This window comes from Streptomyces sp. NRRL F-5630, from assembly GCF_000719475.1.
Lineage (GTDB): Bacteria > Actinomycetota > Actinomycetes > Streptomycetales > Streptomycetaceae > Streptomyces.
This window is the reverse complement of sequence record NZ_JOGO01000002.1, coordinates 1-55,790: the sequence shown is the minus strand read 5'-3', so window position 1 is coordinate 55,790 and position 55,790 is coordinate 1. Positions and strand designations below refer to the sequence as shown.

General features: G+C 73.1%; 57 protein-coding genes and 2 pseudogenes (1 of these 59 running past the window's edge). 47 read left to right on the top strand and 12 right to left on the bottom strand.

The window, feature by feature from the left end; genetic code table 11:
* From rplF to IF99_RS0100655, 20 genes are all read left to right on the top strand, one after another.
* Positions 1–336, top strand: partial view of a 50S ribosomal protein L6 gene (rplF, locus tag IF99_RS0100750; RefSeq protein ID WP_030994299.1) — the 3' portion only. The gene continues 204 nt to the left of window position 1, outside the view; 336 of the gene's 540 nt are visible here — the last part of the coding sequence; the start codon falls outside the window, past its left edge; the stop codon is at positions 334–336.
* 3 nt (positions 337–339) lie between these two features.
* Complete coding sequence (gene rplR, locus IF99_RS0100745; RefSeq protein ID WP_007826004.1) at positions 340–723, top strand: 50S ribosomal protein L18; 384 nt, start codon at positions 340–342, stop codon at positions 721–723.
* 63 nt (positions 724–786) lie between these two features.
* Positions 787–1,389: a 30S ribosomal protein S5 gene (gene rpsE, locus IF99_RS0100740; RefSeq protein WP_008747483.1), complete on the top strand. Its 603-nt coding sequence runs from the start codon at positions 787–789 to the stop codon at positions 1,387–1,389.
* Positions 1,389–1,571 (top strand): 50S ribosomal protein L30, encoded by a 183-nt coding sequence (gene rpmD, locus IF99_RS0100735; protein ID WP_007826007.1) that lies wholly within the window; start codon positions 1,389–1,391, stop codon positions 1,569–1,571. The genes rpsE and rpmD overlap by 1 nt, the downstream gene beginning before the upstream one ends.
* Position 1,572: 1 nt before the next feature.
* Complete coding sequence (gene rplO, locus IF99_RS0100730; protein ID WP_030994298.1) at positions 1,573–2,028, top strand: 50S ribosomal protein L15; 456 nt, start codon at positions 1,573–1,575, stop codon at positions 2,026–2,028.
* 365 nt (positions 2,029–2,393) lie between these two features.
* Complete coding sequence (gene secY / locus IF99_RS0100725; protein ID WP_030994297.1) at positions 2,394–3,707, top strand: preprotein translocase subunit SecY; 1,314 nt, start codon at positions 2,394–2,396, stop codon at positions 3,705–3,707.
* Complete coding sequence (locus tag IF99_RS0100720) at positions 3,707–4,354, top strand: adenylate kinase (RefSeq protein ID WP_030994296.1); 648 nt, start codon at positions 3,707–3,709, stop codon at positions 4,352–4,354. Before secY ends, IF99_RS0100720 begins: the two co-directional genes overlap by 1 nt.
* A 188-nt stretch (positions 4,355–4,542) precedes the next feature.
* Positions 4,543–5,379 carry a type I methionyl aminopeptidase gene (gene map / locus IF99_RS0100715; RefSeq protein WP_030994295.1) on the top strand — a complete coding sequence of 279 codons (837 nt, stop codon included), beginning with the start codon at positions 4,543–4,545 and terminating at the stop codon, positions 5,377–5,379.
* A 244-nt stretch (positions 5,380–5,623) separates the two neighbouring features.
* Positions 5,624–5,845 (top strand): translation initiation factor IF-1, encoded by a 222-nt coding sequence (infA, locus tag IF99_RS0100710; RefSeq protein ID WP_003948620.1) that lies wholly within the window; start codon positions 5,624–5,626, stop codon positions 5,843–5,845.
* Positions 5,846–5,907: 62 nt separating this feature from the next.
* The gene (gene rpmJ, locus IF99_RS0100705; RefSeq protein WP_003974245.1) at positions 5,908–6,021 is read left to right on the top strand and encodes a 50S ribosomal protein L36; all 114 of its coding nucleotides are present in this window, start codon (positions 5,908–5,910) and stop codon (positions 6,019–6,021) included.
* A 226-nt stretch (positions 6,022–6,247) separates the two neighbouring features.
* A complete protein-coding gene (rpsM, locus tag IF99_RS0100700; RefSeq protein ID WP_030994294.1) occupies positions 6,248–6,628 on the top strand; it encodes a 30S ribosomal protein S13 in 381 nt (126 codons plus the stop codon).
* A gap of 68 nt (positions 6,629–6,696) precedes the next feature.
* A complete protein-coding gene (gene rpsK, locus IF99_RS0100695) occupies positions 6,697–7,101 on the top strand; it encodes a 30S ribosomal protein S11 (RefSeq protein ID WP_008747488.1) in 405 nt (134 codons plus the stop codon).
* A 143-nt stretch (positions 7,102–7,244) separates the two neighbouring features.
* Entirely contained in the window at positions 7,245–8,267 is a 1,023-nt protein-coding gene (locus IF99_RS0100690) for a DNA-directed RNA polymerase subunit alpha (protein ID WP_030994293.1), read from the top strand.
* Positions 8,268–8,530: 263 nt separating this feature from the next.
* Positions 8,531–8,995, top strand: coding sequence for a 50S ribosomal protein L17 (gene rplQ, locus IF99_RS0100685; protein ID WP_030994292.1), 465 nt, complete (start codon positions 8,531–8,533; stop codon positions 8,993–8,995).
* Positions 8,996–9,076: 81 nt separating this feature from the next.
* Positions 9,077–9,931 (top strand): tRNA pseudouridine(38-40) synthase TruA, encoded by an 855-nt coding sequence (gene truA, locus IF99_RS0100680; RefSeq protein ID WP_030994291.1) that lies wholly within the window; start codon positions 9,077–9,079, stop codon positions 9,929–9,931.
* 115 nt (positions 9,932–10,046) lie between these two features.
* Positions 10,047–11,702: a glycosyltransferase family 2 protein gene (locus IF99_RS0100675; RefSeq protein ID WP_234340535.1), complete on the top strand. Its 1,656-nt coding sequence runs from the start codon at positions 10,047–10,049 to the stop codon at positions 11,700–11,702.
* Positions 11,703–11,727: 25 nt separating this feature from the next.
* Positions 11,728–12,819, top strand: coding sequence for a glycoside hydrolase family 26 protein (locus IF99_RS0100670; protein ID WP_030994289.1), 1,092 nt, complete (start codon positions 11,728–11,730; stop codon positions 12,817–12,819).
* Positions 12,820–13,097: 278 nt separating this feature from the next.
* Positions 13,098–14,621, top strand: a complete 1,524-nt coding sequence (locus IF99_RS0100665; RefSeq protein WP_037826273.1) for a glycosyltransferase family 39 protein — start codon at positions 13,098–13,100, stop codon at positions 14,619–14,621.
* Complete coding sequence (locus tag IF99_RS0100660) at positions 14,618–16,318, top strand: glycosyltransferase family 39 protein (RefSeq protein ID WP_234340534.1); 1,701 nt, start codon at positions 14,618–14,620, stop codon at positions 16,316–16,318. The genes IF99_RS0100665 and IF99_RS0100660 overlap by 4 nt, the downstream gene beginning before the upstream one ends.
* A gap of 38 nt (positions 16,319–16,356) precedes the next feature.
* Positions 16,357–17,148 (top strand): polyprenol monophosphomannose synthase, encoded by a 792-nt coding sequence (locus IF99_RS0100655; protein WP_030994286.1) that lies wholly within the window; start codon positions 16,357–16,359, stop codon positions 17,146–17,148.
* 133 nt (positions 17,149–17,281) lie between these two features.
* Here IF99_RS0100655 and IF99_RS0100650 read toward each other — a convergent pair whose 3' ends face one another.
* Positions 17,282–18,142 (bottom strand): hypothetical protein, encoded by an 861-nt coding sequence (locus IF99_RS0100650; RefSeq protein WP_030994285.1) that lies wholly within the window; start codon positions 18,140–18,142, stop codon positions 17,282–17,284.
* Between the two features lie 462 nt (positions 18,143–18,604).
* Between IF99_RS0100650 and rplM the strand changes: the two genes are divergently transcribed.
* From rplM to IF99_RS0100630, 4 genes are all read left to right on the top strand, one after another.
* Positions 18,605–19,048 (top strand): 50S ribosomal protein L13, encoded by a 444-nt coding sequence (gene rplM / locus IF99_RS0100645; RefSeq protein ID WP_008747498.1) that lies wholly within the window; start codon positions 18,605–18,607, stop codon positions 19,046–19,048.
* A gap of 42 nt (positions 19,049–19,090) precedes the next feature.
* Positions 19,091–19,606: a 30S ribosomal protein S9 gene (rpsI, locus tag IF99_RS0100640; protein ID WP_007826038.1), complete on the top strand. Its 516-nt coding sequence runs from the start codon at positions 19,091–19,093 to the stop codon at positions 19,604–19,606.
* 205 nt (positions 19,607–19,811) lie between these two features.
* Entirely contained in the window at positions 19,812–21,179 is a 1,368-nt protein-coding gene (glmM, locus tag IF99_RS0100635) for a phosphoglucosamine mutase (protein ID WP_030994284.1), read from the top strand.
* A gap of 554 nt (positions 21,180–21,733) precedes the next feature.
* Positions 21,734–22,513, top strand: a complete 780-nt coding sequence (locus tag IF99_RS0100630; RefSeq protein WP_030994283.1) for an SAM-dependent methyltransferase — start codon at positions 21,734–21,736, stop codon at positions 22,511–22,513.
* A gap of 403 nt (positions 22,514–22,916) precedes the next feature.
* Here IF99_RS0100630 and coaA read toward each other — a convergent pair whose 3' ends face one another.
* A complete protein-coding gene (gene coaA / locus IF99_RS0100625) occupies positions 22,917–23,903 on the bottom strand; it encodes a type I pantothenate kinase (RefSeq protein ID WP_030994282.1) in 987 nt (328 codons plus the stop codon).
* Positions 23,904–23,913: 10 nt separating this feature from the next.
* Between coaA and IF99_RS30450 the strand changes: the two genes are divergently transcribed.
* The 3 genes from IF99_RS30450 to IF99_RS0100610 all read left to right on the top strand — a co-directional run bounded on the left by IF99_RS30450 (position 23,914) and on the right by IF99_RS0100610 (position 26,637).
* The gene (locus IF99_RS30450; protein ID WP_037826250.1) at positions 23,914–24,111 is read left to right on the top strand and encodes a hypothetical protein; all 198 of its coding nucleotides are present in this window, start codon (positions 23,914–23,916) and stop codon (positions 24,109–24,111) included.
* A 60-nt stretch (positions 24,112–24,171) separates the two neighbouring features.
* Positions 24,172–26,019, top strand: a complete 1,848-nt coding sequence (gene glmS / locus IF99_RS0100615; protein WP_030994281.1) for a glutamine--fructose-6-phosphate transaminase (isomerizing) — start codon at positions 24,172–24,174, stop codon at positions 26,017–26,019.
* Between the two features lie 249 nt (positions 26,020–26,268).
* On the top strand, positions 26,269–26,637 hold the full coding sequence (locus IF99_RS0100610; protein ID WP_030994280.1) for a holo-ACP synthase: 369 nt from the start codon (positions 26,269–26,271) through the stop codon (positions 26,635–26,637).
* A 49-nt stretch (positions 26,638–26,686) separates the two neighbouring features.
* Here the strand turns inward: IF99_RS0100610 and IF99_RS0100605 are convergent, their stop codons facing one another.
* Positions 26,687–27,529, bottom strand: coding sequence for an EamA family transporter (locus IF99_RS0100605; RefSeq protein ID WP_030994279.1), 843 nt, complete (start codon positions 27,527–27,529; stop codon positions 26,687–26,689).
* Between the two features lie 107 nt (positions 27,530–27,636).
* On the opposite strand from IF99_RS0100605, the gene IF99_RS0100600 reads away from it, so the two are divergent.
* From IF99_RS0100600 to IF99_RS0100570, 7 genes are all read left to right on the top strand, one after another.
* Positions 27,637–28,521, top strand: a complete 885-nt coding sequence (locus IF99_RS0100600) for a MurR/RpiR family transcriptional regulator (RefSeq protein WP_030994278.1) — start codon at positions 27,637–27,639, stop codon at positions 28,519–28,521.
* A 168-nt stretch (positions 28,522–28,689) separates the two neighbouring features.
* Complete coding sequence (locus tag IF99_RS0100595) at positions 28,690–30,174, top strand: NAD(P)H-hydrate dehydratase (RefSeq protein ID WP_030994277.1); 1,485 nt, start codon at positions 28,690–28,692, stop codon at positions 30,172–30,174.
* A 186-nt stretch (positions 30,175–30,360) separates the two neighbouring features.
* Entirely contained in the window at positions 30,361–30,822 is a 462-nt protein-coding gene (locus IF99_RS0100590) for an NUDIX hydrolase (protein ID WP_030994276.1), read from the top strand.
* A gap of 362 nt (positions 30,823–31,184) precedes the next feature.
* The gene (gene alr, locus IF99_RS0100585) at positions 31,185–32,321 is read left to right on the top strand and encodes an alanine racemase (RefSeq protein WP_030994275.1); all 1,137 of its coding nucleotides are present in this window, start codon (positions 31,185–31,187) and stop codon (positions 32,319–32,321) included.
* Between the two features lie 125 nt (positions 32,322–32,446).
* Entirely contained in the window at positions 32,447–33,592 is a 1,146-nt protein-coding gene (locus IF99_RS0100580; protein ID WP_030994274.1) for an alpha/beta fold hydrolase, read from the top strand.
* 233 nt (positions 33,593–33,825) lie between these two features.
* On the top strand, positions 33,826–34,386 hold the full coding sequence (tsaE, locus tag IF99_RS0100575) for a tRNA (adenosine(37)-N6)-threonylcarbamoyltransferase complex ATPase subunit type 1 TsaE (protein ID WP_030994273.1): 561 nt from the start codon (positions 33,826–33,828) through the stop codon (positions 34,384–34,386).
* 114 nt (positions 34,387–34,500) lie between these two features.
* Complete coding sequence (locus IF99_RS0100570; RefSeq protein WP_030994272.1) at positions 34,501–34,680, top strand: hypothetical protein; 180 nt, start codon at positions 34,501–34,503, stop codon at positions 34,678–34,680.
* Between the two features lie 232 nt (positions 34,681–34,912).
* Here IF99_RS0100570 and IF99_RS0100565 read toward each other — a convergent pair whose 3' ends face one another.
* A complete protein-coding gene (locus IF99_RS0100565) occupies positions 34,913–35,500 on the bottom strand; it encodes a hypothetical protein (protein ID WP_030994271.1) in 588 nt (195 codons plus the stop codon).
* 167 nt (positions 35,501–35,667) lie between these two features.
* On the opposite strand from IF99_RS0100565, the gene tsaB reads away from it, so the two are divergent.
* The 5 genes from tsaB (at position 35,668) to IF99_RS0100540 (ending at position 39,120) form a co-directional block, all read left to right on the top strand.
* On the top strand, positions 35,668–36,345 hold the full coding sequence (gene tsaB, locus IF99_RS0100560) for a tRNA (adenosine(37)-N6)-threonylcarbamoyltransferase complex dimerization subunit type 1 TsaB (protein ID WP_030994270.1): 678 nt from the start codon (positions 35,668–35,670) through the stop codon (positions 36,343–36,345).
* Complete coding sequence (gene rimI, locus IF99_RS0100555) at positions 36,342–36,893, top strand: ribosomal protein S18-alanine N-acetyltransferase (RefSeq protein ID WP_030994269.1); 552 nt, start codon at positions 36,342–36,344, stop codon at positions 36,891–36,893. Before tsaB ends, rimI begins: the two co-directional genes overlap by 4 nt.
* Positions 36,886–38,019, top strand: a complete 1,134-nt coding sequence (gene tsaD, locus IF99_RS0100550) for a tRNA (adenosine(37)-N6)-threonylcarbamoyltransferase complex transferase subunit TsaD (RefSeq protein WP_030994268.1) — start codon at positions 36,886–36,888, stop codon at positions 38,017–38,019. Before rimI ends, tsaD begins: the two co-directional genes overlap by 8 nt.
* A gap of 14 nt (positions 38,020–38,033) precedes the next feature.
* Positions 38,034–38,294 (top strand): hypothetical protein, encoded by a 261-nt coding sequence (locus IF99_RS0100545; protein ID WP_199806435.1) that lies wholly within the window; start codon positions 38,034–38,036, stop codon positions 38,292–38,294.
* 247 nt (positions 38,295–38,541) lie between these two features.
* Positions 38,542–39,120 (top strand): Uma2 family endonuclease, encoded by a 579-nt coding sequence (locus IF99_RS0100540; protein ID WP_030994266.1) that lies wholly within the window; start codon positions 38,542–38,544, stop codon positions 39,118–39,120.
* An 11-nt stretch (positions 39,121–39,131) separates the two neighbouring features.
* On the opposite strand, the gene IF99_RS0100535 is transcribed toward IF99_RS0100540, so the two are convergent.
* The gene (locus tag IF99_RS0100535; protein ID WP_030994265.1) at positions 39,132–40,295 is read right to left on the bottom strand and encodes a THUMP-like domain-containing protein; all 1,164 of its coding nucleotides are present in this window, start codon (positions 40,293–40,295) and stop codon (positions 39,132–39,134) included.
* 148 nt (positions 40,296–40,443) lie between these two features.
* Here IF99_RS0100535 and IF99_RS0100530 point away from each other — a divergent pair, with 148 nt between their 5' ends.
* The 3 genes from IF99_RS0100530 (at position 40,444) to groL (ending at position 43,828) form a co-directional block, all read left to right on the top strand.
* Positions 40,444–41,490, top strand: a complete 1,047-nt coding sequence (locus tag IF99_RS0100530) for a polysaccharide deacetylase family protein (protein ID WP_030994264.1) — start codon at positions 40,444–40,446, stop codon at positions 41,488–41,490.
* Between the two features lie 240 nt (positions 41,491–41,730).
* Positions 41,731–42,039 (top strand): co-chaperone GroES, encoded by a 309-nt coding sequence (groES, locus tag IF99_RS0100525; RefSeq protein WP_008747517.1) that lies wholly within the window; start codon positions 41,731–41,733, stop codon positions 42,037–42,039.
* Positions 42,040–42,202: 163 nt separating this feature from the next.
* Complete coding sequence (groL, locus tag IF99_RS0100520) at positions 42,203–43,828, top strand: chaperonin GroEL (protein ID WP_030994263.1); 1,626 nt, start codon at positions 42,203–42,205, stop codon at positions 43,826–43,828.
* Between the two features lie 171 nt (positions 43,829–43,999).
* Here groL and IF99_RS33860 read toward each other — a convergent pair whose 3' ends face one another.
* The 5 genes and pseudogenes from IF99_RS33860 to IF99_RS0100495 form a co-directional block, all read right to left on the bottom strand.
* Positions 44,000–44,188, bottom strand: a complete 189-nt coding sequence (locus IF99_RS33860; RefSeq protein WP_030994262.1) for a hypothetical protein — start codon at positions 44,186–44,188, stop codon at positions 44,000–44,002.
* An 88-nt stretch (positions 44,189–44,276) separates the two neighbouring features.
* Positions 44,277–45,305 carry a hydroxyacid dehydrogenase gene (locus tag IF99_RS0100510; RefSeq protein WP_030994261.1) on the bottom strand — a complete coding sequence of 343 codons (1,029 nt, stop codon included), beginning with the start codon at positions 45,303–45,305 and terminating at the stop codon, positions 44,277–44,279.
* A 38-nt stretch (positions 45,306–45,343) separates the two neighbouring features.
* Positions 45,344–45,457 (bottom strand): annotated as a pseudogene (locus tag IF99_RS33235) (DeoR family transcriptional regulator); the annotation flags it as partial.
* A gap of 479 nt (positions 45,458–45,936) precedes the next feature.
* Positions 45,937–46,704, bottom strand: a pseudogene (locus IF99_RS30445) (SDR family NAD(P)-dependent oxidoreductase); the annotation flags it as partial.
* Positions 46,705–46,765: 61 nt separating this feature from the next.
* Positions 46,766–47,500: an MOSC domain-containing protein gene (locus IF99_RS0100495; RefSeq protein WP_037826244.1), complete on the bottom strand. Its 735-nt coding sequence runs from the start codon at positions 47,498–47,500 to the stop codon at positions 46,766–46,768.
* Positions 47,501–47,685: 185 nt separating this feature from the next.
* On the opposite strand from IF99_RS0100495, the gene IF99_RS0100490 reads away from it, so the two are divergent.
* Positions 47,686–48,609, top strand: a complete 924-nt coding sequence (locus IF99_RS0100490) for a LysR family transcriptional regulator (RefSeq protein WP_030994258.1) — start codon at positions 47,686–47,688, stop codon at positions 48,607–48,609.
* 284 nt (positions 48,610–48,893) lie between these two features.
* On the opposite strand, the gene IF99_RS0100485 is transcribed toward IF99_RS0100490, so the two are convergent.
* Entirely contained in the window at positions 48,894–49,223 is a 330-nt protein-coding gene (locus IF99_RS0100485) for a WhiB family transcriptional regulator (protein WP_030994257.1), read from the bottom strand.
* Between the two features lie 385 nt (positions 49,224–49,608).
* On the opposite strand from IF99_RS0100485, the gene IF99_RS0100480 reads away from it, so the two are divergent.
* The 4 genes from IF99_RS0100480 (at position 49,609) to IF99_RS0100465 (ending at position 55,146) form a co-directional block, all read left to right on the top strand.
* On the top strand, positions 49,609–50,220 hold the full coding sequence (locus tag IF99_RS0100480; protein ID WP_003948568.1) for a response regulator transcription factor: 612 nt from the start codon (positions 49,609–49,611) through the stop codon (positions 50,218–50,220).
* 1,296 nt (positions 50,221–51,516) lie between these two features.
* Positions 51,517–52,089: a sigma-70 family RNA polymerase sigma factor gene (locus tag IF99_RS0100475; RefSeq protein WP_030994256.1), complete on the top strand. Its 573-nt coding sequence runs from the start codon at positions 51,517–51,519 to the stop codon at positions 52,087–52,089.
* Between the two features lie 204 nt (positions 52,090–52,293).
* Positions 52,294–53,796: an IMP dehydrogenase gene (gene guaB, locus IF99_RS0100470; RefSeq protein ID WP_030994255.1), complete on the top strand. Its 1,503-nt coding sequence runs from the start codon at positions 52,294–52,296 to the stop codon at positions 53,794–53,796.
* A 222-nt stretch (positions 53,797–54,018) separates the two neighbouring features.
* Positions 54,019–55,146, top strand: a complete 1,128-nt coding sequence (locus tag IF99_RS0100465; RefSeq protein ID WP_030994254.1) for a GuaB3 family IMP dehydrogenase-related protein — start codon at positions 54,019–54,021, stop codon at positions 55,144–55,146.
* Positions 55,147–55,227: 81 nt separating this feature from the next.
* Here IF99_RS0100465 and IF99_RS0100460 read toward each other — a convergent pair.
* Positions 55,228–55,790, bottom strand: a 563-nt coding sequence (locus IF99_RS0100460; protein ID WP_234340533.1) for a hypothetical protein, incomplete at its 5' end; no start/stop codon positions are given.

The following is a 55,790-nucleotide window of genomic DNA, read 5'->3' as shown; positions in this document are numbered from 1 at the left end:
TCCCGCACGCTGGTGGCGAACATGATCACCGGCGTGACCGAGGGTTACGTGAAGAAGCTCGAAATCAGCGGTGTCGGCTACCGCGTCCAGGCGAAGGGCTCCAACCTGGAGTTCGCCCTGGGCTACAGCCACCCCATCACCATCGAGGCGCCCGAGGGCATCTCGTTCAAGGTGGAGAACCCCACCCACTTCTCGGTCGAGGGCATCGACAAGCAGAAGGTGGGCGAGGTCGCCGCGAACATCCGCAAGCTGCGCAAGCCCGACCCGTACAAGGCCAAGGGCGTCAAGTACGAGGGCGAAGTCATCCGGCGCAAGGTCGGAAAGGCGGGTAAGTAAGCCATGGCATACGGTGTAAAGATTGCCAAGGGCGACGCCTACAAGCGCGCCGCCATCAAGCGGCGTCACATCCGCGTCCGCAAGCACGTCTCCGGTACGCCGGAGCGTCCGCGCCTGGTCGTGACGCGTTCCAACCGCCACATGGTCGCCCAGGTGATCGACGACATCAAGGGTCACACCCTGGCGTCGGCGTCCACCCTGGACAGCTCGATCCGCGGCACCGAGGGCGACAAGAGCGCCCTGGCCAAGCAGGTCGGCGCGCTTGTCGCCGAGCGTGCCAAGGCCGCCGGTGTCGAGGCCGTCGTGTTCGACCGTGGTGGCAACAAGTACGCGGGGCGCATCGCCGCCCTCGCGGACGCCGCCCGCGAGGCCGGGCTCAAGTTCTGAGCCGCCCGTCGCACAGCGACGTCGAGTCGCTGCGTAGCTAGCGGAAAAGAGAGAGGTAATCCAATGGCTGGACCCCAGCGCCGCGGTAGCGGTGCCGGTGGCGAGCGGCGGGACCGGAAGGGCCGTGACGGCGGAGCTTCCGCTGCCGAGAAGACCGCGTACGTCGAGCGCGTCGTCGCGATCAACCGTGTCGCCAAGGTAGTCAAGGGCGGTCGCCGCTTCAGCTTCACCGCGCTGGTCGTGGTGGGCGACGCGGACGGCACCGTCGGTGTCGGCTACGGCAAGGCCAAGGAGGTGCCGGCCGCCATCGCCAAGGGTGTGGAGGAGGCCAAGAAGCACTTCTTCAAGGTCCCCCGTATCCAGGGCACCATCCCGCACCCGATCCAGGGCGAGAAGGCCGCCGGTGTCGTGCTCCTGAAGCCGGCGTCGCCGGGTACCGGTGTGATCGCCGGTGGTCCCGTGCGTGCCGTGCTCGAGTGCGCCGGCGTGCACGACATCCTGTCGAAGTCGCTCGGCTCCGACAACGCCATCAACATCGTCCACGCGACCGTGGCGGCCCTCAAGGGCCTCCAGCGTCCCGAGGAGATCGCGGCCCGCCGCGGTCTGCCCCTCGAGGACGTGGCCCCCGCGGCCCTGCTCCGTGCGCGTGCCGGGGCGGGTGTCTGATGGCCCGCCTCAAGATCACGCAGACGAAGTCGTACATCGGCAGCAAGCAGAACCACCGTGACACGCTGCGTTCGCTCGGGCTCAAGCGCCTGAACGACACGGTTGTCAAGGAGGATCGTCCCGAGTTCCGCGGCATGGTGCACACCGTCCGCCACCTCGTGACGGTCGAGGAGGTCGACTGACATGAGCGAGCAGAAGCCGCTCAAGGTCCACAACCTCCGGCCTGCCCCGGGCGCCAAGACCGCCAAGACCCGTGTGGGTCGTGGTGAGGCGTCGAAGGGTAAGACGGCTGGTCGTGGCACCAAGGGCACCAAGGCCCGCTACCAGGTTCCGGAGCGCTTCGAGGGTGGGCAGATGCCCCTCCACATGCGTCTCCCGAAGCTCAAGGGCTTCAAGAACCCGTTCCGCACCGAGTACCAGGTCGTCAACCTCGACGCGCTGGTCGCCCTCTACCCCGAGGGCGGCGAGGTCACCGTCGAGGACCTGGTCGCGAAGGGCGCGGTCCGCAAGAACAGCCTCGTGAAGGTGCTCGGCCAGGGCGAGGTCTCCGTGGCGCTGACGGTGAAGGTCGACAAGGCCTCCGCCTCCGCCAAGGAGAAGATCGCCGCCGCCGGCGGCACCGTCACCGAGCTCGTCTGAGCCTTCGAGGCCCGGACGCGTGAAGTGCCCCCACCGTGAGGCACTTCGGCGACGCACACCCCACCGGGGACACTCCAGGGTTCATCCCTGGGGTGTCCCCGGTGGTCGTTGTGAGGGGTGTGCGCCGGTGTGTGGTGCTGTGACCGCCGCTTCCGGCGCGCGCTCCCTGTGGCCGGTCGTTCCCCACGGACAGGGAGCGCCGGTAAGGTGGCGTCGACTGTGCCGCGTGGCGTGTCCCTGTGGGGTGTCACGCGGTTGTCTCTGTGAGAACAAAGCAGTACCGCAGTAGTTCCGTCAGTTCCGTTACCGCCGAACCTCAAGACCGTCACCTCTGGCGCAGTAGCGCGGGGGTCGCAGGAGGCACCGTGCTCACCGCGTTCGCCCGAGCGTTCAAAACGCCCGACCTGCGCAAGAAGCTGCTCTTCACGCTGGGCATCATCGTGATCTACCGGCTCGGTACGCACGTACCGATCCCGGGGGTGAACTACAAGAACGTCCAGACCTGTATCGACCAGGCCAACACCAACTCCGGCCTCTTCGGCCTGGTGAACCTGTTCAGTGGCGGGGCGCTGCTCCAGATCACCATCTTCGCGCTCGGGATTCTCCCCTACATCACGTCGAGCATCATCCTTCAGCTGCTCACCGTCGTGATCCCGCGACTCGAAGCCCTCAAGAAGGAGGGGCAGTCCGGTACGGCGAAGATCACCCAGTACACCCGTTACCTGACCGTCGCCCTCGCCGTGCTCCAGGGCACCGGGCTCGTCGCGACCGCGCGCAGCGGCGCGATCTTCCAGGGGTGCTCGGTCGCCGGGGACATCGTCCCGGACCAGTCGATCTTCACGACGATCGTCATGGTCGTCACGATGACCGCCGGTACCGCCACCGTGATGTGGCTCGGTGAGCTGATCACCGACCGCGGCATCGGCAACGGCATGTCGATCCTCATGTTCGTCTCCATCGCGGCCGGTTTCCCCGGCTCGCTCTGGGCGATCAAGAAGGGCGGCGACCTCGCGGGCGGCTGGATCGAGTTCGGCACCGTCATCCTCGTGGGCCTCGTCATGGTCGCCCTCGTCGTCTTCGTCGAGCAGGCCCAGCGCCGCATCCCGGTGCAGTACGCGAAGCGCATGATCGGCCGCCGCTCCTACGGGGGGACGTCCACGTACATCCCGCTCAAGGTGAACCAGGCGGGCGTGATCCCTGTGATCTTCGCCTCCTCGCTGCTCTACATCCCCGCGCTGATCGTGCAGTTCACCGATTCGCAGGCGAGCTGGGCGACCTGGATCCGGGACAATCTGGCGGACACTTCCGCCTGGCCGCACGTGGTTCTGTACTTCTTGCTCATCGTCTTCTTCGCGTTCTTCTACGTGGCCATCTCGTTCAACCCCGAAGAAGTCGCGGACAACATGAAGAAGTATGGTGGGTTCATCCCGGGCATCCGGGCTGGCCGACCGACCGCCGAGTACCTGACGTACGTACTCAACCGGATCACCTGGCCGGGCTCGCTGTACTTGGGGCTGATCGCGTTGGTGCCGACGTTGGCACTGGCGGGCTTCGGGGCGAATTCCAACTTCCCGTTCGGCGGGACGAGCATCCTGATCATCGTGGGTGTGGGTCTGGAGACCGTGAAGCAGATCGAGAGCCAGCTCCAGCAGCGCAACTACGAAGGGTTCCTCCGCTGATGCGTATCGTCCTCGTCGGGCCGCCTGGGGCGGGCAAGGGAACGCAGGCCGCGTTCCTCGCCAAGAAGCTGTCGGTCCCGCACATCTCCACGGGAGACCTGTTCCGGGCGAACATCAGCCAGGGCACCGAGCTGGGCAAGCGCGCGAAGTCCTACATGGACGCGGGCAACCTGGTTCCGGACGAGGTCACCATCGGGATGGCGAAGGACCGCATGGAGCAGGCGGACGCCGCGAACGGCTTCCTGCTCGACGGCTTCCCCCGCAACGTGGGCCAGGCCGAGGCGCTGGACGGCATCCTCAAGGAGTGGGGCGTCCGGCTCGACGCGGTCCTGGACCTGGAGGTCCCCGAGGACGAGGTGGTCAAGCGCATCGCGGGCCGCCGCATCTGCCGCAACGACTCCAGTCACGTCTTCCACGTCACGTACAGCAAGCCGAAGCAGGAGGGCGTCTGCGACGTCTGCGGCGGCGAGCTGTACCAGCGGGACGACGACAAGGAGGAGACGGTCCGCAAGCGCCTGGAGGTCTACCACACGGAGACCGAGCCGATCATCGACTTCTACCGGGCGCAGGACCTCGTCAGGACGGTCCCCGCGCTCGGCAAGGTGAACGAGGTCACCGAGCGGGCGCTGGCGGCGCTGGAGGGCTGAGGCCCCCGGTGGTCCCTCGTGGCGCGCTGTCGCCGCACCTGTACGCACACGCAACGGCCGTGCCCCTTCGGGGGGCGCGGCCGTAGTGTTGTCCACGGGGGTACGGGGCGCGATCGTCCGCCGGTCGCCGTACCGCCCGCGAAGTCCTTTCCCGTACCAGCAGAACAACAGGAGCCGTGAGCATGGGCGTGGTCGAGATCAAGACCCCGGAGCAGATCGCGAAGATGCGTGAGGCGGGTCTTGTCGTCGCCGCCGTGCACCGCGCGACGCGGGAGGCGGCCGTGCCGGGGGCGAGCACGCACGACCTGGACCAGGTGGCGCGCAAGGTGCTCGCCGAGCATGGCGCGAAGCCGAACTTCCTCGGGTACGGGGGCTTCCCCGCGACGATCTGCACCTCGGTGAACGATGTCGTGGTGCACGGCATCCCGGACGAGAAGACGGTGCTGAAGGACGGCGACATCATCTCGATCGACGCCGGGGCGATCGTGGACGGCTGGCACGGGGACGCGGCCTTCACGGCCTTCGTGGGCTCGGGGCACGCCCCGGAGCTGGTCGAGCTCTCCCGGGTGACCGAGGAGTCGATGTGGGCCGGGATCGCCGCGGTGAAGCCCGGCAACCGGCTCGTGGACGTCTCGCGTGCGATCGAGACGTACATCCGCCGGCAGCCGAAGCCGGGCGGTGGCAAGTACGGGATCATCGAGGACTACGGCGGGCACGGCATCGGCTCCGAGATGCACATGGAGCCGCACCTGCTGAACTACGTCGAGCGGCGGCGCGGCAAGGGGCCGAAGCTCGTACCCGGGTTCTGCCTCGCGATCGAGCCCATGGTGTCGCTCGGCTCGCCCAGGACGGAGGTCCTGGAGGACGAGTGGACGGTGGAGACGATCGACCACTCCTGGTCCTCGCACTGGGAGCACAGTGTCGCTCTGACCGCCGAGGGGCTCATCGTCCTGACCGCCGAGGACGGGGGGCGCGAGAAGCTCTCCGCGATGGGGGTCGCCGTGGCGCCGGACCCGCTGGGCTGACCTTCCTCCTCGATCCCTCCCGGCCGGCCTTCGGGCGGGCCGGCCGCGCGGTGTCCCCCGGTCGCCGGGCGGGCTGGAAAATCCAGCCCGCCCGGCGATTGCCGGTTGAGAGGGGTCTCCCGTGGGAAGACATAGGCGATTCGTGTTTCTTCGAGGGGTGACGTAGACTCGGTCGTCGGCTCTCGTGTATCGGCATGTCCGCGCCACGTGAGTCGGCCAAGGTAGTCGATTCGAAGGGCGAAGCGTGGCCAAGAAGCAAGGTGCCATCGAGATCGAGGGCACTGTCGTCGAGTCTCTGCCGAACGCGATGTTCAAGGTCGAGCTCCAGAACGGCCACCAGGTCCTGGCACACATCAGCGGCAAGATGCGGATGCACTACATCCGTATCCTCCCTGACGACCGGGTCGTGGTGGAGCTCTCTCCGTACGACCTGACGCGTGGCCGGATCGTCTACCGGTACAAGTAGATCTGACTCGCCCGCCCCCCGGCTCCCGTGGAGCGGGCACTGACCCGGAGAACCTCACCGCAATGAAGGTCAAGCCGAGCGTCAAGAAGATCTGCGACAAGTGCAGGGTGATCCGCCGTCACGGCCGGGTCATGGTCATCTGCGACAACCCGCGCCACAAGCAGCGCCAGGGCTGACCCAGATCCCTCCCCGCGTTCGCAGTTCTCTCGCGTGACGTAGCAAAGTACATATACGCAGGACCCGTCCCTCTTCTTCGCGCCCATGGAGTGATCCATCGGTCCGAGGAGGGCGACACCCCCGGCTCGGAGGCCGGGGACCCAGTCCGTACCAGGCCCGTAAGGCGGTCTCGGCGGTTGGGAGCGGTGCTGCGGCAGACCTCCGAAGCATTCACAGGAGCCTTGAATGGCACGCCTTGAAGGTGTGGACCTCCCGCGCGACAAGCGCGTCGAGGTCGCCCTCACGTACGTGTTCGGTATTGGCCGGACGCTGTCCAAGCAGACGCTGGCCGCGACCGGTGTCGACCCCAACACCCGCGTCCGCGACCTCGCCGAGGAAGACCTCGTCAAGATCCGCGAGTACGTGGACGCCAACATCCAGACCGAGGGTGACCTCCGTCGCGAGATCCAGGCCGACATCCGCCGCAAGGTGGAGATCGGCTGCTACCAGGGTCTTCGCCACCGTCGCGGCCTTCCCGTCCACGGTCAGCGCACCAGCACGAACGCCCGTACCCGCAAGGGCCCGCGTCGCGCGATCGCCGGCAAGAAGAAGCCGGGCAAGAAGTAGTCCTCAGCAGTCGACCGTCGATCGACAGCGTCGCGCTGTAGGACCGACCACCTCCACGGGAGTAATACATGCCTCCGAAGGGCCGTCAGGGCGCTACCAAGAAGGTGCGCCGCAAGGAAAAGAAGAACGTCGCTCACGGGCACGCCCACATCAAGAGCACGTTCAACAACACGATCATCTCGATCACCGACCCGACCGGGAACGTGATCTCCTGGGCCTCCGCCGGCCACGTCGGCTTCAAGGGCTCGCGCAAGTCCACCCCCTTCGCCGCGCAGATGGCCGCCGAGTCGGCCGCCCGCCGCGCGCAGGAGCACGGCATGCGCAAGGTCGACGTCTTCGTCAAGGGTCCCGGCTCCGGCCGTGAGACCGCGATCCGCTCGCTCCAGGCCACCGGCCTGGAGGTCGGCTCGATCCAGGACGTCACCCCCACGCCGCACAACGGCTGCCGTCCCCCCAAGCGCCGCCGCGTTTGAGTTGACTGCCGGGACCGCCGGTCCCGGATCGCCGTGAGGTGGTGCCGTACGGCCCAGGGGTGCACACCCCGGGGCCGTACGGCCGCCTCCGGCCCCCGTCGGGCGTCAAATAGTGGTCGCCCACGACAGAAGGAAACACACGCATGCTGATCGCTCAGCGTCCGTCGCTGACCGAAGAGGTCGTCGACGAGTTCCGCTCGCGGTTCGTCATCGAGCCGCTGGAGCCGGGCTTCGGTTACACCCTCGGCAACTCCCTGCGCCGCACGCTCCTCTCCTCGATCCCGGGTGCCGCTGTCACCTCGATCCGGATCGACGGCGTCCTGCACGAGTTCACCACCGTGCCGGGTGTCAAGGAGGACGTGACCGACCTCATCCTCAACATCAAGCAGCTCGTCGTCTCCTCGGAGCACGACGAGCCGGTCGTGATGTACCTGCGCAAGCAGGGCCCGGGCATCGTCACCGCCGCCGACATCGCGCCCCCGGCCGGTGTCGAGGTGCACAACCCCGACCTCGTGCTCGCCACGCTCAACGCCAAGGGCAAGCTGGAGATGGAGCTGACCGTCGAGCGCGGTCGCGGCTACGTCTCCGCCGTCCAGAACAAGCAGGCGGGCCAGGAGATCGGCCGTATCCCGGTCGACTCCATCTACTCCCCGGTGCTCAAGGTCACGTACAAGGTCGAGGCGACCCGTGTCGAGCAGCGCACCGACTTCGACAAGCTCATCGTCGACGTCGAGACCAAGCAGGCCATGCGGCCCCGTGACGCCATGGCGTCGGCGGGCAAGACGCTGGTCGAGCTCTTCGGCCTCGCGCGCGAGCTGAACGTCGACGCCGAGGGCATCGACATGGGCCCGTCCCCGACGGACGCCGCTCTCGCCGCCGATCTCGCGCTGCCGATCGAGGAGCTGGAGCTCACCGTTCGCTCGTACAACTGCCTCAAGCGCGAAGGCATCCACTCGGTGGGCGAGCTCGTCGCCCGCTCGGAGGCCGACCTGCTCGACATCCGCAACTTCGGTGCGAAGTCGATCGACGAGGTCAAGGCGAAGCTCGCCGGCATGGGCCTGGCGCTCAAGGACTCGCCTCCCGGCTTCGACCCGACGTCCGCCGCCGACACCTTCGGCGCGGACGACGACGCGGACGCCGGCTTCGTGGAGACCGAGCAGTACTGAGTTCCGGGGCGGGGGGCGGGGTCTCTGATCTCGCCTCCGGCTCGGGTGTCCTCAAGCGCCGGACGGGCTGGATGCGTCCGGTGGGGCTTCGGGTGCGGGTGTCTGATGGCGCTTCGCGCTCGTCCTCAAGCGCCGGACGGGCTGGATTCTTCCCGCCCGCACCGGATTCCGGACTTCGGGCCGGATCTCCGTCGGGGGTCTCCCCGCGCGGACACTGTCGTCGGTACCTCGTACGGCCGGCGCAGACACATTAGGAGTTGGATATGCCCAGGCCCACCAAGGGTGCTCGTCTCGGCGGCGGTGCCGCGCACGAGAAGCTGCTGCTCGCGAACCTCGCGAAGGCTCTCTTCGAGCACGGCAGGATCACCACGACCGAGGCGAAGGCGCGGCGGCTGCGGCCCTACGCCGAGCGTCTGGTGACCAAGGCGAAGAAGGGCGACCTTCACAACCGCCGCCAGGTCCTCCAGGTCATCACCGACAAGAGCGTCGTCCACACGCTCTTCACGGAGATCGGCCCGCGTTACGAGAACCGCCCGGGTGGCTACACCCGGATCACCAAGATCGGCAACCGCCGGGGCGACAACGCGCCCATGGCGGTCATCGAGCTGGTGGAGGCCCTGACCGTGGCCCAGCAGGCCACCGGTGAGGCCGAGGCCGCGACGAAGCGCGCGGTCAAGGAGGACGAGGCCAAGGCCGAGTCCACCACCGAGGAGTCCAAGGACGCCTGAGTCCCCGCGGACTCGAACCGACAGCGGGCCCGTCCCTCCGGGGGCGGGCCCGCTGCCGTACCACAGAGAGGGAGGGCGGCCGTGCGGCTGCGGCTGGACCTGAGTTACGACGGCACGGACTTCCACGGCTGGGCCCGGCAGCCCGGCGGGCGGCGCACGGTGCAGGAGACGCTGGAGGAGGCGCTGCGCGTCGTCACGCGTGCCACAGCCCCCTACGAGCTGACCGTCGCCGGGCGCACGGACGCCGGGGTGCACGCGCGCGGCCAGGTCGCGCACGTCGAGATGGCGGACGAGGTGTGGGCGGAGCACGGCGAGAAGCTGCTCAAGCGGCTCGCCGGGCGGCTGCCGAAGGACGTACGGGTGTGGCGGGTCGCGCCCGCGCCCGAGGGTTTCGACGCGCGGTTCTCCGCGATCTGGCGGCGGTACGCGTACCGCGTCGCCGACCAGGCGGGCGGAGTGGACCCGCTGCTGCGCGGCCACGTGCTGTGGCACGACAGGCCGCTCGACCTCGACGCGATGAACGAGGCGGCCGAAGGGCTGCTCGGGGAGCACGACTTCGCCGCGTACTGCAAGAAGCGCGAGGGCGCGACGACGATCCGCGAGATGCAGCAGCTCTTCTGGACCCGGCGCGCGGACGGTGTCCTGGAGGCGACGGTGCGCGCGGACGCCTTCTGCCACAACATGGTGCGCTCCCTCGTCGGCGCGCTGCTCTTCGTCGGGGACGGCCACCGGCCGCCCTCCTGGCCCGCGAAGGTCCTCGCTGCCGGGGTGCGGGACTCGGCGGTGCACGTCGTACGGCCCGTGGGGCTCACGCTCGAAGAGGTCGGGTACCCGGCCGACGAACTCCTCGCGGCGCGCAGCGTCGAGGCGCGGAACATGCGCACGCTGAGGACGGCGGGTGACAACCCGTCGCACGGGTGCGGGGGGTGTGGCTGAGGCGGGGGGAGGCTTGACCCCGGGGCCCCCCGGCTCGTATATGCTCGCGAACTCCGGGTGAGTTCTTCGAACAGCTCGCCGAAGATTTCGGGGTCCTTGTGGCCCGGGGGTTGGTATGAGCGCCGTCCATTCCGCATCGCGCGAGACGCCGCAGCCCGGGCGCCGACGGCGGTCCGGCGGGGGCGCGGCCGAGTGGCGCCGGGCGGTGGCGCACAGCCACGGGCTGCTGCCGCAGCCGCCCGACGACCGTGAGAAGTACTCCTACGCGCAGCGCAACCGCTGGGTCCTGACGCTCGGTTCGTTCATCAGCTTCGCGTGCCTGGGCCTCAGCCAGCTCATGTTCACGGCGTCGAGTCCCTGGTTCTGGGTCATGATGCCGCTGCTCGCCTTCGTCGTCGTCGACTACCTGCTCTCCTTCGTGCTCGACAGCTTCAGCAAGGACTTCGACCTCAAGAAGCACCGCGCGCTCGTGCGCTCCTGGCGGCCCGCCGCGTACCCGAGCGTGGACGTGTTCCTGCCGGTGTGCGGGGAGCCGATCGAGGTCCTGCACAACACGTGGACGCACGTGCGCGCGCTGAGCGGCACCTACGCGGGCCCCGTCGAGGTGCACGTGCTCGACGACGCGGACGACGCGGACGTGGCGCGCATGGCCGCCGACTTCGGCTTCCACTACGTCGTGCGCCCCAACCGGGGCTGGTTCAAGAAGGCCGGGAACCTGCGGTACGCCTTCGAGCGCACCCACGGCGAGCACATCCTCATCCTGGACGCCGACTTCGCCCCGCGCGCCGACCTGCTCGACGAACTCCTCCCGCACATGGACGAGGAGAGGGTCGCGATCGTCCAGTCCCCGCAGTTCTTCCGCATCGTGGACCGGCAGAACTGGATCGAGCGCGGCGCGGGCGCCGTGCAGGAGCAGTTCTACCGCTCCGTGCAGACCTCCCGCGAGGACAAGGACGGCTCGATCTGCGTCGGCTCCTGCGCGGTCTACCGGCGCTCCGCGCTCGACGAGATCGGCGGCATCTCGCTCATCGAGCACTCCGAGGACATGTACACCGGCTTCGACCTGCGCGCGCTCGGCTGGAAGCTGCGGTACGTGCCCGTCGCGCTCTCCGCCGGGGTCTGCCCCGACACCGCGGGGGCCTTCCACAACCAGCAGTACCGCTGGTGCATGGGCTCGCTGTCGCTCCTGACGTCGAAGTCCTTCTGGCACATGGACCTCAGGCTGATGACGCGGCTGTGCTACGTCTCCGGCTTCCTCTACTACCTCCAGACCGCGCTGCTCACCTTCATCGCGCCGCTCATCCCGCTCTCGCTGCTCCTGCTCCGCCCCGACCTGCTGCGCGCCCAGGCCGGTCTCCTGATCCTGCCGAGCGTCTTCTACGTGACCCTCGTGCTGCCGCTGTGGCACCGCGCCCCCTACCGGCTCGAAGCCTGGGCGGTGCGGATCATGTACGGCTGGTCGCACGTCTTCGCCGTGTGGGACGTGCTGCGCGGACGGCCCATGGGCTGGAAGCCGACCGGCTCGGACGGGGCGAAGAAGAACGGCATGGGCCGCTACTGGGCCGGGATGATCGGCTGGACCGGCGGCACCGCCGTGCTGTGGGTCGCGGTCGCGGGCTGGCGGCTGCTCACGGGCTACCCGCCGGACTACGCCCTGATGCTCTCGGGCGGGCTCTTCTACGCGGCCGTCGTCGCCCGCGTCCTCGTACCACCGCGTGCCGCCAGGGCGCGAGCCCCGCTGCCGCCCACCCCTCAGGAAGCCCTCGTATGACCGTCTCCCCCCAGGGAGTTCCCGCATGACCTCCCCCCGCACCACGGCGCTCCCGCGCCGGGCCGCGCTCGGTGCCCTCGCGGGCGCCGCAGCGCTCGGCGCAGCCGGCTGCTCCGTCTTCGGCGACGAGGGCAGGTCGCAGTACGAGCGCGCGCAGGGCCACTCGGACGCGACCGCGTCGACGGGCCCGGCGGGCGGCCCCTCGCCGGAGCCGAGCGAGCTGCCGTACGACGTCCGGCCGCTGCTCGCCCCGGCGAAGAAGTACTTCGGCGTCGCGCTCGACGGGGCGCCCGCCTCGGTCGCCCCGCTCAGGCGCTTCGCGAAGCAGGCGGGCAAGAAGCCCGACCTCGTCGAGTTCTACTCGGCGTGGGGCGACGCCTACGAGACGCGGCTCGCCGTCAACGCCTGGGAGTACGGGGCGCTCCCGTACATCGCCTGGGAGCCCTTCAAGAAGACGCTGGCGCAGATCGGCGCGGGCAAGGACGACGCGTACGTCCGCGGCTTCGCACGGGACGTGCGCGACCTCAACCAGCCCGTCGCGATCAGCTTCGCGCACGAGATGAACGGCCACTGGTACCCCTGGGGCAGCAAGAAGGCCACACCGGCCGCGTTCGTGCGCGCCTGGCGGCACCTCCACGACGTCTTCGCCGACGAGGGCGCGACGCAGGTGATCTGGGTGTGGAGCCCGAACGTGATCAACCCGGTCCCGGACGTGCGGCTGCGCCCGTACTGGCCGGGGGACGCCTACGTCGACTGGGTCGGCGTCATCGGCTACTACGGGGCCGACGGGCCGGCCACCTTCCGGACGCTGTACGGGCCGACGATGGACGAGGTCCGCGCCTTCACGAAGAAGCCCTTCCTCATCGCCGAGACCGCCTCCGAGGACACCCCGCGCAAACCCGCCGACATCCAGGACCTGTTCACGGGTGTCAAGGAGCGCGACGACGTGCTCGGGCACGTGTGGTTCGACTTCGACAAGGAAGCGGACTGGCGCATCGCGAGCGACCCGGCGTCGGAGGCCGCCTACCGCCGCGAGGCGGCGGCGCCCTCGTACGGCTTCGACGTGCGCGCGGCAGGCGGGAAGGGCGCGGCAGCGGGCGGGGGAGCGGGCCGCTGATGGACTCCTGGAACACGGCGGGCCGGGGCACGTACGGGAGCGACAACGCCCCGTACCCGCCCGGGGACGCCCCGTACCCGCGCGCGAACGAAGCCGCCCCGTACCCGTACGGGAACGACGCCGCCCCGCCGCCCTACGGGAGCGCCGGCGCCCCGTACCCCCCGGCCGCCGCCGACCCCGCCCTCGATCCCCCCGCCCAGGACGCCGCCCGCGTCCCCGCGCCGCAGGCGGACGCCTTCGACCTCAACCCGCAGCGCGCGCCCGTCCCCGGGTACCGCGTGCCCGAGGTGCCCGAGTCGGCGTGGTCCGTGGACACCCGCAGGTCGACGCTGATCAGCCGGGGCGCGCTGGTGTGCGTGCTCCTCGTGCAGGCGATCCTCACGCTGCGGCTCGGCGGCTCCGTCTTCCAGGACGAGGCGCTGTACATCGCCTCGGGCCACTACGAACTCGCGAACCTGCTCCACGGCACGCCGCTGCCGGTCGACTTCGCCGCCTACTTCTCGGGGCACCCCAAGCTCTACCCCGTGCTCGCCGCGCTCGTCGACGACCGCTTCGGGCTCTCCGGGGTCCGCTTCCTGAGCCTCCTCTTCCTCCTCGCGACGACGACGCTCCTGTACGCGAGCACGCGCCGCCTCTTCAACGCGCGCTCCGCGCTCGGCGCCGCCGCGCTCTTCGCCGTCGTGCAGCCGACCCTCACGCTCGGCCGCCTCGCGACGTACGACGGCGCCGCGCTCTTCCTGCTCGCGCTCGGCCTGTGGCTCGTCGTGCGCACCGGGCGGATGCGCGCACCGGCCGTGCTGCTCGCGGCACCGCCCCTCGCGCTCGCGTGCGGCGTCAAGTACGCGGCGGCACTGTACGTCCCGACGCTCGTGCTCCTCGCGGTGCTCACCGCCTACCGGCAGCGCGGCGCGCGCACGCTGCTGCGCGGCGTCGTGCTCGGCCTCGGCGTCCTCGCGCTGCTCGGCGCCGGTTACGCCCTCTCCGGGCCGCTCGGCGGCATCACGTCCACGACGACCGACCGCGCGCACGGCGGGGACCCGGCGAGCCGGCTGCTCGACCACAGCGCCCAGTGGGGCGGCCTGCTCGTGCTCACGGCGGCCGGAGGCAGCATCGCGTACGTGCTGCGGGCGCGCATGGTCGAGATGCCGTGGGTACGGGGCAGCACCCCCGGGCGCTGGCGGCGCGCGCTGCTCGGCACGCTCCTGACGGGGACCGCGTTCCTCGCCCCCGCGTACCAGATCCACCTCCACACGGAGGTCTCGCTCTTCAAGCACGTCGGCTTCGGGCTGCTCTTCGCCGCGCCCATGGCCGGGCTCGGCATGTCCCGGCTCATCGGGCCGCACTTCCGCAACCCCCAGCTCGGCATCATGCTCTTCGTGCTGACGCTCGTGCTCGGCATGGTGCAGGCGCAGAACGCCTTCAGCTGGCCGGACGCGCGCGGCCCCGCGAAGTACCTGCGCACGGTCGTCGACAGGAAGGGGCTCTACCTCGCCGAGGAGTCCGAGGTGCCCGCCTACCTGCTGCGCGACCGCACCGGGTGGAACCAGTGGGTCAACACGACCTTCTTCGCGTACACGGCGAAGGACGGCACGCGGTACGAGGGCTCCGACCCGGCCGGGTTCGCCGCGGCCGTGCGTGACGCGCGGTTCGACGCGATCATGCTGCGCGGTGGGGTCACGCCCGAGGTCGACGCGGCGGTCGAGAAGGCGCTGCGCGGCAACCCGCACTACCGCCTGACGGGGCGCTTCCCCACCACGACGAGCAGCGGAGACTCGGTCTACCGGATATGGGTCAAACAGTGAACCGACCGCTGGAGCGGGACACGTCCTTCGACGGCGAGTCCGAGTCGACCCGCACCATGAGCCTCTTCCTGCCGAGTCAGCTGCGCCGTGCCGCCGACGCCGCCGCCGGGGCGGCCGCCCGGGTCCCGGGGGCCGTCCGGCCCGCAGTGCCGCGCGAGGACGGCCCCGCCGAGCCGCCCGCGCCCCGCCGCGACCGCGGCGGGCGGCGCACCTGGGTGCCCGTCTTCGCACTGCCCACGCTGCTCGCGCTCGCCATGCTCCTGCCCGGCCTCGGCGACCGCCAGCTGTGGCGCGACGAGCACGCGACGTGGTGGGCGGCCTCGCTGTCGCTCCACGACCTGAGCGTCCTCACCAAGTCGATCGACATCGTCTTCATCCCCTACTACCTCGGGATGCACGTCTGGATCGCGGTCTTCGGCGACTCCGAGACGGCCCTGCGGGTCCCCGGCGCGCTCGCGATGGCGGTGGCGGCGGGGCTGCTCGGGCTGCTCGGACGGCACCTGTTCACCGCACGCGTCGGGCTCGTCGCCGGGCTCGCCTTCGCGGTCGTCCCGGGGATCACGCGCTACGGGCAGGAAGTGCGCCCGTACGCCTTCGCCGTCGCCGCCGTGCTCCTCTCGACGCTGCTGCTCCTGCGACTGCTCGAACGGCACGGCTTCAAGGGCTGGTGCGCGTACGCGCTCACCGTGCCGCTCATCGGCTGGAGCCACCTCGCCTCGCTGTGCGTCCTCGCGGCCCACCTCGCGCTCGTCGTCCGCGCCCGCCGCGCGGGGGACCGCATCGCGGGCTGGGCGTGGACCGCCGCCGCGCTCATCGGGCTGTGCCTCGTGCTGCCGATGGCGCTCGCGGGCAGCGGCCAGAGCGGGCAGATCGCGTGGAACAACCCGACCCTCCACGACCTGCGGACCTACCCGGAGCAGCTCTTCGGGAGCTGGGCGGTCGCCGTGCCGGTCCTGGCCCTCGCCGTCGTCGGCGCGTGCTTCGTCCGCGGGTACCTGCTGCCCTTCGCGCTGTGGGCGGTGCTGCCGCCGCTGCTCACCTTCGCGACCGCAGCGCAGCTCCACCTCTTCCTGCCGCGCTACCTGCTCTTCACCGTGCCCGCCTGGGTGCTGCTCGCCGCCGCGGCGCTCGGCCGCGCGGGCGGGCGGCTCAACGGCGAGGGGCCGCGCGCGCTGCGGACCGCCGGACTCGTCCTCGGGCTCGTCGCGGTCGCCGGGCTCACCCTCGCCGCCCAGCCTGGTCTGAGGACCGCGCGCGCCGACATCGCGGGCGAGCCGGACTTCCGGGGGGCCGCGGCGTACCTCCTCGCGCACCAGAAGAAGGGCGACGCGCTCGCGTACGGGGGCCAGTTCTCCGAGCGGCGCGCGCTCGACTACGAGCTGCGCGACGCCGCGCGGCGGCCCGAGGACGTGCTCCTCTACCAGACCCCGCAGGAGCTGGGGTCCTACGGCGCGCGGGAGTGCCCGCGCCCCGCGAGCTGCCTCGCCACGACGAAGCGCCTGTGGCTCGTCACGACCGCGTTCGGCGACGACCCGTACGGGGACATGCCGCGCGCGAACGCGAAGGCCATCCGCGCCGGCTTCCGCCTCGCGGACACGAAGCCGCTCCACCACGTCAGGGTCCTGTTGTTCACGCGCAGCGCGGCGGAGCACTCCCGCGACGACGGCGCCGCCGGCCGCGCGGTGCACGCCTCCTGACCTCCCCTTCCCGTCCCTTTCCGCCGAGGAGCAAGCCCGTGAGTCAGTCGTCAGCCGGACCGGAGACGCCGGAGAACGCCGCGCAGGGCGACGCCGCGCGCGTCACCGTCGTCATGCCCACGTACAACGAGGCGGCGAACCTGCCGCGGATGGCGGAGGCCGTGCTCGCGCTGCCGCTGCCCGCGCTCCAGCTGAAGATCGTCGACGACTCCAGCCCGGACGGCACGGGGGAGCTGGCCGACGAGCTGGCGGAGAAGTACAACACCGCCGGGGAGCGGCCGCGGATGACCGTGCTGCACCGCACCGAGAAGGACGGCCTCGGGCGCGCGTACGTCGCGGGGATGAGCGCGGCCCTGGAGGAGGACGCCGAGTTCGTCGTGCAGATGGACGCCGACGGGAGCCACCCCGTCGAGGCCGTCGTCCGGATGCTCGCCGCCGCGCGCGCCGAGGACGCCGGGCTCGTCGTGGGCAGCCGGTACGTCGAGGGCGGGCAGCTCGACGAGGAGTGGGGCCGCCACCGCGTGCTGCTCTCGCGCTTCGCCAACGCCTACGCGCGCGCCGTGCTCGGCAGCGACATCCGCGACATCACCGCGGGCTACAACCTGTGGTCGGCGGCGACCCTGCGCGACCTCGACCTCGCGACGCTCGACAGCGCGGGCTACAGCTTCCAGGTCGAGCTGAAGTACAAGGCCACGCGCGCCGGGCACCGAGCCGTCGAGGTCCCCATCCGCTTCGAGGAGCGGACCGAGGGGGCCTCGAAGATGACCCTGCGGACGCAGTTGGAGAGCGCGCTCGTGCCGCTGCGGCTGCGGATGCGGGGGGACCACTGAGCAGCGGGTTCCCCGGCGCAGGGGTTCCACGGCGTGACGCGGCCGGGGGAGCTTCGGCGGTCCGGGGGCATGGCGCCGGGCGAGCGCGGGCGCTCTCGGGTCACGGGGCTGGCGGAGCGCGGGCGCTCCGGGGTCACGGGGCCGGGGACGCCGCCGCTCTCGACGCGGCCGCGACGCCGCGGGCGTAGATCTGCCGGAAGGTGTACGTCGACAGCTCGTCGCCCGCGCGGAAGACCTCCGTGTCGGCCTTCGTGACCGCCTTGCCGTCCCGGAAGCCGCCGACCGTGAGGTAGACGTACCGGGCGAAGGCGTTGGTGGTGCTGCGGCACACCGTCGTGCGGCAGAAGACCGGGACCCCGGAGCCCGCCAGCGAGGCGACGTTCCCGCGCGCCTGCTCCTTCGCCCTGGCCGCCGCGCCCGCCGAGTCGAAGACCGCGACACCGACCGTGACGGCGACCCCGTCCTTCGTGTACGTCGCGCGCAGCAACTGACGGCAGCCGTTCGCCGAGAGCACGCCGCCGAGCGCCCCCTGGGCCGCCGTCGCGCAGTCGCCCGTCGCGGCGAGGGGGCCCTTCTCGTACGTACCGCCGTCGAGACGCACCTCGCCGCCGGGGAAGAGACCCGCGGCCGTGAGCGGGGCCGTGTCGCGGGCCGCGCTGTTGAGGAACTCGCTGGGGCTCGGGACGGGGCGGGGCGCGACCGAGGAGAAGCGGGGGCTCGCGCTCGTGGAGGGACTGGGGAGCGTCGCCGTGGGCGGGAGGCTCTTGTGCGTCTCGTCGGTCCTCTTGCCGTCGTCCTTGTTCACCGTGACGACGACGGTCGCGACGATCGCGGCGACGAGCCCGGTGGCGACGACGCCGAAGGCCGTCCACAGCACCGTCCTGCGGCGCTTCGCGCGGGCGTTGTCCTCCGCGAGCGCGTTCCAGTCCGGGGCCTGCCCGCCCCCGCCGAAGCCGCCGCCGTCACCATGGGGTCCCCCGTGCCCAAAGCTCATGGCGCGCATACTAGTCACACCGCGAACGCGGGGGACGGGCCCGGAGCGGACCGCTCGCGCGGGCGCGGCACGGACGGCACCGGCACGGGTCGCGGCCCGGGGCGCGACGGGCCTCGGGCACGGGCGCGCGGCGAGCGCCGGGCGGGCGCCCGGCACGGGGCGTGGTGCGCGTCGCGGCACGGGCGCGGCCGTGGTCGCCGAGGCTCGGCGCGGACGGCGATTTTGACCCGTACGGGGACTGGCGGGTAGCCTGGCTTCTCGTTGTGTATTGGCTTGCTCATTCTCACGTGAGGGGCCCTTACACCGGTCCACCAAGCCGATGACCAGCGGTACGCACGCGTTTGCGTCGACGAGTGCGTCGAGGGCTGTCGTGATCGTCCGTGGTGGCCATGTCAGGACCCCCTCCCTGGCCGTACTCGGTCCGGGGGACACCCATCACAGAAGAAGCGAAGGCTACGACCAGTGCGTACGTACAGCCCCAAGCCCGGCGATGTGACTCGCCAGTGGCACGTCATCGACGCCCGGGACGTTGTCCTGGGCCGTCTGGCGTCGACCGCCGCCAGCCTCCTGCGGGGCAAGCACAAGCCGATCTACGCCCCCCACGTCGACACCGGTGACTTCGTCGTCATCATCAACGCCGACAAGGTGCACCTCTCCGGCAACAAGCGGACCCAGAAGCTCGCCTACCGTCACTCGGGCTACCCGGGCGGTCTGCGGTCGGTCCGTTACGACGACCTCCTCGCGAACAACCCGGAGAAGGCCGTCGAGAAGGCCGTCAAGGGCATGCTCCCGAAGAACACCCTCGGCCGTCAGATGCTCTCGAAGCTGAAGGTGTACGCGGGTGAGCAGCACCCGCACGGTGCGCAGCAGCCGCAGCCGTTCGAGATCACTCAGGTCGCGCAGTAAGTCCGGCCACCCCCTAAGACACAGAGAATTCTGAGGAGCATCGTGGCCGAGACCACCGCCGAGCAGCCGATCGAAGAGGCTGTCGACGTCGAGCAGTACACCACCGAGTCCGAGGTCCCCGTCGAGGGCGAGTACACCTCGGAGTCCCTCGCCTCCGCCTTCGGCGAGCCGCAGCCGGCCGCCGGGCTGGGCCGTCGCAAGAACGCGATCGCCCGTGTCCGGATCGTCCCGGGCTCCGGCAAGTGGAAGATCAACGGTCGCACCCTTGAGGACTACTTCCCCAACAAGGTGCACCAGCAGGAAGTCAACGAGCCCTTCAAGGTGCTCGAACTCGACAACCGCTACGACGTCATCGCCCGCATCGCGGGTGGCGGCGTCTCGGGTCAGGCCGGCGCCCTGCGCCTCGGCGTGGCCCGCGCGCTGAACGAGGCCGACGTGGACAACAACCGCGGCGCCCTCAAGAAGGCGGGCTTCCTCCGCCGCGACGACCGTGCCGTCGAGCGCAAGAAGGCCGGTCTCAAGAAGGCCCGCAAGGCCCCGCAGTACAGCAAGCGCTGATCGCGGCCCTTGCCGTATCGCTTGTTCGCCCCGGCGGCACTCTCCGTGCCGCCGGGGCGTTCGCGTCCCCGGGGAAACCCGTCGGGCGCCCGAGGTCCCCGGGGCAACCCGGCCTATGCGGTATGACGTATAACAACTGATGTGCGAAGTGCGGCGGCCCGGTGAACGGCGGGGCCGCTCGTGACAGCGAGCGGGAGGAATCCAGGTGGGACGGCTCTTCGGGACGGACGGCGTACGCGGGGTCGCGGGCGTTGATCTGACGGCCGAGCTCGCGCTCGGGCTCGCGGTCGCGGCGGCACACGTACTGGGCGAGATCGGGAGCAGGCCGGGGCACCGGCCGACCGCCGTGGTGGGACGTGATCCGCGCGCCTCGGGCGAGTTCCTGGAGTCCGCCGTCGTCGCGGGCCTCGCGAGCGCCGGGGTGGACGTGCTGCGCGTCGGCGTGCTGCCGACCCCCGCGATCGCCCACCTGACCGGCGTGCTCGGCGCCGACTTCGGCGTCATGCTCTCGGCGAGCCACAACGCCATGCCGGACAACGGCATCAAGTTCCTCGCGCGCGGCGGGCACAAGCTCGCCGACGAGCTGGAGGACCGCATCGAGGCCCAGTACCACAGCCACCGCGAGCCCGGCGCCGCGGAGTGGTCGCGGCCGACCGGCGCGGACGTCGGCCGGGTCCGTGACTACGACGAGGGCTTCGACCAGTACGTGGCGCACCTCGTCGCCGTACTCCCCAACCGCCTCGACGGCCTCCGCGTCGTCCTCGACGAGGCGCACGGCGCCGCCGCCCGCGTCTCGCCGGAAGCCTTCGCGCGCGCCGGGGCCGAGGTCATCACGACGATCGGCACCGAGCCCGACGGCCTCAACATCAACGACGGGGTCGGCTCCACGCACCTCGCCCAGCTCCAGGCCGCGGTCGTCGCCCACCGGGCCGATTTCGGCATCGCGCACGACGGCGACGCCGACCGCTGCCTCGCCGTCGACGCCGAGGGCCGCGAGATCGACGGCGACCAGATCCTCGCCGTCCTCGCCCTCGCGATGCGCGAGCACGGGACGCTCCGCAAGAACACCGTCGTCGCGACCGTCATGTCGAACCTCGGCTTCAAGCTCGCCATGGAGCGCGAGGGCGTGCACGTCGAGGAGACGGGCGTCGGCGACCGCTACGTGCTCGAACGCATGAAGGCGCGCGGGTACGCGCTCGGCGGCGAGCAGTCCGGGCACGTCATCCTCCTCGACCACGCCACGACGGGCGACGGCACCCTGACCGGCCTCATGCTCGCCGCGCGCATGGCCGAGACGGGGCGCTCCCTCGCCGACCTCGCCTCCGTCGTCACGCGCCTGCCGCAGGTCCTCGTCAACGTCCCCGACGTCGACCGCTCCCGCGTCGCCTCGGCGCCCGAGCTGCGCACCGCCGTCGAGGAGGCCGAGCACGCCCTCGGCACGACGGGCCGGGTCCTCCTCCGGCCTTCGGGCACGGAGCCGCTCGTGCGGGTCATGGTCGAGGCGGCGGACATCGAGCAGGCCCGGTCGGTGGCGAGCGGGCTGGCGGACGTCGTGAAGTCGACGCTGGGCTGAGGGCTGAGGGCTGAGGGCTGAGGGCTGAGGGCTGAGGGCTGAGGGCGGCTCGCGGGGTTTCGTGGGCGGCGCAGGGCAGGGCCATGGGCTCCACGTGCTCCGTTGCGCGGGGTTTACCGGGGTTCCGCCGGGCGCCGTGGAGGGTGCGGGCTGAGGTGGTTCGGCGGGGTCGGCGGGGCGGGGTCGCACAAGACGGGCGCCGCCCGCGCGGCCACCGGCGAACTCCTCGGGGTCCTGCCCGCACGTCGGCGTGGCGATCTCGGTGACGACAGTGCCCGCCGCGCCGAAGGCGGCCGTCGCGCTCGCGTACGGGGAGTGCGGCCGGAGGCGGGCACCCTCGAACAGGGTGGCCGCGCCTCTTCGGCACCGTCCTCGCCGACCCCCTGACCCTCCCCGCCCGGCGACTGCCGTGGCCGGAGCTGCCGGAGGTGACCGGCGGGGGCGGACGGCGCCGGGCCCGACCCGGGACGCGGTCGGGGCGACGGTGCGGCATCCTGGAGGTCTGTCATCTCCCCGTCAGCCGCGTCAGGTTCGCCCCACGAAGGACCCTTTTCATGAGCTACGACCCCCGCGTCGACACCAGCAGGCCGCACCCCGCGCGCGTCTACGACTGGCTGCTCGGGGGTGTGGACAACTTCCCGGCCGACCGCGCCGTGGGGGAGGGGCTGCCAGCCGCCGCGCGGCAGAACGCGCGCTGGAACCGGCAGTTCATGCACCGCGCGGCCCGGTATGTGGCAGGGCGCGGCGTACGGCAGTACCTCGACATCGGCAGCGGTATCCCGACCGAGCCGAACCTCCATCAGGTCGTGCAGGAACTCGTCCCGAGCGCCCGCGTCCTCTACGCCGACAACGACCCGCTCGTGCTCGCGCACTGCGCCGCGCTCCTCGTCGGCACGCCCGAGGGTGCCACGCACTACCTCGACGCGGACGTCCGCGCCCCCGGCGAACTCCTCGACCGCGCGGGCGACTTACTCGACCTGCGGCAGCCCGTCGCGCTCTCGCTCATCGCGCTCCTGCACTTCCTGCCCGACGACCAGGACCCGTACGGGCTCGTGCGCACCCTCGTCTCCGGCCTGGCGCCCGGGAGCTACCTCGTCCTGACGCACGGGACGGCGGACGAGCACCCCGAACTGGAGGAGACGACGAAGGACAGCTACCGGCGCGGCGCCATCCCGCTGCGGATGCGCACGCGCCATGAGGTCGAGCGGTTCTTCACCGGCCTCGACCTCGTGGCCCCCGGCCTCGTCACGGCCAACTACTGGTACCAGCAGGAGGACCGGGTCCCGCCGCAGGAGCGCAGCGGGTTCTGGGCCGGGGTGGCGCGGGTGCCGTAGAGCCCCGTCGAGGCGAGCGAGTGGCGCGTACGTGAAGTCCTGGGTGCCGTTGCTGCTCGACGTCGCCCTGGTCGTCGGCCGAGACGCCGAGGCCGTCGTGCACGTCCACGTTGTCGCCGCTGCCCCGCTGGCTTCCTGCCTCGGCGGCGGGGACGGCCGGTGCGGCGGATGCGGCGGGGCGCGGCACGGTACGCCCGGCGTGGCGGCATGGGCCTTCCGATTGGCCGGGTCCCCGGGCCCCAGGTCCCTGAGCGAGGGAGCGAGCCCCCAAAAGCCCCGGCCACTGCGGTACGGGGGCCGGCGACCAGTGAACTTCAGCCGCGCTGAGGCGAATTCAGGCCGCCTGCGGGGACGGTGCCGGTGACCCGTGGCGTGGGCGGTGGGCCCCGGTGCGGACGGGGGGTCAGAGCTTGCGCAGGCGGACGCGCTGGACCTTGTGGTCAGGGCCCTTCCGTATGACGAGTGTCGCGCGGCCCCGGGTCGGTGCCACGTTCTCGATGAGATTCGGCTCGTTGATGGTGTGCCAGGTCTTGCGGGCGTAGGCGAGGGCTTCCTCCTCGGAGACCTGGGTGTACTTGCGGAAGTACGAGGACGGGTCCTGGAAGGCCGTCTCGCGCAGGCGGCGGAAGCGGTTGAGGTACCACTCGCGGATGTCCTGCGGGCGCGCGTCCACGTAGACACTGAAGTCGAAGTAGTCCGCGAGGCCGACCCTGGTGCGGCCGTCGCTGCCCGGCAGGGCGGGCTGGAGGACGTTGAGGCCCTCCACGATGAGGATGTCCGGGCGCGCGACGGTGAGGCGCTCGCCGGGGACGATGTCGTAGGTCAGGTGCGAGTACACGGGCGCGGTGACGTTGTCCTTGCCCGCCTTCACATCCGCCACGAAGCGGGTGAGCGCGCGGCGGTCGTACGACTCGGGGAAGCCCTTGCGCGCCATGAGGCCGCGCTTCTCCAGCTCCGCCATCGGCAGCAGGAAACCGTCCGTCGTGACCAGTTCGACGCGCGGATGCTCCGGCCACCGCGCGAGCAGCGCCTTGAGCAGGCGCGCGACGGTGGACTTGCCGACCGCGACGCTTCCCGCCACCCCGATCACGAACGGCGTGCCGTACTGCGTGCCCTGCTCGCCGAGGAAGGTGTTGAGCGAACCGCGCAGGGCGTCGTTGGCGTCCACGTACAGGTTCAGCAGGCGCGAGAGCGGCAGGTAGATCTCCCGCACCTCGTCGAGGTCGATGACGTCGCCGAGGCCGCGCAGCCTCTCGACCTCCTCGGCCGTCAGCGGCAGCGGGGTCTTGGCGCGCAGCGCGCTCCACTCGTCCCTGGTCAGATCCACGTAGGGAGTCGCCTCCGGCCTGCGGTGGGCGCTCCTCGGGGGTGAGGTGATCACACCTCCCATTGTTGCGCTCATGTTGCGTGCGGCGGGGGTGGGGTGCGTCACGCGCGGCGCGACCCGCGAGGCGCGGCTCGCCGCGCTGGCCGAGGAGCTGCCCGACGAGGACAGAGGGGAGGACATGTGGGCGCGGGCGGACGCCCACCGCTTCGGCGGTGAGCCGCGCCGCGAGGCGGCCGAGCGCCGTGCGCCGCTCACGACGGCACGCGAATGACGCCCGGTGGGGCCGCGTCGCTCTCCGGAGGCGGACGCCCCCTCGCCGTAGTCTTCCGTTATGTGTGGAATCGTGGGATATGCCGGAACGCAGTCGGCTCTTGACATCGTCCTCGCCGGGCTCCGTCGCCTGGAGTACCGGGGCTACGACTCGGCGGGCGCCGCCGTGCTCGCGGACGGGGGTCTCGCGACGGCGAAGAAGTCGGGCAAGCTCGCCAACCTGGAGAAGGAGCTGATGGAACGGCCGTTGCCGAGCGCGACGACCGGCATCGGCCACACCCGCTGGGCCACGCACGGTGCGCCCAACGACGCCAACGCCCATCCCCACCTCGACAACGCGGGCCGCGTCGCCGTCGTGCACAACGGCATCATCGAGAACTTCGCCGAACTGCGTGCCGAACTCCGCGCCCGGGGCCACCACCTGGAGTCCGAGACCGACACCGAGACCGTCGCGCACCTCCTCTCCGAGGCGTACGGCGCGCACGACGATCTCGCCGCGGCGATGCGCGAGGTGTGCGGGCGCCTCCAGGGCGCGTTCACGCTCGTCGCCGTGCACGCCGACGCGCCCGACCGGGTCGTCGGCGCCCGCCGCAACTCCCCGCTCGTCGTCGGCGTCGGTGAGGGCGAGTACTTCCTCGCCTCCGACGTCGCCGCCTTCATCGACCACACGCGTACGTCGATCGAGCTGGGCCAGGACCAGGTCGTCGAGGTGCGGCCCGAGGGCGTCACGGTCACCGGCTTCGACGGGCTCCCGGCCGAGGTCCGCACGTACCACGTGGACTGGGACGCCTCGGCGGCCGAGAAGTCCGGCTACGCCTCCTTCATGCTCAAGGAGATCGCCGAGCAGCCGAAGGCCGTCGCCGACACGCTCCTCGGCCGTGTCGACGAGTCCGGGACGCTGCTCCTCGACGAGGTGCGGGTCCCGCCCGAGGTGCTGCGCGAGACGTCGAAGATCGTCGTGGTCGCCTGCGGCACCGCCTTCCACGCCGGACTCATCGCCAAGTACGCGATCGAGCACTGGACGAGGCTGCCCTGCGAGGTGGAGCTGGCCAGCGAGTTCCGCTACCGCGACCCGATCCTCGACCACCGCACGCTCGTCATCGCGATCTCGCAGTCCGGCGAGACGATGGACACGCTCATGGCGCTGCGCCATGCCCGGGAACAGGGCGCGCACGTCCTCGCGATCTGCAACACCAACGGCTCGACGATCCCCCGCGAGTCCGACGCCGTCCTCTACACCCACGCGGGGCCCGAGGTCGCCGTCGCCTCCACGAAAGCGTTCCTGACCCAGCTCGTCGCCTGCTACCTCGTCGCCCTGTGGCTCGCCCAGCACCGAGGCGAGAAGTTCGGCGACGAGATCGGCGAGGTCGTCGCGGAGCTCGCCGGCATCCCCGGGGACCTGGAGCGCGTCCTCGAAACGATGGAACCCGTACGCGAGTTGGCCCGCTCCCTCGCCGGGCACGACACGGTCCTCTTCCTGGGCCGTCACGTCGGCTACCCCGTCGCGCTCGAAGGCGCGCTGAAGCTCAAGGAACTCGCGTACATGCACGCCGAGGGCTTCGCCGCCGGCGAGCTGAAGCACGGGCCGATCGCGCTCATCGACCAGGGCCTTCCTGTCGTCGTCCTCGTCCCCTCGCCGCGCGGCCGCTCCGTCCTGCACGACAAGATCGTCTCCAACATCCAGGAGATCAGGGCGCGCGGGGCGCGGACGGTCGTCATCGCCGAGGAAGGCGACGAGACGGTCGCCCCGTACGCGGACCACCTCATCGAGGTCCCGGAGGTACCCACGCTCCTCCAGCCCCTCGTGGCAACCGTCCCCCTCCAGGTCTTCGCGTGCGAGCTGGCGACCGCGCGCGGGAACGAGGTCGACCAGCCGAGGAACCTGGCGAAGTCGGTGACGGTGGAGTGAGAGGGGGACGGGGCGCGCCGGGTGGCGGGCGCGGGGTGCCGGACATGCGGGGTGGGAGGCGCGCCGTGCCGCGCACGCCGGATGGCGGACGCGGGGTGCCGTGCGCGTGTGGTGCGCGCGGTGTTCCGGGCGCGCGGGCGCGGACCCGGTAGTGGGCGCTCGGGGCCCGGCGGGTAGGGGGCCGCCGGGCCCGGGGCGTAGGTTTTCCCCGGGCCGGGGTCCCGTTCCGGCCGGAGAGGAACGGCTCCCGTGATCATCGGTGTCGGCATCGACGTGGCGGAGATCGACCGCTTCGGGGCGGCCCTGCGCCGCACCCCGCAGCTCGCCGAGCGCCTTTTCACGGGCGGCGAGACCACGCTCCCGGACGGCGAACCGCGCGGCGTCGCCTCGCTCGCCGCCCGCTTCGCGGCGAAGGAGGCGCTCGCCAAGGCGCTGGGCGCCCCCGCCGGGCTGCGCTGGACCGATGCCGAAGTGTGCGCCGAGCCGGGGGGCCGCCCCTACCTCCGCGTCCGCGGCACGGTCGCCGCGCGCGCGGCGGAACTGGGCGTCCGCCACTGGCACGTCTCCCTGAGCCACGACGCCGGTGTGGCCTCGGCGGTGGTGATCGCGGAGGGATGAGCCCGCGCTCGGGCGCGCCCGGCTCCCGCACCGCCCGGAGGGCAGGGCCCTAAGCCAGCTCCAGCACCGCGATCCCGCCCAGTACCACCGCGCTCGCGACAAGTCGCCACCTCCCCAGTCGTTCCCGGAACACCACGACCCCGATCACCGCCGCGATCACGATGCTCGTCTCACGGAGCGCGGCGATGCTCGCCAGGTCCCCGTACGCCTGCGCGCCCACGACGAGCCCGTACGCCGCCAGCGAGAGCACCCCGCCGAGCACCCCCGTCCGCCACCCCACCCGTATCCGCTCGCGGAAGCGCACGCGCCAGCGGGCCAGGGCGAGGAGCGGCAGGACGGGGCCCTGGAGCAGGAACATCCAGCCGATGTACCCGAGCACGGTCCCCGCGTCGCGCACCCCCGTCCCGTCCACGACGGTGTAGCTCGCGATCACCACCCCCGTGCCCAGCGCGGCGGCGAGCGCCGGCCACTGGGCCCGCCCCGGGAGGCCGTCCGCGAGGGCGAGCCCTGCCAGGCCCAGGGATATGACGACGACGCCGAGCGCCTGTCCCGCGGGCAGCGCCTCGCCGAGCACGACCGTCGAGGCGAGCGCGACGAGCCAGGGCGAGGTACCGCGCGCGATCGGGTACATCTGGCCGAAGTCGCCGAGCCGGTACGCCTGGAGCAGCAGCCACTGGTACACGGCCTGGAGAAGCGCCGAGGCGATCAGGAACGGCCAGGCGCGCGCCTCGGGGAGAGGGGTCCAGCAGACGATGAGGGCGCCGCAGACCGTGTAGACGAGGTTGATCATCACGGTGCGGGCCGCCTTGTCGACGGCGGCGTGCGAGAGGGCGTTCCAGATGGCGTGCAGCAGCGCCGCCGTGAGCACGACCACGGGGACGGCGGCGGGCATACGGGTCTCCTTCTTCCATGGGGGGTCGGCTCGGGCACGCGGTTCCCCGCTCGCCGTTCCATCCGGCACGGCGAGTACGGAACCGAATTCCAAGGTACACTACTTTCGTGGAACAGAATTCCGAGAAGAGACCGGCCGACCTCGCCGCGCACATCCGCTCCCACCTCTCGGGGCTGAGCGGCGCCGAGGCGCGCGTCGCGCACACCGTGCTCGACCTGGGGGGCGGCCTCGTCGGGCTGAGCGTGAGCGAGGTCGCCGCGCTCGCCGAGACGGCGCCCTCCTCGGTCGTGCGCACGTGTCAGCGGCTCGAATTCCGCGGCTTCCAGGAGCTGAAGATCGCCGCCGCCCGCCAGACGCCCCGACCGGTGGCGGAGTTGGGGACGGCCGGTGAGGCCGGGGATTCCGGGGACGCGGCCGATCCGGCGGCGCGCGCCCTCGCCTCGACACTCGCCGCGAGCCGCGAGGCGCTCGACGGGCTGCGCACCACCCTGCCCCCCGCGCGGCTCGGCGAGGCCGCGCGCCTGCTGCACGGGGCGAACAGGGTCCTCGTCGTGGGCGCCGGCCTCTCACAACCCGTCGTGGCCGACGCCGCGTACCGGCTGCGCGCGGTGGGCCGGGCCGTGGACGCCCCCACCGACCCCCTCACCGCGCAGCTCTCCGCCGGGCTGCTCACCGACAGCTCGGTGTGCCTCGCGGTGAGCCACACGGGGGCGACACGCTCCACCGTGGACGCGGCCCGCCGCGCCCGCCTCCAGGGCGCCGCCGTCCTCGCCCTGACCAGCTACGTCCGCTCCCCGCTCACCGAGACGAGCGACTGCGTGCTCGTGGCGGGCGGACAGGACCTCGTCCTCGGCCTGGAGGCGGTCGCGAGCCGCCTCGCCCACCTCGCGGTGGTCGACGCGCTCGTGCAGACCCTGCTCGACCTGGGCGGCGACGCGGCGCGGCGTGCCCTCGACGTATCCGCGGAGGTGACCGCCGAGCACTCGTACTGACCAGCCGCGGAGCCGGTGCCGGACCGCCGGGGACCGGCGCCGACCTGCCCGTACGGAACCCGCACGGAACCGCGTCGGGCCGCGCAGGAACCGGTCCGGGCCGGGCCCGTGCGGAAGCAGTCCGGGCTGCCCGTGCGTACCGGCGGGCGCTGCGGGAAACTCGACACCATGCGTACCGCTCACCGCGTGGAGACCGTACGGGCCGCCGAGAAACGGCTCATGGACCGACTGCCGGACGGGGCGCTCATGGCGCGCGCCGCCACGGGGCTCGCGACCGCCGCCGCCGAACTGCTCGGCCGGGTCTACGGCAGTCGCGTCTGCCTCCTCGTCGGCAGCGGCGACAACGGCGGCGACACGCTCTACGCGGGCGCCGCCCTCGCCCGCCGCGGCGCGGGCGTCACCGCCGTCCTGCTCTCGCCCGCGCGCGCCCACGCGGGCGGCCTCGCGGCGCTGCGCGCGGCGGGCGGGCTCGTCCTCGAAGCGCCGGAAGGCGCCGAAGGGGCCGACGTGCCCGGCGAGGTGACGCGGCGGGTGCGCGAGGCGGACCTCGTGCTCGACGGGATCGTCGGCATCGGCGGCAAGGGCGGGCTGCGGCCCGTCGCGGCGCGCCTGGCGCGGGCGGCCCACGAGGGCCGCCCCGCGCTCCTCGCCGTCGATCTGCCGAGCGGCATCGACGCGGACAGCGGCGAGGTCGACGGGGAGGCGGTGCGGGCCGACGCGACGGTCACCTTCGGCACCTACAAGCCCGGACTGCTCATCGACCCCGGTCGCGAGCACGTGGGCGCGCTGCGGCTCGTGCCGATCGGCATCGAGCCGGGCGCGCCGGACCTGGAGGCGTTCCAGTACGCGGACGTGGCCGCGCTGCTGCCGGTGCCCGGGGTGGAGAGCGACAAGTACCGGCGGGGCGTGGTGGGGATCGCGGCCGGTTCGGCGCGCTATCCGGGGGCGCCGGTCCTCGCGGTGACGGGAGCGCTGCGGGGCGGCGCGGGCGCGGTGCGGTACGCGGGGCCCGCGGCGGACGCGGTGACGGCGCGGCACCCCGAGACGCTCGTGTCCTCGGGGCTGCCCTCCGAGGCGGGGCGGGTGCAGGCGTGGGTCGTGGGGCCGGGGCTCGGCGACGGGGACGAGGCGCGCGCCGCGCTCGACGACGTGCTCGCGACGGACGTCCCCCTCCTGATGGACGCCGACGCGCTGAGCCTCGCGGGCCCGGACCGCATCAGCGCCCGTACCGCGCCCACCCTCCTCACCCCGCACGCGGGCGAGGCCGCCCGGCTCCTCGGCGCCGACCGCGCGGACGTGGAGGCACGCCGCCTCGACGCCGTGCGCGAACTCGCCGACCGCCTCGGCGCGACCGTGCTCCTCAAGGGCTCCACGACGCTCGTCGCCGACCCCGGCGGCACCTCCCCCGTACGAGTGAACGCGACCGGCACCTCCTGGCTCGCCACGGCGGGCGCGGGCGATGTCCTCTCCGGCCTCGCCGGCTCCCTCCTCGCCACCGGCCTCTCCCCGCGCGACGCGGCCTCCGCCGCCGCCCACCTCCACGGCCTGGCGGCCCGGCGCGCGGCGGGCGGCGGCCGGGGAGGCGCCCCGATCACGGCATACGACGTGGCGGAGGCGATCCCGGGGGCGTGGCGGGACGTGCGGGAGGGGTGAGAGGGGGAGCGGGCGTGGCGTGAGAGAGGAAGCGGGCGGGGCGTGAGAGGGGGAGCGGGCGCGGAGTGAAAGGGGCGCACGAAACGCCGACGGGGCGTCAACCCGTCCCGCCTGCCCCGCGACCGTTCATCCGCTGTTGCCCCGTTGTTGTGGCACGAGCCCCTCGGCTGTGTCCACAATTCCCCCATGAATCCCCCTCTTCCGCCCCGGGTGTGGGTGGCTGCCTATGTCGTGCGGTACGGGGCGCGTGGGCCCGAGTTGCTGGTGTTCGATCACGTCGGTGTGCCGGGGGCCGGTACGCGGATCCCCGCGGGGGGTGTGGAGAGCGGCGAGGAACTGAGCGCGGCCGTGTTGCGCGAGGTGCGCGAGGAGACGGGTGTCGAGGGCGCCCGCGTCGTACGGGCCCTCGCCGTCGACCACCGCCCCCACCCGGAGACCGGCGCCCCCCGCCGCACCACGTACTTCCTCCTGCACGCGCCCCGCGGCGGCCCCGACCACTGGGACCACCACGCCGCGGCCGAGAACCTCCGCTTCCGCTGCCACTGGCAGCCGCTCCCCCTCACCACCCCGCTCGCCGACCACCAGGACGCCTGGCTCGCCGCGGCGGAACCGACGTGGGGAACGCGGGTGGGGGCGGCGCGAAGCTGAGCCCGGAGCCCGGAGCCCGGAGCCCGGAGCCCGGAGGACGCCGTCCGGGCGGTGCGGACGGTGCCCGCACCACACGCGAGGCGCCCGGCCTGCTCGCGCGCCCGGGCCACGGCGTGGCACACGTGCGTTCCGGCCACTGCGCGCGCGGCCCACACGTGCGCCACGCACCGCCTCCCGCGCCGACACGCCGCCACGACACCGCCCCCGCCAAGCCACGACACCCCCGCGTCCACGCCACACCGCCCCGCGAGGCCGCGGCACGCCCCGCCAGGCCACGACGCCCGCCCCTCGAGCACATGGCGCCGACACCGCTCCGCCCTTGGCGCGCTCCCCGCTCGGCCGCAGTGCGACACTGAGTCACGATGAACACCACCGCACAGGGCCCCCGGGCCGAGATCGATCTTGCCGCTCTGCGGGCCAATGTCCGCCTGCTGAGGGAGCGCGCGCCGGGTGCGGCGTTCATGGCGGTGGTGAAGGCCGACGGGTACGGGCACGGCGCGCTCGCCTGTGCGCGGGCCGCGCGGGAGGCGGGGGCGAGCTGGATCGGCGTCGCGACACCCGCCGAGGCGCTCGCGCTGCGCGCCGGGGGTGTCGAGGGCCGCGTCCTGTGCTGGCTGTGGACGCCCGGCGGTCCCTGGCGCGCCGCGATCGAGGCGGACATCGACGTCTCCGTGAGCGGGCAGTGGGCGCTCGACGAGGTCGCCGCCGCCGCCCGCGCGGCGGGCCGCACGGCCCGTGTCCACCTCAAGGCGGACACCGGCCTCGGCCGCAACGGCTGCCAGCCCACCGACTGGCCGGACCTCGTGGGCAACGCCCTCGCCCTCCAGGCGGAGGGGCTCGTCCGGGTCGTCGGCCTGTGGTCGCACTTCGCGTGCGCCGACGAGCCCGGACACCCCTCCATCGCCGCCCAGCTCACCCTCTTCGAGGAGATGACAGGGCTCGCCGCGCGCCTCGGCGTCCGCGCGGAGGTCCGGCACATCGCCAACTCGCCCGCCACCCTCAGCCTCCCCGAGAGCCACTACGACCTCGTCCGGCCCGGCATCGCGATGTACGGCCTCTCGCCCAGCCCCGCCCTGGGCACGCACGCCGACTTCGGCCTCCGCCCCGTCATGCGGCTCGTCGCCCCGCTCGCCCTTGTCAAGCGGGTGCCCGGCGGCCACGGCGTCAGTTACGGGCACCTCTACGTCACGCCCGGCGACACGACGCTCGGCCTCGTCCCCCTCGGCTACGGCGACGGCGTCCCCCGGCACGCCTCGGGCGCCGGGCCGGTCCTCGTGAACGGCAAGTGGCACACCGTGGCGGGCCGTATCGCGATGGACCAGTTCGTCGTCGATCTCGGCGGGGACACGCCAGCCCCCGGCAGCGAGGCCGTCCTCTTCGGCGCCGGGGACCAGGGCGAACCGAGCGCGGAGGACTGGGCGCGCGCGGCGGACACCATCGTCTACGAGATCGTCACGCGCGTCGGCGGCCGCGTGCCACGCGTCCACCTGAACGGGTAACAGTCCCGTAGAACGTGAGCCCGTCCCGTACGACCGGACGAACCCGTCCCGTACGACCGGCCGAGCCCGTCCCGTACGACCGGCCGAGCCCGTCCCGTACGACCCGAGTCCCCGAGGAGGGCCCCGTGGCCGACAGCGCACCTCTCGCCGGGCCTCCCGGTCCGCTTCCGGCGCTGCCGATCGCCCCCGGGCGGCGGCGGGCCGGGGTGCTCGGGGCCGCCGTCGGCGTGCTCGCCGCGGGGGCCGCCGCCGGAGTCGCCGTCGAACGGCTCACCGTGGGACGCTCCGTGCGCCGCCGGGCGCGCCTCGCGCTCGACGCCACGAGCCCGTACGGGACGCTGCGCGGCACCCCCGGCACCGCCCTCGCGACGGACGGCACGCCGCTCGCGTACGAGATCGAGGACCCCTACGAGGACGGGGCCGCGCCGCTCGCGGGAGAGGCGCCCTTCACCGTCGTCCTCTCGCACGGCTACTGCCTCAACCAGGACTCCTGGCACCACCAGCGCGCCGCCCTGCGGGGCCGTGCCCGCGCCGTCTACTGGGACCAGCGCGGACACGGCCGCTCCGGCTGGACCCCCGGCGCGCCGCCCCCCGCCATCGACCGGCTCGGCAGCGACCTCAAGGCCGTCATCGACGCCGCCGCGCCCACGGGCCCGCTCGTCCTGCTCGGGCACTCGATGGGCGGCATGACCGTCATGGCGCTCGCCGAGCGGTACCCGGACCTCGTGCGCGAGCGCGTCGCCGGGCTCGGCCTCGTCGGCACCTCCGCCGGGCGGCTCGACGAGGTCGCCTGGGGCCTGCCCGCGCCCGGCGCGGAGGCGCTGCGGCGGCTCGCGCCCGGGGTGCTGCGCGCCCTCGGCTCCGCGCCCGCGCTCGCCGAACGCGGGCGCCGCGCCGTCACGGACGTCTTCGGCACGCTCGTGCGGCGCTACTCCTTCGGCGCGGGCGCCGAGACCGACCCGGTGCTCGCCCGTTTCGCGACCCGCATGATCGAGGCGACCCCGATGGAGGTCGTCGCCGCCTTCTGGCCGGCCTTCGCCGCCCACGACAAGACGGCGGCGCTCCCGCTCCTCCGGGGCCGCCCCGCCTTCGTCCTCGCGGGCACGGACGACCTCATCACCCCCGCGAGCCACAGCCGCGCGCTCGCGAGCGCGCTCCCCGAGGCCGACCTCACCCTCGTCCCCGGCGCGGGCCACCTGGTCCTCCTGGAGCGCCCGGACGAGGTGAACGCGGCGATGACGGGGCTGCTGGAGGCGGTGGCGCGGCGGTGAACGCGGCGGGGAGGAGGGAGGCCCGGCGGCGGCGGGGTGTGCGCCCGCGGCGAGAGCGCGCCGCCCCAGGCGCTCCGTGACGTCATCGACGAACCCCGTCGGGTCTCTGTGAGCCGCTCCGCCCCGCCGCACGGCCCGCCTCCGGGGCGACGCCCCGCCGCACGGGTTCGTGCGCGGCCCGGGGGAACCCGCACGGTACGGCGGTCCGTCCGCCGCCTATTACCGTGCCTCCCATGGAACCGCAGAACACCGCTCTCGTCCTGCCCGCCTTCTCCCTCGCCGGGCCCGAGGAGACCACCGCGCTCGGACGGCGTCTCGCCGCCCTGCTGCGGCCCGGCGATCTCGTGCTGCTCAGCGGGGAACTCGGCGCGGGCAAGACGACGCTGACGCGGGGGCTCGGGGAGGGGCTCGGGGTGCGGGGCGCCGTCACCTCGCCGACCTTCGTCATCGCCCGCGTCCACCCGCCGCTCGGCGACGGCCCCGCGCTCGTCCACGTCGACGCCTACCGGCTCGGCGGCGGGCTCGACGCGATGGAGGACCTCGACCTGGACGTCTCGCTCACCGACTCCGTCGTGGTCGTCGAGTGGGGGGAGGGGAAGGTCGAGGAACTGACGGAGGACCGCCTGCTCATCCGCATCGACCGGGCCACCGGGGGTACGGCGACGGCGCTCGACCCGGCGGCCGGGGCGGCCGACGACGCCGATCCCCGGCTCGTGACGATCACCGCGTACGGGGCCCGCTGGCAGGACGACCCGGCGGCGGGCGCGGCGCTCCTGAACCTGCGGGGGGTCTGAGGGCTTCCCGACACGGTGTCGGCATGATGTTGCGTCGCGCGCCGCCCGCGTGGTCACATGGGGGTCAAGACCTGGTGAGGGTTACCTCACCACGCCTGATGCCAGGAGGCAGCCATGCCGACCCCCGCACCCGCCACGGAAGTCCCCCACACGCCGCCCGCCGCCCCCTCGATGCGGACGCTGCTGGAGTCCTGCGCCGCGGCGACAGCCGTCTCCACCCCGCCGTCCCCCGCGGAGCGGGACAGCGAGAGGGACGCGCGCGACGAAGGGCCCACGGGGACGCGCGAGGAGTGAGGCCGTACGTGTCAGGGGGCGGGCGCAGGGAGGCGATGCCCTCCCGCCGTATGACGAGCCTGTCGCGACGCCCCCCGCTGCGGGACGTGCCTGACGCGATGCGCCCGCCGGTGCCCCTCGTACTACGCCCGGCGCCCGCGAGGCCCGTCCTGGAGATCCCCGCGCCCCGTACGTGAGGGACCCCGCGCGGTCCGTACCGTCGCCCGTGTGGACGCGCCCCGCGCCCGGCCGCCTACTTGACCACGACGACCGTCGCGCCCAGCGCCGCGAAGTCCCACATGGCGTCCGCGTCCTTGAGGGACTCGCGGACGCCGCCCGTGCGCGAGCCCGGGTCCGGCCTCGGCGTCGAGCCGTCCGCCGCCGCGCTGAAGCCGATCGCGACGCCGTCGGTCACCGCGAAGCGCACGACCTTGACGATCCGGACCCCGTCCGAGCCGACGACCCCCTCCGCGCGTGAGGTCACCGCGTAGGTGCCGGGCGCGGGATCGACGGTGCTCGGGGTGACCTCGAAGGTCCTGCTCGCCTTGCCGCTCTCGTCCACGAGCCACACCCGGTCCGCGCCGAGCGCGTACACGACCCGCTTGCCCTCGCCGGAGTCCGCCGGGACCGCCGCCGGAGCCTCCTTGCCGCCGCTGCCCTTCTTGCCGCGCTGGCCGGAGCCGTCCGGACCGGCGGAGGGAGAGGGGGAGGCGCTGGGGGAGTGGGGGGCCTTCGCGAGGTGCTCGGGGGCGCTCGCGTTCGCCTGGAAGGCGAGGAAACCGATCCCGGCCAGGGCCGCCGCCGTCAGCCCGGCCACGATCCCGGAGCTCCTGCCTGCCACTGTGCCGCCTCCCGTGCGTCAAGCCCTGCCGGGCCCCGGCCCTGCGCCGCGCAACGTGACGGTAGCAGCCGGGCGGGGAAGCGGCCTCCGGAGCGGGTGAGTGCTCCGTCACCTCCGCGGGCCCTCCGCCTTCGGCGTCGCGGGGCTCCGCGCCGTAGGCTGTCGGCGTGCTTCTGCTCGCTCTCGACACCGCCACGCCCGCTGTCACCGCCGCCCTGCACGACGGTGACCGGGTCCTCGCCTCCGACAGCCGTGTCGACGCCCGGCGCCACGGCGAACTCCTCCTCCCCGCCGTGGACCGCGTCCTCGCCGCCGCCGGGGTGACGCTGCGCGACGTCACCGCCGTCGTCGTCGGCACCGGACCGGGCCCGTACACCGGCCTCCGTGTCGGCCTCGCGACCGCCGACACCTTCGGCCTCGCGCTCGGCATCCCCGTCCACGGCCTGTGCACGCTCGACGGACTCGCCTCCGCCACCGGCCGCACGGCCGCCGAAGGGCCCTTCCTCGTCGCGACGGACGCGCGCCGCAAGGAGGTCTACTGGCGGCGGTACGCGGACGCCACGACGCCGCTGGGCGACCCGGCCGTCGACCGGCCCGCCGAGATCGCCGCGCAGGTCGCCGGCGTCCCCGCCTACGGCGCCGGGGCCCACCTCTACCCGGGCACCTTCGACGGCGCCGTGCCCGAGGGCCCCGGCAGCCCCGTCCACGCCGACGCCGGGGCCCTCGCCGCGCTCGCCGCGCACCGCCTCGCCGCCGGTGAGGAACTCGGCGCCCCGCGCCCCCTCTACCTGCGCCGCCCCGACGCCCAGGTGCCCAAGAACTACAAGGTGGTCACCCCGCAGTGAGCACCGCCGAGCCCGCGACCGCTCCGGAGGAGGAGGACTTCCCCCGGCTGCGCGAGATGCGCTGGTGGGACATCGACCCCGTCCTCGTGCTCGAACGCACCCTGTTCCCCGACGACGCCTGGTCGCGCGGCATGTTCTGGTCCGAGCTGGCGCACGCGCGCGGCCCTGGCGCGACGCGGCACTACGTCGTCGCCGAGGACGCCGAGGGCACCCTCCTCGGCTACGCGGGCCTCGCCGCCTCCGGCGACCTCGCCGACGTGCAGACCATCGCCGTCGCCGAGGCCGCCTGGGGCCACGGCCTCGGCTCCCGCCTCCTCACCGACCTCCTGCGGGCCGCGACCGCCTTCGAGTGCGCCGAGGTCATGCTGGAGGTGCGCGTCGACAACCTCCGCGCCCAGCGCCTCTACGAGCGGTACGGCTTCCAGCCGATCGGCGTCCGCCGCGGCTACTACCAGCCCGGCAACGTCGACGCCCTCGTCATGCGCCTCACCGACCCCGCCAACCCCGCCCCCAGTACCCCAGAAAGCGAACCTCCCGGCCATGGCTGACGCCCCCCTCGTCCTCGGTATCGAGACCTCCTGCGACGAGACCGGAGTCGGCATCGTGCACGGCACGACGCTGCTCGCCGACGCGGTCGCGTCGAGCGTCGGCGAGCACGCGCGCTTCGGCGGCGTCGTCCCCGAGATCGCCTCGCGCGCCCACCTGGAGGCGATGGTCCCGACCATCGGCCGCGCGCTCAAGGAGGCCGGGGTCAGCGCGAAGGACCTCGACGGCATCTCCGTCACGGCGGGCCCCGGCCTCGCGGGCGCGCTCCTCGTGGGCGTCTCGGCGGCGAAGGCGTACGCGTACGCGCTCGGCAAGCCGCTCTACGGCGTCAACCACCTCGCCTCGCACATCTGCGTCGACCAGCTCGAACACGGCCCGCTCCCCGAGCCGACCATGGCGCTCCTCGTCAGCGGCGGGCACTCCTCGCTCCTGCTCTCGGCGGACATCACCTCCGACGTACGGCCGCTCGGGCAGACCATCGACGACGCGGCGGGCGAGGCGTTCGACAAGATCGCCCGCGTCCTCGACCTCGGCTTCCCCGGCGGCCCCGTCATCGACCGGTACGCGCGCGAGGGCGACCCGGAGGCGATCGCGTTCCCGCGCGGGCTCACGGGGCCGCGCGACGCCGCCTACGACTTCTCCTTCTCCGGCCTCAAGACCGCCGTGGCGCGGTGGATCGAGGCCAAGCGCAGGGCGGGCGAGGAGGTGCCGGTACGGGACGTGGCGGCGTCCTTCCAGGAGGCCGTCGTCGACGTGCTCACCCGCAAGGCGGTACGGGCCTGCAAGGACGAGGGGGTCGACCACCTCATGATCGGCGGCGGCGTGGCCGCCAACTCCCGTCTGCGCGCCCTCGCCCAGGAGCGCTGCGAGCGCGCGGGCATCCGGCTGCGCGTCCCGCGCCCCAAGCTGTGCACGGACAACGGCGCGATGGTCGCCGCGCTGGGCGCCGAGATGGTCGCGCGCGACCGGGCCGCTTCGGACTGGGAGCTGTCGGCCGACTCCTCCCTCCCCGTGACGGAACCGCACGTGCCGGGGCACGACCACGGCGACTCGGACACGGACGGCGGGCACGGGCACCACGGGCACGACCACGTGCACGAGGTCGCGAAGGAGAACCTCTACACGTGACGGTCACGACGCTGATGTGGGAGGCCCGCGCCCGGGAGGGCCGCGGCCCCGGCCTCCTCGCCTGGGCCCGCGCCCAGGGCCTCGACGCGGCCCCTCTGCGCCGCGAGACCTTCACGGCCCCGCAGGACCGGGTGCTCGTCCTGACCTGGTGGGAGGGCGAGCCGGACGGCGACTACCCGGAACTGCCGGAGCCGCCGAAGGACTTGGTGACGCGCGCGGTGCACAGGTGGCGGTTCTCCTCAGTGGGCGTCGAGGGGACGCGCACCGGCGCCTGAGATCGACGTCTGACCCCGACGCCTGGCACAAGCGTCAAGGACCCGCAACGCAGGAACGATCTTCCCTCGCCCGTTCGGCGGAAGAAGTCGCTGAACGGGCTTTTCGGCATGTCCGGCGCGGGATCGTGGAGGCGTCCGGGCGGCGGCCCGGCCCACCGAAGCCGCGCGAAAAAGGACAGGACGGATGTCGCTCATTCACGCCGCGCCTCCCGATACCCGGGCAGGATGGAGGGGAGGAGGCGAGCCCATGACCCCGAAGAGCGAAGCCCCGGCCGATATGACGGTCGAGGAATTCGAGCAGATCGCCCGCACTGCCCCGGAGACCGTCCGGCTGGAGTACCTGAACGGAAAGATCGAGGGCAAGCCCGTGCCGGACGGCAAGCACGACGAAATCATCATGTGGCTGCTGGAGCAGTGCTTGCAGCACCGGCCGGATTTGCGGCTCTACCCGGAGCGTGGGCTGAAGGTGGAGAAGTACCGCAGGGGCCGGGCGCGGCCGGACGGTGTCCTGGCGCCACGGCGCCACTTCCTCACGTCCGGCGACTGGGCGGAACCGGACGGCGTGCTCATGGTCGTGGAGGTCACCTCGCACGACTGGGACACCCACCAGCGAGACCGTGTGGAAAAGGCCGAGGGCTACGCCGCGGCGGGCATCCCGGTGTACCTGCTCATCGATCGTCAGGCGGGTGGCCACGTCGTGTACGCCGAGCCGGACGACGGCGGCTACCGAAGTGTCACCGCTCGCGCCTTCGGTGCGCCCATCGAACTGCCGGAGCCAGTGGGCCGCACCTTGGACAGCGACGAGCTGAAGGAGCTGGCCGGCTGAGGTCCGCCTCCTCACACCCCCCGCCCCACCAGCATCACCGGCGCCCCCAGCGACCGGGTCATGAAGACCGTCGCCGCGTGCGGCCCCTTCGGCCGCACCTGGCGGCGCAGTTCCTCGGGCTCCATCGCCGAACCCCGCTTCTTCACCGTCAGGGTGCCGACGCCGCGCTCCCGCAGGAGGGCCTTCAGGCGCTTCACCCCGAAGGGAAGGACGTCCGTGATCTCGTACGGGCGCGCGTACGGCGTCGGGGTCAGGGTGTCCGTCGTGAGGTACGCGAGCGTGTCGTCGATCAGGGTCGCGTCCAGGTCGCGCGCGACCTCGGCGACCAGGTGGGCGCGGATCACGGCCGCGTCCGGCTCGTAGAGGTAGCGGGCGACCGGGCCCGCCGGGGGGTTGGGGAGCCCGGCGCCGTGCAGCCGGTGCGGACCGGGGAGCAGGGTCGCCGTCGTGCCCGTGCCCGTGCCGAACCACAGCACCGCCTCCTTCAGCTCGCCGCCGTCCGAGACCCACTCGCCCGCCGCGTCGGCCGGGATCGCCTCGTGCGGCACGCCCGGCGCGACCTTCAGGGCGCCGAGCCGTCCGCTCCGCGCCGCGCCGATCGCCCAGCTCAGCGGCGGCGAATACGCCTCCGGGTCGAAGATCCGGCCCCGGCCGCCGCGCCGCGCCGGATCGGCGAAGACCGTGTCGCAGTCGCCCGCGTCCACCTCCGTCACGTCCGCGCACTCCACGTCGATCAGCTCGCCGAGCCCCAGCGCCTCCGCGTTCGCCCGCGCGACCGCCGCCGTCAGCGGATCGCGGTCCACGGCCCGTACCGCGATCCCCGCCCGCGCGAGCGCGAGCGCGTCGCCGCCGATCCCGCAGCACAGGTCCGCGACGCGCCGCGCCCCGAGTTCCCGCAGGCGCTCCGCGCGGTACGCGGCGACCGGCGCCCGCGTCGCCTGCTCCACGCCCCCGGGCGTGAACCACATCCGGGCCGCGTCCTCGGCCCCGAACTTCGCGACGGCGCGGTCCCGCAGCCGCGCCTGCGCGAGCGCCGCCGTCACGAGCGCGGGCGGATGCACGCGCCGCAGGCGGGTCAGGGCCGCCAGCTCGTCGGCGGGCCGCAGCCCCCGCAGCTCGGCGAGGAGCGCGCTGCCCTCGGGGGTACGGAGGGCGGAGAGATCGTCGAGGTCCACGGGCCCATTGTCGGGGGCGCGGGCGGACGGTACGGCACGGGGAGGGGCGCGGGACCCGTACCGCTGTGTGCGTGGCAGGAGGTGGGCTGTTCGCCTGAGAGCCCGGCGTGGTGGGGGCGCGGGGACGGGGGCGGGGGAGTGTCACGGTATGGGAAAGATACGGTTTACCGCCACGAATCCGCGCACTTCCGGCGTCGGCCCGGCTCTCGCCCGCTCCGTCGCCCTCCTCGGCGCGGCCCTGCTCGTCGCGGGCTGCGCGGGCGCGGAGATCCCCTCCCGTACGGCTTCCGCGCCCGGCGGGGCCGTCTCCGGAACCGACGGGCCCTCACCCCGCGCCTCCGCCCCGGCGTCCGGCACCCCCACCTCCGGCGCTCCAGGCCCCGCCGGCGCTCCGGGCGGGCTCGCCGACGAGGCGCGGCAGGGGGCCGAGGCGATACGCGGGGCGGTCGAGGCCGAGGCCCGCGAGGCCGAGGCGCGCAAGGTCGCTCTCCTCGCCGCCGCGCACCGCTGGGGACTCCCGCGCACCCCGCTGCTCGCGCCGCCCCCGCCCCGTACGAAGGTCCTGCCGCCGACGCGCCGGGGATTCGAGGTGAGCGGGCCCCGCGCCTCGGCGCTGCCGCCCGTGTTCACGCGCGTCCCGACCAGCGACCGCGTGGTCTTCCTCACCATCGACGACGGCGTGAACCAGGACCCCGAGACGCTCCGGATGCTGCGCGAACTCCGCGTCCCATACACGGCCTTCCTCAGCGCCGACGCCGTGGACGGCGGCTGGGAGTACTTCCGCACGGCGCGCGAGCAGGGCGCCTCGCTCCAGAACCACACCCTCTCGCACCGCTACCTCCCCGCCCTCCCCCGCGCGACCCAGCGCCAGGAGATCTGCGGTATGCAGGACACGCTGCGCCGCCACTACGGTCAGGGCGCCACGCTCTTCCGGCCCCCGTACGGGAACTACAACCGGGAGACCCTGGAGGTCGCCCGCTCCTGCGGTATCCGCGCGATCCCGCTGTGGGAGGCGGAGGTCTTCCCCGGCAAGGTCGTCTACCGCGACAGCGGGCTGCACCCCGGGGACCTCGTCCTCACGCACTTCCAGGGGCGCGCGCAGTGGAAGGGCTCGATGGCCGACGCCCTTCGCACGTTTCTGCGCACCGTCACCGAGAAGGGGGACGCGGTGGCCCGCCTGGAGGACTACATCTGAGTCCAGAGGGGGAGAGGGGCCTTCCGGGAGCCGTCCGGAAGGCCCCTTTTCCGCTTCTCGCGGGCACTCGCCTGGCACTCCGCTTGACCGAGTGCTAATCGCGGTCATAGTCTCGGCTCTGGCACTCCCCACCGGAGAGTGCCAAGAAGCGACGGGCAGTCCGGCACCCGCGACGACGGATTACCGGTCGCCACCCAATGACTTATTCACCCCGTGATCTCCGAAGGGGGAGGTCGGATCGTGACGACCGCCAGCTCCAAGGTTGCCATCAAGCCGCTTGAGGACCGCATCGTGGTCCAGCCGCTCGACGCCGAGCAGACCACGGCCTCTGGCCTGGTCATCCCGGACACCGCGAAGGAGAAGCCCCAGGAGGGCGTCGTCCTCGCCGTGGGCCCGGGCCGTTTCGAGAACGGCGAGCGCCTGCCGCTCGACGTCAAGACCGGCGACATCGTGCTCTACAGCAAGTACGGCGGCACCGAGGTGAAGTACAGCGGCGAGGAGTACCTCGTCCTCTCGGCCCGCGACGTGCTCGCGATCATCGAGAAGTAAGCAGCACCCCGGTCGCTTCCGGGTCTTTCCCGGACCACCCGGCTTTCGCAACGAGCCGCGCCCCCGGACCCCGTCCTCTTCGACGCCGGGGCCCCCGGGGGCGCGGTCGTTGTGTTCACCCACGACTTTCCCGAGTTTTTCCCGAGAGGGCTGAATCGCTGCCATGGCGAAGATCCTGAAGTTCGACGAGGACGCCCGTCGCGCCCTTGAGCGCGGCGTCAACAAGCTGGCCGACGCGGTGAAGGTGACGATCGGCCCCAAGGGCCGCAACGTCGTCATCGACAAGAAGTTCGGCGCCCCCACCATCACCAACGACGGTGTCACCATCGCGCGTGAGGTCGAGGTCGAGGACCCGTACGAGAACCTGGGTGCACAGCTCGTCAAGGAGGTGGCGACCAAGACCAACGACATCGCGGGTGACGGCACCACCACCGCGACCGTGCTCGCGCAGGCGCTCGTCCGCGAGGGCCTGCGCAACGTCGCCGCCGGCGCGTCCCCGGCCCTCCTCAAGAAGGGCATCGACGCCGCCGTCAAGGCCGTCTCGGAGGACCTGCTCGCCACGGCCCGCCCGATCGACGAGAAGTCGGACATCGCCGCCGTCGCCGCGCTCTCCGCGCAGGACCCGAAGGTCGGCGAGCTGATCGCCGAGGCGATGGACAAGGTCGGCAAGGACGGCGTCATCACCGTCGAGGAGTCCAACACCTTCGGTCTGGAGCTGGACTTCACCGAGGGCATGGCCTTCGACAAGGGCTACCTCTCCCCGTACATGGTCACCGACCAGGAGCGGATGGAGGCCGTCCTGGAGGACCCGTACATCCTCATCAACCAGGGCAAGATCTCCTCGATCCAGGACCTCCTGCCGCTGCTGGAGAAGGTCATCCAGGCCGGTGGCTCGAAGCCGCTCCTGATCATCGCCGAGGATGTCGAGGGCGAGGCGCTCTCCACCCTCGTCGTCAACAAGATCCGTGGCACCTTCAACGCCGTCGCCGTCAAGGCGCCCGGCTTCGGTGACCGCCGCAAGGCCATGCTCGGCGACATCGCGACCCTCACGGGCGCGACCGTCATCGCCGAGGAGGTCGGCCTCAAGCTCGACCAGGCCGGTCTTGAGGTGCTGGGCTCCGCCCGCCGCGTGACCGTGACCAAGGACGACACGACCATCGTCGACGGCGGCGGCCAGCAGGCCGACATCGACGGCCGCGTCGCCCAGATCAAGGCCGAGATCGAGACCACGGACTCCGACTGGGACCGCGAGAAGCTCCAGGAGCGCCTCGCGAAGCTCGCCGGTGGCGTGTGCGTCATCCGCGTCGGCGCCGCGACCGAGGTCGAGCTGAAGGAGAAGAAGCACCGTCTGGAGGACGCCATCTCCGCGACCCGCGCCGCGGTCGAGGAGGGCATCGTCTCCGGTGGTGGCTCCGCGCTCGTCCACGCCTCGAAGGTCCTCGCCGACTCGCTCGGCAAGACGGGCGACGAGGCGACCGGTGTCGCGGTCGTCCGCGCCGCCGCCGTCGAGCCGCTGCGCTGGATCGCCGAGAACGCGGGCCTCGAGGGCTACGTCATCACCTCGAAGGTCGCCGAGCTCGACAAGGGCCAGGGCTTCAACGCCGCGAGCGGCGAGTACGGCGACCTCGTGAAGGCCGGCGTCATCGACCCGGTCAAGGTCACCCGCTCCGCCCTGGAGAACGCCGCCTCCATCGCCTCGCTGCTCCTGACGACCGAGACCCTCGTCGTCGAGAAGCCCGCCGAGGAGGAGCCGGAGGCCGCGGGCCACGGCCACGGTCACAGCCACTGAGACCGCGGACGGCGACCGGGCGGTGAGCCGCTCCGGCTGACGGGCTCCCGCCCGGTCGCCTCCCGCCGCACGACGGCGACAGAGGGCCGGTCCCCTTCGAGGAAGGGGACCGGCCCTCTGTCATGGGCCCCGGCGGACGGCGCCCCGGGCCCGTCCCGGGCGCCCCGTCCGTCAGGCCCCGCGTCGCCGCGCGTGCCCGCGCGGCGCCCCGCCCCGCGGCGAGGCGGTCGTCAGCGCCGCCGCCACCTCGTACTCCTCCTCGGCTCCCGCCGTCTCCGCGGGCGCGGGCCAGGCCGGCTCCACGAAGAGGTCCTGCCACTGGGGCTTGCACAGCGGGTCGTGGCCGAGGGGCTGCGCCATGACGTGCGGCTCCTTCCGGGGTACGAGGGTCGAAGAGCGGCGCCCGCCGACTGGGGGCCCCACCCCGTCTGCCCCGGCGGGCGCCCCCTCACGCCGACAAGTGCAGCCCTTCCGCCACCACCGGCTCCGTGAACGGCTCGCCCCGCGCCCAGCGTTCGATCTCGTCGAGCGCGTGGTCCGCCATGCGGTGGACCTCGTTGCCGAGGGACCCGGCCACGTGCGGGGTGAGCAGCACGTTCGGCAGCGAGTAGAAGGGCGAGCCGGGCGGCGGCGGCTCGGGGTCCGTCACATCGAGAACGGCGGAGAGACGGCCCGAGGCCAGCTCGCCCAGCAAGGCGCTCTCGTCGATCAGCGAACCCCGCGACGTGTTGATCAGCGTCGCCCCGTCCGGCATCGCGGCCAGCTCGGCCGCACCGATCAGGTGGCGGGTGCTGGGGAGCGCGGGGGCGTGGACCGAGACGACCGCGCTGCGCGCGCACAGTTCGGCCAGCTCCACGGAGCGCGCGCCGAGCGCCGCCGCCTCCGCCCCGGACACGTACGGGTCGTGCAGCAGCACCTCGAAGTCGAAGGGGCGCAGGAGCGCGAGCACACGGCGCCCCACCCGCGAGGCCCCCACGAGCCCCACCACGCGCCGGTAGTTGCCGGCCGTGCGCAGCTCGCGGTGCCAGTCGCGGCGCCCGCCCCCCTCGCGGACCACACGCGCCGCGTCGAGCACCTTCTTGCCGGAGAAGAGGATCGCGGCGAGCGTGTACTCGGCCACGGGAAGCGCGTTGGCGCCCGCCGCCGAGCTGATGCGGATGCCGCGCTCCCAGCACGCGTCGGTCACGAAGCCCTTCACGGTGCCCGCGGCGTGCACGACCGCGCGCAGCCGCGGCGCCCGCGCGAGCACGTCGGCGGTCAGCGGCGGCACGCCCCAGCAGGTGAGCAGCACCTCCGCTTCGGCGAGCGCGGCGGCGACCGCGGGACCGGGATCGGTGAAGTCGCTCGCGACCAGGCCGGGGTCGGTCCGTACGAGGCGGCCCAGTCTCTCGCGGTGGGCCGGCGTCAGCAGTTCCTCCGCGACCTGCGGAGCCATGGCGAGCAGGGCCCGGGGACGTCGGTCGGTGGCCTCGTGCATGGTGATGCGCGTACCTCTCACGAAGTGGGGGTGGGCGGTGCCGTCACCGCCGAGACCCCGAGCAGCCCCGCGAGATCGGCGACCCGCACCCTGCCCCGCTCCCACACCAGGTTCAGCAGCCGGTCATGCCGCTCCCCGACCCCTTCGCGCACGCCCCGGCCCCTCCCTCGCCCGCCGTCCCCGCGGAGAGCGGGAAGCGATCATTCGATCACTCTACAAGCGCGTCCGGGGCGGCCTACTTCTTGGGCGAGGGCTTCGACTTCTTGGGGGCGGGCTTCGGCTTCTTGGGGGTGGGCTCCGGCTCGGAGGCGGGGTCTGCCTGGGGCGCGGGGTCCGCTTGGGGCGCGGGCTCCGTCTGGGGCGAGGGCTTCGCTTCGGAAGCGGGTTTCGCCTGGGGCGTGGGTGCCGCTTCCGAAGAGGGTGCTTCCGAAGCAGGCTTCGCCTGGGGTGCCGCCTTCTTCGGGCGCGCGGGCTTCGGCTTGGCCGCCGCCTTCTTCGGTTCGGGCGCGGACTTCTTCGTACGGTCCGGCCCGCTCCCCTCCGTGCGCACCGGCTCCGCGTCCCCCGCGCCGGCCTCGAACTCGCCGCCTTCGCCCGGAAGTTCACCCACCGGTCCGTCCTCGCCGTGCGCGGGCCCGTACTTCCGGCCCGCCCGCGAGGAGATCCCGCCGAGCAGCCCGCGCGGCGCGAGCCTCGCCGCGCCCATGAGCGCCTTGTAGCGAGGGTCGGGGATCGAGACGGTGCGCCCGCGCGCGAGGTCGGCGAGCGCCGCCGTGACGAGCTTGTCCGCGTCGAGCCACATCCACTTCGGGATGTTCCCCGTCCCCATCCCGGCCCGCTCGTGGAACTCCGTCCGCACGAACCCGGGGCACAGCGCCATCAGCCGCACCCCGCTGCCCGCCAGGTCCCGCGCCACCCCCTGGGTGAACTGGACGACCCATGCCTTCGAGGCGCCGTACGTCCCCCGCGGCAGGAAGGCGGCGACGGACGCGACGTTGACGATCCCGCCGCGGCCACGTTCCCGCATCGGCTTCGACGCCGCGACGGTCAGCCGCAGCACCGCCTCGCAGTGCACCTTGAGCATCGTCAGCTCATCGGCGAGCGGCACGTCGAGGAAGCGGCCCTTGTGCCCGAAGCCCGCGTTGTTCACGAGCAGGTCCACCGGCTGCCGAACGTCGGCGAGGCGCCGTTCCACGGCAGCGATGCCCGCGTCCGTGGCGAGATCGGCGCGCAGCACGGTCGCCTCGACACCGTGCCGGTCGTGCAGTTCGGTCGCCTGGCGGCTCAGCCGCTCCCTGTCGCGCGCCACCAGGACGAGGCTGTACCCGTCGGCGGCGAGCCTGCGCGCGAAGGCCGCGCCGATACCCGCGGTGGAACCGGTGATGAGAGCCGTAGTCATGCGCCAAGGCTAGTGATCCGGACGGCTTCTTCGAACCCCCGGACCAGCGCCCGGCACGCGCTCAGGAGGACCCGGGGGCGACGTAGGCGCGCGCGGCGGCGAGCGCCTCGGGGTGCAGCGCCCGCGCGGCGGGCAGCAGCCGCGGCAGCAGGGCGCGCTCGGTCGTGTTCGCGCGGAACTCCAGCGCCGCCGTCACGCCGTGCTCGGGCACGTACTCCCGCACGACGGGGTCCCCGGCCCGGACCGGCCCCGCTTCCAGGACCCGCAGGTAGGCGCCCGTCTCGGCGCGCCGCGTGAAGCGCTTCACCCACCGTTCCTCGCCGACGTGCCCCGCGAAGGTGCGGCACGGGACGCGCCCGCTCGTCACCTCCAGGAGCAGGGAGCCGCCGATCCGCCAGCGCTCGCCGATGAGCGCGTGGCTCACGTCGAGCCCCGAGGTCGTCAGGTTCTCGCCGAAGGCCCCGTTCGCGAGCGGGCGCCCCAGCTCGCGTTCCCACGCGTCCAGGTCCTCGCGCGCGAAGGCGTACACGGCCTGGTCGTCCCCGCCGTGGTGCCGCAGGTCCGCGACGACATCCCCCTCGACCCCGCTGCCGCCGGTCCCCTTCGGCCCGGGCGCGCTGACGTGCAGCGGCCGCGGCACGGGCCGCTTGTCGATGCCCGTACCGCCGGAGGGGGCGTCGGAGTGGGGAACGGGCGTGAGCCGGCCGACGTTCAGGGAGAGCACGTACGGGGTCGTGGCCGGGCGGTGCGCCGAGGCGGCGCCGTGGGCCGTGGCCGCGCTGTTCATGGGGTCCATGCCGCGCAGGGTAGGCCGCGGCACCCGCCTGCCGCCGCCCGTTTTCCGGCCGGGGTCTTTCCGTCCAGGCACGTGCCGGGTGGCGGGCGTCGCCTCGCGTGCGCGCGCGCCTCGTGACTCAAAGCACGAGCCGGGAAATCCGGCTCACCTCCAAGCCCGCCTTATCTCCGCTTATCCTCGGAGGCATGATCGAGGCCCGCCACCTGCGCGTCCTGCGCGCCGTCGCGACCACAGGTTCCTTCTCCGCCGCCGCGCGCACGCTCGGCTGCACCCAGCCGGCCGTCAGCCAGCAGATGAAGGCCCTGGAGGGCGCGACGGGCACGCCCCTGCTCGTGCGCACGGGCCGCGAGATGCGGCTCACCGAGGCGGGCGAGGCGCTCTCCCGGCACGCCTCGGGCATCCTCGCGGGGCTCACGGCGGCGGAGGAGGAGGTCGCGGCGATCGCCGGGCTGCGCGCGGGGCGGGTGCGCCTCGTCTCCTTCCCGAGCGGCAGCTCCTCGCTCGTGCCGAGCGCCCTCGCGGCGCTGCGCCGCGACCACCCGGGCACGCGTGTCTCGCTGGAGGAGGCCGAGCCGCCGCGCTCGGTCGCACTGCTGCGCGAGGGCGATTGCGACATCGCGCTCGCTTTCCGCTACGGGACGGGGGCGGACGACGGCGCGGAGGAGTGGGAGGGCCTCGTCGTACGGCCCCTGCTCCGCGACCGGCTCGTCGGTCTCGTCCCCGAGGGGCACCGTCTCGACGGCCGGGGCGGCCCGGTCGGCATCGCCGAGTTCGCGCGCGAGTCCTGGATCGCGGGCTGCCCCCGCTGCCGTACGCAGCTGGTCGAGGTGTGCGCGGCGGCGGGCTTCACGCCGCGCATCGACTTCGCGACCGACGACTACCCGGCGGTCCACGCCCTCGTCGCGGCGGGCCTCGGCGTCGCGGTCCTGCCCGCCCTGGCACTCGAATCCGTCCGTCCCGAAGGCGTCCGCACCCTCGCGCTCGCCCCGCCGGTCAGCCGCGAGATCGTCGCCCTGACCCTCCCCGACCTGGCCCAGGTCCCGACGGTGTCGGCGACGCTGGACCGGCTGGAGCGGGCGGCCGGGAGGTCCAGCCTCTCCGGCGGGTGAGGAGCGGCTGCGGGGCGGAGCCGGGGAATCCCGGGCAGGGTCCCGGGCCCCGGGCGACCGGGCCGGAGCCCGGAGGACGTGCGGTGCCTCGGCGACTGAGCGGCACCCCGGTGGCTGTGCGGCACCGCGGCGGCCGTGTGGGCCCCCGGCGGCCGTGCGGCCCCCGGCGGCCGAGCCGTACCGCGTGCCCGCCCACGGGAGCCCCGTGAGCCCCGTCCGCAGAAGCCCGTAGGGCTCACCCGCTGGCGCCGAAACGAGCAGAAACGATTCGCCGGAGCGGTGCCCTACTCCTCCGCCCCCTCCGCCGCCGTGGCGGTCCCCGTCCGCACGAGCCGATGCCGCGCCCGCCCCATCAGCTCCTCGCGCTCGTCCTCGGTGAGCCCGCCCCACACCCCGTACGGTTCCCGCACCGCGAGCGCGTGCGCCGCGCACTCCGCCCGCACCGGGCACCTCATGCAGACCTCCTTGGCCGAGGCCTCCCGCGCGCTGCGCGCAGCCCCCCGCTCTCCCTCCGGATGGAAGAAGAGGGAACTGTCCACGCCACGGCAGGCGGCGAGCAGTTGCCAGTCCCACAGGTCCGCGTTGGGGCCGGGAAGGCGGGAGAAATCTGCCATTGCTTGTCCCCTTGCTTGCCGTTTCCGAGCGATCTGGGCGATGAGCTGCTGCCGACCGTATATCTACCCTCATAGGAGATGAAAATATGACTCATGGGAAATTTAGCGGCAAACACTGACAAAGGGGATCAAATGGCGCTAAATGGGGCATGGCTCTCTCCGGGCGTGTGATCACCCGGAGCTGAAGGTGCCCTCACGTAGAGTGCCGAGGGCGACAGTTCGGCCGTAACTCTTTCGGGTGACCGTCGTTGAGAGGGCTGTGGCGGTTGACGCGATAAGCGCTCGGGCAGATGTCCGAGGGTGTCCACCGCTCAGGTGACGATTCCGTACCAGCCTGGAGGCTCAAGGTGACGCGCAACAGCTGCGAGAGCTGCGAGGGGCAGTCATGACTTCCGTCCTCGTCTGCGACGACTCCCCGCTCGCCCGAGAGGCGCTCCGCCGGGCGGTCGCGACCGTGCCCGGCGTCGAGCGGGTGACCACGGCGGCCAACGGCGAGGAAGTCCTCCGCCGCTGGGGTGCCGACCGTTCCGACCTGATCCTCATGGACGTGCGCATGCCCGGCCTCGGGGGGGTGGAGACGGTGCGGAGGCTGCTCTCCGCCGATCCGGGCGCCCGGATCATCATGCTCACGGTCGCCGAGGACCTCGACGGCGTGGCGCTCGCGGTCGCCGCCGGGGCGCGCGGCTATCTGCACAAGGACGCCTCGCGCGCCGAACTGCGGGCGACCGTCACCCAGGCGCTCGCCGATCCCACGTGGCGGCTCGCGCCGCGCCGGCTGCGCTCGGCCGAGATGGGCGCGGCGCCGACGCTCACGGCGCGTGAGATCCAGGTCCTCGAAGGTATGAGCCACGGCCGCTCCAACGCGGAGATCGGGCGCGAGCTGTTCCTCTCCGAGGACACGGTCAAGACCCACGCCCGGCGGCTCTTCAAGAAGCTCGGAGCCTCCGACCGCGCGCACGCCGTGGCCCTGGGCTTCCGCTGGGGGCTGGTGCGCTGAGGCCCCCGGGCCCCAGCCCCGCGCGTTCCCCGAGCGGCACCGGCCGCGCGGGAGGCCACCCGCCTCCCGTGCGCGGCAGGGGCCACCGCCGTGCACCCCGCGAGACCGTGCGGTCCCGGCGCGTACCCGAGCCTTCCGTTCCGATTCCTCCCCGGCCCCGGCCGGGGACCCGCCGTCCGGACCGGACCTCGAGTACCGCCCCCGCCGCCTCGCTCCCCGCCGCCCCGCCCCCGGGGCGGCGGCCCCCCTCACCTCACGCCCGCGACACGCTTCCACACGAGCCGGGGCGGCCCTGATCCCGGCCGCGCGGAACGACCCGTCTCCCCGGGCAGCGGGCCCCGCGCGGCGCACGGCGGCGTGCCCGCGACCCGCTCCGGTCCCGGCCACCGGCACGCCGACCGCCGGCGGCCCCGCGCCCCTGCGCGGCGGGCCTCCGGCCGGGCGGCACGGGAGCGCCTGCCGATCGCTGCCCGTTCCCGCCAGCGCGCTCCCGGCCCGTGGCGCGCGAGCGACGGCGGGCGCTCCTGCGACGACCTCGTCCGTACGGAGCGGAGCGGCGTCGGCTGTGGGCGCGTGCGGAGGCCCCTCGGGGCCCGCCATGGGTGCCGCGCGGCACCTCCTCGGGCCTGCGGGCGTGAGGTGCCGGGCGGGTGCCGTGCGGCGCACGGCTGCCTCTCCCTTGTCCGCGCTCGCGGCGGGGTCGGATTCCGCGGGAGAGGCGCCCGCGGCGTCCTCGATGCCTCCCTCGTCCAACTCCCTTGCTGCGGGGCGCCCTTGTCCGGGCGCCCGACTCGCCCGTGTCGCGGTGCGCGGGGCGTCGTGGGGCTCGCTCGGGTCCGTAAAGGGAGGACGCGACGGCCTCGCTCGTGTGGGGGAGGCGCGTGGGCTTGTGGGGGAGGCGCGTGGGCGCGCGAGGTGGCGTTCGGGCCCCATCACGGGACCGTCCGGGCGCCCCCGCGCCGTACCTTCGGCTCCGTACCGGAGTCGCGTGGAGCCGTGCGCGGACCCCGGGCGCGCCTTCGCCGCCGTCGCGGGGCGGGCGGCCGTTCGCGTTTTCGCGGGGGCGGGGTGGCTGGGGAGCGGTCCTGGAGGGTACGAGGTTCCCGAACGGGTGCCGGTGCGGGCGGGCTGTGTCGGTTACCCGCGCGATGCCGCATCCTTGGGGGTGTGGATGTCCACGGGGACGAGTCGGCCGATCCGGAGGGGAGGGCGCAGGGCATGAGTTCCGGCGCACCCACTCCCGAGGGCGGGGAGGGCGCGGAGACCGCTCGGCGGCCCGCAGGGCACCATGGTCGGATGCGTGACGAGGAGACGACCGAGATCGGGGCTCTCGTCCACCGTGCCGTCGACGGCGAGCAGCAGGCCGTGCACGACCTGCTCGCCCGGGTGCACCCGCTCGCGATCCGCTACTGCCGCACCAGGCTGTCCCGGCTCCCCGGTGACGCGCGCCACTTCGTCGAGGACCTCGCGCAGGAGGTCTGCGTCGCAGTGCTGCTCGCGCTGCCCCGCTACAGGGACACGGGCCGCCCGTTCGAGGCGTTCGTCTTCGCGATCGCGGGCCACAAGGTCGCGGACCTGCAACGTGCCGCGATGCGCCATGGCTCCACGGCGGTGCCCTCGGACGAGATGCCGGAGCGCCCCGACGACTCCCTCGGCCCCGAGGAACGCGCCCTCCTGAGCAGCGACGCGGCCTGGGCGAAGAAGCTCCTCGCCTCCCTCCCCGAGAACCAGCGCGAACTCCTTCTCCTCCGCATCGCGGTCGGCCTCACCGCCGAGGAGACGGGCCAGATGCTGGGCATGTCCCCGGGCGCGGTCCGGGTCGCCCAGCACAGAGCGTTGAGCAGACTGAGAGCCCTGGCGGAGCAGTGAGGAATCTCGCGGGACTTCTCCCGCGCGGATTCCTCCGGCGACGCGGCCCCTCCGGTGGTTGAGGAGCGGGCCGGGAACGGGGTCGGTCCGGGGTCGGCGCCCCCGGCCGGGTCCCCGCGCGGGGACGACGACAGGGGAATGAACGCCCCCTCGCTCCCGTTACCATGTACACCCGTAGCGAGCAAGACCATTGGAGATCGTGTCATGGCCAACATCGACGGAGTACCCGAGAAATTCGCGACCCTCGGGCTGACCTACGACGATGTCCTGCTCCTGCCCGGTGTCTCCGACATGACCCCGGACGCCATCGACACCTCCACGCGTCTCTCGAAGAACGTGCGGCTGAACATCCCGCTCATCTCCGCCGCCATGGACAAGGTCACCGAGGCCCGCATGGCGATCGCCATGGCCCGCCAGGGCGGCGTCGGCGTCCTGCACCGGAACCTCTCGATCGAGGACCAGGCCAACCAGGTCGACCTCGTCAAGCGCTCCGAGTCCGGCATGGTCACCGACCCGATCACGGTCAACCCGGACGCGACCCTCGAAGAGGCCGACGCGATCTGCGCGAAGTTCCGCATCAGCGGCGTCCCGGTCGTGGACGGCGGCGGCAAGCTCCTCGGCATCGTCACCAACCGCGACATGGCCTTCGAGACCGACCGCTCCCGCAAGGTGCGCGAGGTCATGACCCCGATGCCGCTCGTCACCGGCAAGGTCGGCATCTCCGGCGTCGACGCGATGGGCCTGCTGCGCCGCCACAAGATCGAGAAGCTTCCGCTCGTCGACGACACAGGCGTGCTCAAGGGCCTCATCACGGTCAAGGACTTCGTCAAGGCCGAGAAGTACCCGAACGCGGCGAAGGACTCCGAGGGCCGCCTCCTCGTCGGTGCCGCCGTGGGTGTCGCGGGCGACGCCTACGAGCGCGCCCAGGCCCTCGTGGCCGCCGGCGCCGACTTCATCATCGTCGACACCGCACACGGCCACTCCCGCCTGGTGGGCGACATGGTCGCCAAGATCAAGTCCAACGCCCCCGGCGTCGACGTCATCGGCGGCAACATCGCCACCCGCGAGGGCGCCCAGGCGCTCGTGGACGCGGGCGCGGACGGCGTCAAGGTCGGCGTGGGCCCCGGCTCCATCTGCACGACGCGCGTCGTCGCGGGCGTCGGCGTCCCCCAGGTCACCGCGATCTACGAGGCAGCCCTCGCCGCGAAGGCGGCGGGCGTCCCGGTCATCGGCGACGGCGGCCTCCAGTACTCCGGCGACATCGCGAAGGCCCTCGTCGCAGGCGCCGACACGGTCATGCTCGGCTCGCTCCTCGCCGGCTGCGAGGAGTCCCCGGGCGAGCTGCAGTTCATCAACGGCAAGCAGTTCAAGTCCTACCGGGGCATGGGCTCGCTCGGCGCCATGCAGACGCGCGGCGGCCACAAGTCGTACTCGAAGGACCGCTACTTCCAGGAGGGCGTCGCCTCCGACGAGAAGCTCGTCCCCGAGGGCATCGAGGGCCAGGTCCCCTACCGGGGCCCGCTCTCCGCCGTCGTCCACCAGCTCGTCGGCGGCCTGCGCCAGTCGATGTTCTACGTGGGCGGCACGACGATCCCCGAGACGCAGGAGCGGGGCCGCTTCGTCCGCATCACCTCCGCCGGTCTCAAGGAGTCGCACCCCCACGACATCCAGATGACCGCCGAGGCCCCGAACTACAGCCGCCACTGAGCGGCACGCCGCCCTTCGCTGGAGCGGTACGTCGCCCCGTTGAGGGCGGCACACCGCCTCCTCGAAGACGGCACTGGCGCGCATCGTGACGGCGCGGGGCCCGTATCCGTACTGGGCCCCGCGCCGTCGCCGCGCGTGTGCCGGACCCCCGGCAGGACCGGCGGGGACCGGCGCGGGGGATACTGGACCAGCAAGTACGACGGAGCGGGAAAGGCCAGCCAGGTGACTGAGATCGAGATTGGGCGCGGCAAGCGCGGTCGAAGGGCATACGCCTTCGACGACATCGCCGTCGTCCCGAGCCGCCGCACCCGCGACCCGAAGGAGGTCTCGATCGCGTGGCAGATCGACGCCTACCGCTTCGAACTCCCCTTCCTCGCGGCCCCCATGGACTCGATCGTCTCCCCGGCGACCGCGATCCGCATCGGTGAGCTGGGCGGCCTCGGCGTCCTCAACCTCGAAGGGCTCTGGACCCGGTACGAGGACCCGCAGCCCCTCCTCGACGAGATCGCCGAGCTGGACGCGGCCGCCGCCAACAAGCGGCTCCAGGAGATCTACGCCGCGCCGATCAAGGAAGAGCTGATCGGGCAGCGCATCAAGGAGGTGCGCGACTCCGGTGTCGTCACCGCCGCCGCCCTCTCCCCGCAGCGCACCGCCCAGTTCTCCAAGGCGGTCGTCGACGCGGGCGTCGACATCTTCGTGATCCGTGGCACGACGGTCTCCGCCGAGCACGTCTCCTCGGCCGCCGAGCCGCTCAACCTCAAGCAGTTCATCTACGAGCTCGACGTCCCTGTCATCGTCGGCGGCTGCGCGACCTACACGGCCGCGCTCCACCTCATGCGCACCGGCGCGGCCGGTGTCCTCGTCGGCTTCGGCGGTGGCGCCGCGCACACCACGCGCAACGTCCTCGGCATCCAGGTCCCCATGGCCACCGCCGTCGCCGACGTCGCCGCCGCGCGCCGCGACTACATGGACGAGTCCGGCGGCCGGTACGTGCACGTCATCGCCGACGGCGGCGTCGGCTGGTCCGGCGACCTCCCGAAGGCCATCGCCTGCGGCGCCGACTCCGTCATGATCGGCTCCCCGCTCGCCCGCGCCACCGACGCGCCGGGCCGGGGCCACCACTGGGGAATGGAGGCCGTCCACGAGGACGTGCCGCGCGGCAAGAAGGTCGACCTCGGCACGGTCGGCACGACCGAGGAGATCCTCCTCGGTCCCTCCCACACCCCGGACGGCTCGATGAACATCTTCGGCGCCCTGCGCCGCGCGATGGCCACGACCGGCTACAGCGAGCTGAAGGAATTCCAGCGCGTCGAGGTCACGGTCGCGCCTTCGCGCCACGACCAGCGCTGACCTCACCGCCGCAGGGCCCGCTGCCCCGGTGCCCCCTCCGCCTCACGCGCGAGGGGGCACCCGCGTATCCGGGGCGGCTCGTCAGTCGCGCGTCGCGCCCTTCTTCGTCGCGGAGAACGCGGCACCGGCGGCTATCAGGAAGAACACCACCGTGAGGAAGTCCGCGTCCGCCCGCCACGCCTCCTGCACGAGGTCCAGGTGGTCGGTGAGCAGCGTCTGCGTGCTCACGGGAAGCTGCTTGGAGCCCATCACGGCCTCGCCGACGAGCTGCCCCGCGTACACGGCGCCGAGCGAGAAGAGCGCCGCGACCACGGGAAGCACCGGGGAGCGGCCACCGACACGCCCCGCCACGAGTCCGACCAGGAGCCCCACACCGATCGCCGCGTACCCGACCTCACGCTCCATGGCCCCGATGAGCCACCCGTAGAGCCCGGCGGTCACCAGCGCGACGACGAGCGCGGCCACGATCCCGGCGACGAGCCGCCCGCTGCCCTCCGGAGCGGCGGAGCCGACCGAAGGCGGCGGGCCGAACGAGCCGGCACCGAACTGACCGGCACCGAACTGCTTGGTGGGGGCGGCGGTGGGGGGACCGGCCGGGGCTGCGGGCGCGGAGGCGGGGGCGGGGGCGCCGAACTGTCCGGCGG

Bases quoted from the DNA above. Each gene is read 5' to 3' on its own strand.
- IF99_RS0100510 (WP_030994261.1), bottom strand. From the start codon at position 45,305: ATGCACGAGGCCACCGACCGACGTCCCCGGGCCCTGCTCGCCATGGCT.
- IF99_RS0100605 (WP_030994279.1), bottom strand. From the start codon at position 27,529: ATGCCCGCCGCCGTCCCCGTGGTCGTGCTCACGGCGGCGCTGCTGCAC.
- IF99_RS0100595 (WP_030994277.1), top strand. From the start codon at position 28,690: ATGCGTACCGCTCACCGCGTGGAGACCGTACGGGCCGCCGAGAAACGG.
- IF99_RS0100690 (WP_030994293.1), top strand. From the start codon at position 7,245: ATGCTGATCGCTCAGCGTCCGTCGCTGACCGAAGAGGTCGTCGACGAG.
- rpmD (WP_007826007.1), top strand. From the start codon at position 1,389: ATGGCCCGCCTCAAGATCACGCAGACGAAGTCGTACATCGGCAGCAAG.
- rpsM (WP_030994294.1), top strand. From the start codon at position 6,248: ATGGCACGCCTTGAAGGTGTGGACCTCCCGCGCGACAAGCGCGTCGAG.
- glmS (WP_030994281.1), top strand. From the start codon at position 24,172: ATGTGTGGAATCGTGGGATATGCCGGAACGCAGTCGGCTCTTGACATC.
- rpsE (WP_008747483.1), top strand. From the start codon at position 787: ATGGCTGGACCCCAGCGCCGCGGTAGCGGTGCCGGTGGCGAGCGGCGG.
- coaA (WP_030994282.1), bottom strand. From the start codon at position 23,903: ATGGGAGGTGTGATCACCTCACCCCCGAGGAGCGCCCACCGCAGGCCG.
- IF99_RS30450 (WP_037826250.1), top strand. From the start codon at position 23,914: ATGTTGCGTGCGGCGGGGGTGGGGTGCGTCACGCGCGGCGCGACCCGC.
- IF99_RS0100720 (WP_030994296.1), top strand. From the start codon at position 3,707: ATGCGTATCGTCCTCGTCGGGCCGCCTGGGGCGGGCAAGGGAACGCAG.
- rpmJ (WP_003974245.1), top strand. From the start codon at position 5,908: ATGAAGGTCAAGCCGAGCGTCAAGAAGATCTGCGACAAGTGCAGGGTG.
- rplR (WP_007826004.1), top strand. From the start codon at position 340: ATGGCATACGGTGTAAAGATTGCCAAGGGCGACGCCTACAAGCGCGCC.
- rplQ (WP_030994292.1), top strand. From the start codon at position 8,531: ATGCCCAGGCCCACCAAGGGTGCTCGTCTCGGCGGCGGTGCCGCGCAC.
- IF99_RS0100630 (WP_030994283.1), top strand. From the start codon at position 21,734: ATGAGCTACGACCCCCGCGTCGACACCAGCAGGCCGCACCCCGCGCGC.
- IF99_RS0100545 (WP_199806435.1), top strand. From the start codon at position 38,034: ATGTGGGAGGCCCGCGCCCGGGAGGGCCGCGGCCCCGGCCTCCTCGCC.
- IF99_RS0100670 (WP_030994289.1), top strand. From the start codon at position 11,728: ATGACCTCCCCCCGCACCACGGCGCTCCCGCGCCGGGCCGCGCTCGGT.
- IF99_RS0100480 (WP_003948568.1), top strand. From the start codon at position 49,609: ATGACTTCCGTCCTCGTCTGCGACGACTCCCCGCTCGCCCGAGAGGCG.
- groL (WP_030994263.1), top strand. From the start codon at position 42,203: ATGGCGAAGATCCTGAAGTTCGACGAGGACGCCCGTCGCGCCCTTGAG.
- tsaE (WP_030994273.1), top strand. From the start codon at position 33,826: ATGGAACCGCAGAACACCGCTCTCGTCCTGCCCGCCTTCTCCCTCGCC.
- rplO (WP_030994298.1), top strand. From the start codon at position 1,573: ATGAGCGAGCAGAAGCCGCTCAAGGTCCACAACCTCCGGCCTGCCCCG.
- IF99_RS0100530 (WP_030994264.1), top strand. From the start codon at position 40,444: ATGGGAAAGATACGGTTTACCGCCACGAATCCGCGCACTTCCGGCGTC.
- rpsK (WP_008747488.1), top strand. From the start codon at position 6,697: ATGCCTCCGAAGGGCCGTCAGGGCGCTACCAAGAAGGTGCGCCGCAAG.
- tsaD (WP_030994268.1), top strand. From the start codon at position 36,886: ATGGCTGACGCCCCCCTCGTCCTCGGTATCGAGACCTCCTGCGACGAG.
- IF99_RS0100490 (WP_030994258.1), top strand. From the start codon at position 47,686: ATGATCGAGGCCCGCCACCTGCGCGTCCTGCGCGCCGTCGCGACCACA.
- IF99_RS33860 (WP_030994262.1), bottom strand. From the start codon at position 44,188: ATGGCGCAGCCCCTCGGCCACGACCCGCTGTGCAAGCCCCAGTGGCAG.
- guaB (WP_030994255.1), top strand. From the start codon at position 52,294: ATGGCCAACATCGACGGAGTACCCGAGAAATTCGCGACCCTCGGGCTG.
- IF99_RS0100675 (WP_234340535.1), top strand. From the start codon at position 10,047: ATGAGCGCCGTCCATTCCGCATCGCGCGAGACGCCGCAGCCCGGGCGC.
- IF99_RS0100495 (WP_037826244.1), bottom strand. From the start codon at position 47,500: ATGGACCCCATGAACAGCGCGGCCACGGCCCACGGCGCCGCCTCGGCG.
- IF99_RS0100590 (WP_030994276.1), top strand. From the start codon at position 30,361: ATGAATCCCCCTCTTCCGCCCCGGGTGTGGGTGGCTGCCTATGTCGTG.
- IF99_RS0100570 (WP_030994272.1), top strand. From the start codon at position 34,501: ATGCCGACCCCCGCACCCGCCACGGAAGTCCCCCACACGCCGCCCGCC.
- IF99_RS0100475 (WP_030994256.1), top strand. From the start codon at position 51,517: ATGCGTGACGAGGAGACGACCGAGATCGGGGCTCTCGTCCACCGTGCC.
- IF99_RS0100540 (WP_030994266.1), top strand. From the start codon at position 38,542: ATGACCCCGAAGAGCGAAGCCCCGGCCGATATGACGGTCGAGGAATTC.
- IF99_RS0100485 (WP_030994257.1), bottom strand. From the start codon at position 49,223: ATGGCAGATTTCTCCCGCCTTCCCGGCCCCAACGCGGACCTGTGGGAC.
- IF99_RS0100650 (WP_030994285.1), bottom strand. From the start codon at position 18,142: ATGAGCTTTGGGCACGGGGGACCCCATGGTGACGGCGGCGGCTTCGGC.
- alr (WP_030994275.1), top strand. From the start codon at position 31,185: ATGAACACCACCGCACAGGGCCCCCGGGCCGAGATCGATCTTGCCGCT.